Consider the following 56,458-nt stretch of genomic DNA (forward strand, 5'->3'; position numbering starts at 1 on the left):
TGCGCACATCGAGCACCGCGGTGCGGATGCCGGATGACGTATGCGCCAGCCTGTCGAGGAGCGCGGCGTTGATGTCGGTCGCAATCACCTGTGCGCCTTCGCGCGCGCAGGCCAGGGCAGTGGCAAGGCCGATGCCTTGCGCTGCCGCGGTGACGAGGATCGTCTTGTTCTGGAGTCTTGTCGAAGTCATCTGTTCATTGCGTCACGTGGGCGTGACATCGCGTTCTTCACCGTTGATGCGTACGCGCACCGGCTTCTTGTCGCGCGCCTTGTCCGCGACGATTTCATAGGACGTGACCACACCGTTCTTCCAGACGCAGCTCACGCGGTAGCCGCCGCGTGCGCGCAGGCCGTTGAACGCGCCGGCTGTCTTCCAGTCGTCGGGGCAAGCAGGCAGCAGCACGATCACGCCCTCGTGGCTTTGCAGCAGCATCTCGGTCAGCGCGCCGGAGATGCCGAAGTTGCCGTCCATCTGGAATGGCGGGTGGTTGCAGAAGAGGTTCTGCAGCGTGTTGTAGGTCAGCAAACCACGCAGCATCGTCTGCGCGCGCGCGGCATCGCCCAGCCGCGCGAAGAGCGCGCAGCGCCAGGGCCAGGTCCACGAACGGCGGCTGTCGCCCGTGACCATCGACGCGGTGAACGGCTGGCCGGCCACTTCGCCGCAGCGTGCCTTCAGCGACACCAGCGCGGCAGCGGCGAATGCAGGTGTTTTCGCCGGCGTGATCTGGCGCCCCGGGTACACAGCGAACAGGTGCGAGGTGTGGCGGTGGTTGTCCTTGGGGTCGTCGATGTCGCCCTGCCACTCCTGCAACTGGCCCCAGTTGCCGATCTTGTTCGGAGCGAGCTTCGCCTGCATGCCGGCCACGGTCGTTTGATAGGCCGCGTCGAGGTTCAGCGTGCGGGCCGCGTCCAGGTAGTTCTGGAACAGGTCCCAGATGATCTGCTGGTCGTACATCACGCCGTCTTCGGTCGGCCCGTGCTCGGGCGACCAGCCGTTGGGCGCCACGAGCAGGCCGTCGGCGCGCAGCTTCAGCCGGTCTTCCCAGAACTGGCAGATCTCCTTGAGCATCGGGTAGGCGGTGTTGCGCAGGTAGCTCAGGTCCTGCGTGAACGCGAAGTGCTCGTACAGGTGCTGCGCATACCAGGCGCTGGAGACGTTGTTCCAGTTCCATGCGTTGCCGCCGAAGATGCTCTGGCTGGTGCGCGCCGTCCAGCCGCGCGTGTTGGCGCCGAAGGCGTTCCTTGTCGCGATGCGGCTCGGTCCGGCGACCTGCGAGACGAAGTCGACCAGCGGCGTGTGGCAGTCCGGCAGCCCGGTGCTCTCCGCGCCCCAGTAGTTCATCTGCACGTTGATGTTGGTGTGATAGTCGCTCGCCCAGGCCGGCGAATTGCTGTTGTTCCACAGGCCCTGCAGGTTGGCGGGCAGGCCGCCTTGCCGCGACGAACTGACGAGCAGGTAGCGGCCGTAGTCGAACATCGCCTGCTCCAGGCCCGGGTCGGCCGCGCCGCCTGCATAGCGTTCGAGCCGCTGGCGCGTGGTGAGCCCCACCACGGCGGCATCGCTATTGCCCCAGGTAACGGAGGCGCGCGACATGACCGCGCCGAAGTCGGCGACATGCGCCTGGCGCAAGGCGGCATAGGTCTTCGAAGCCGCCGCGGCAAGCGCCGCCTGCACGCGCGGTGCCGGATCGGTGCTGCGCCAGCCGGCGGCGTAGTCCAGCTTGTAGTCGGTGCGCGCATCGACCAGCAAGGTGAGGCTGGTGCACTGATCGAAGCGCAGCGCGTTGCCGGACACGGCGAGCTGCCCGTCTTCCTTCACCACCTGCACCGCGCAGGCGTATTTCAGGCTGTTGGCCATGGCGCCGCTGAACGACACCTGGCCCGTGGCGGCATCGGCCGTCGCAGTGGCGCCCTGCATGGACGTCAACGTGAGCGTGCCGGAGAACGCATGCGCATCGGTGGCGGTGTAGCGGAACACCATCACGTCGGCGACCTTGCTGGCGAAGGCCTCGCGCACGATCTTGCGGCCGCCGGTGCTGAACTCGGTGGTGTGCACGCCGGTGCCGAGGTCGAGCGTGCGGCGATAGCCCGTGGTGGCCGCTTCGGCGCCGGGCTTCAGATCGACGCCCGCGAGCGCGATCTCCGCCACCTGGAAGTGGCTCACGCCCGCCTTGGGCACGAAAGCGAACCGGTAGAAGCGAAAGGCCGTCGTGTTGGTGAAAGTGAACGCCTTGGCTTGCGCGCGCGATTCGAACGGCGCGGGCAGCGAGCGCGTGTCGAGTGCAGTCCATGCCGCGCCATCGTTCGATCCCGAGAAGGTCCATTGCTGCGGATCGCGCGCCGGCACGTCGTTGGCGCTCGTCAGCGTGTAGCCCGCGACAACCGCCGCCTGCGGCAGCTCGGCCTGCCACAGCACCAGAGCGCCCGGGCCGTCGATGCACCACTTGCTTCCGCTGCTTCCATCCACGCTCTTGGCCACGCCTTCGCTGGCAGAAGCGGTGCCTTGGGGCGCGGGCCAGGTCACCTGGGGCAACGCGGTGCCGCCGCTGAAGGCGAGCACGATGTCGCCGAAGGCCCGGTAGCTGCCGAAGCCCGTCACGCTCGTGTCGAAGGCATCGTCGTTCTTGCCGGCGAGCGCGTTGTCGTAGTTGTTGACGCCGCCCCACAGGCTCTGCTCGTTGAACTGGATGCGCTCGTTGAAGGCGCCGCCGAACAGCATCGCGCCGAGGCGTGCATTGCCGATGGGCAGCGCCTGCGACTCCCAGTCGGTGGCCGCGCTGTCGTACCAGAGGGCGCGCGAGGCGATCGCGGCCGGGGCGAAAAGGGCTGCCGCTTCCCCGGCGGCGAGCGCTGAAGAGGCCGCGGTGCCGCTGCCGGCAGCGGGTCCGCCCGCCACCGCGCTGCCATTGGCACCACCGCCGCCGCCGCAGGCCTGCAGCACGGGCAGCATGGACACAGCGCCGCTCAGCTTGAGCAACGCGCGACGTCGAAGGTCTTGAGGATTGCGGGGCGCTTCCATGGATCGGCTCCTTCTGTTTCTCAGAACGTGTGGCTGATGCCGAAGTACGTACCCGACTGCTTGCCGCCCGCGGGCGGGTTGTTGTTGGTGGCTTCCACCGAGAAGTTGGCGTTCTCGCTGTTGTAGACCTTGCCCACCGATGCGTAGAGCAGCGTGCGCTTGGAGAGCGCGTAGTTCGCTCCCAGCATGTACAGGTTGGCGCTGCCTGCGTTGCGGTTCTGCGTGACGCGGAACATGGAGCCGATCAACGTCAGCAACGGCGTGATCCTGTAGTTGGCGCCGACCCAGTAGTGATTGGCCTTGCTCGGCGCGCTGAGCGGCGCATCGGGCGCCGACAGCCGCTGGTAGCCGACGAACATCTTCAGGTCGTCGAACAAGGTGGCGGTGCCGCCGAGCGTGAGCTCCTTGGACTGGTTGAAGAGATCGGAGTACTTGCCGTTCTTGTCGCGCGCCACGTCGTAGATGGCACGCACTTCGAACGAGGGCGCGATGTACGACACCGAGATGCCGTCCTTGCGCAGCTTCGTGAAGCCGTCGGTCTGCTCGCCGAGCCCCGTTTGCACGGTGGCGCTGAAGCCGCCCCAGGTCGGCGTCGTGTACTCGACGCCGTTGTCGTTGCCCTGCCAGTTGCGCCCGCGCACCAGCGTCGCGGTGCCGATGAACTGCTGGCCCGTCGGGTCGAGGTACCAGACGTCGTTGGAGATCGACAGGTTCTTGCCCAGCGCCAGCTTGCCCCAGTAGTCCTGCAGGCCGACGTAGGAACGGCGATTCAGCAGCAGGTCGGCGCCGTTGGGCTTGGCCTTGGGCAGGTCGAAACCGCCTTCGAGCACGAAAAAGGCCGCCATTCCGCCGCCCAGGTCTTCGGTGCCCTTCACGCCCAGCATGCTGGTGCCCCATTGGTTCCCGGCCGCGCGCCACAGGTGACCCCTGCCCTGGCCCGCGTCGTTGGCGATGTTGTTCTGGTAATCGGCGCCTGCCACGGCGCGCCCGTAGAGGGTCACGCTGCTCTGGGCCTGGGCGCTCGTCGCGCCGAAGCCGAGGCAGGCAAGGCAGGTGCCGAAGGCGCTCGCCATGGCAATGGATCGCAAATTCATCTTCTTGTCTCCTGTTGTTTTCTGAATGGACAGATGCAGACCGGGGGTCCAGACTGGCGTGCGACCTATTTTTGGCCTTACCAATTTGGTATGACCACTTTGCCATATTGAAGAATTGGCCTTACCAGAACAAACCCTTTTCGGGTTTTCCCGGAGGCATAACTGAGCAATAAGCGGAAAGTAGGCGTTTGGAAATGTCAAACTGGCATGACCACATACGTTTTTCCTGTTTCATCGATCCCATGCAGCCGCCCGCCAAACCCACCGACACGCGCCGCCTCTACCAACAGATCGCGGACCAGATCCGGGCTTTCATCCGCGACCGCAACCTGCCTGCGGGCGCACGGTTGCCGCCCGAGCGGGAACTGGCGCTGCAACTGGGCGTGTCGCGCCCCTCGCTGCGGGAAGCGCTGATCGCCCTGGAAATCGACGGGCGCATCGAGATACGGATGGGTTCAGGCGTCTATGTCTGCGCGTCGCAGGACACCTCGGAGCGCGCAACGCCGGCGGTCGGCGAGAGCCCTTCGGAAATGATGCAGGCCCGCGCAATGCTCGAAGGCTCGGTGGTCACGCTGGCGTCGGCGCGCGTCACGCCGCAGACCCTGGAGCGGGTGAAGGCAACGCTGGAAAGCATGCGCCAGGACGGCCTCAACGGCCGCACGCAAACCGAGAACGACAGGCGTTTTCACATCGCCATTGCGGAGATGACGGGCAATTCCGTTCTGGTCCGGCTGGTGGGGGAACTGTTCGATAGCCGGCACAGCCCGATCTCGTCGCGCATGACCGCGCGCACGGAGGATTCTCACGCCTGGAAGGCGGCGTTCGTCGAGCACGAGGTGATCTATCGCGCACTGGAGGCGCGGGATCCGCAGGCCGCGGTGGCGGCAATGCTGCATCACCTGCATGCCTCACATGCGCGGTGGACTGCGGAGTCCACGTCGGCGTCTGCGGAGTAACAGGCGGAGCGGTTCGGGGGCAAAAGACAGGGTGCTTCAGGGCGGGTGCACAGGCCACCGGGTACTCCCCTCCGCGAATGTCCCCCGCTTCGCTCCTCCTTTATTTCGCTGCGGGGAGCACCCGATGCCCTGCGCACATGGGCACGCTGCGGGCATATCGCTGATCAACGACCGCTCTGAAAACGAGCACGCCGATGGGATGCCTTGCGCAGCGAAATCAAGGAGGAGGCCGCAGGCCGGGGGACATTCGCGGAGCAAGGTACCCCGTCGGCGTGATCGCCGCCCTGAACGCAGCGGCGCCCCCACAAGCCACGCTCAGTCCGCGTAGACGCCCGCCGCCTTGATCACAGGCGTCCACTTCGCGATCTCACCCATCACGAACTTCTTGTGGCCCGCCGGTTCGATGCGGCCATCGGTTGCGACCACCGCGCCCAGCAGTTCTTCGCGCTTGATGAAGTCAGGGTCCTTCAGGGCAACCTTGAGCGCATCGTTGAGCTTCTTCAACACCGGCGCGGGCGTGCCCTTGGGGGCATACAGGCCGTGCCAGATCGTGACCTCGAAGTTCTTCAGGCCCGCTTCGTCGAGCGTGGGCAGGTCCTTCAGCAGCGGCGTTGTCAGGCGCTTGGGCGTGGTCACCGCATAGGCCTTGACCTTCTTCGCCTCGATCTGCGGCGAGGTGTTGGTGCTCTGGTCGCACAGGAGGTCGATCTGCCCGCCGATGAGGTCAGTGATGGCCGGCGCGGTGCCCTTGTAGGGCACGGGCGTCATCTCGGTCTTGGTCGCGCTCTGGAAGAGCAGGCCGCACAGATGCGAGGCCGAGCCCACGCCCGCGTTGCCGATGTTGATCTTGCCCTTGTTGGCGGCGATCCAGGTGCTCAGTTCCTTGTAGTTGTTGGCCGGCAGGCTGGGCTTGGAGATCAGCGTCATCGGCACGTCGTTAACGATTCCCAGGTATTCGAAATCGCTCTCGACCTTGAACGGCACGTTGCGCACCAGCGTCGGCACTGTCGCCATCGCGATGTGGTTCAGCAGCAGCGTGTAGCCATCGGGGTTGGCGCGCGCTACCTTGGCCGCGCCGATGGAGCTGCCCGCACCAGGCACGTTGTCGATGATCACGCTCGCGCCGCCCAGCGGCTTGCGCAATGCTTCGGCGAGGTCACGCGCTACGCGGTCGGTCGGGCCGCCTGCGGCGAAGGGCACGACGATGGTCAGGGGCTTGCCCGCGGGGAAGTCCTGCGCGTGCGCGCCGACAGCCAAGGTGGCAAGGGCGATCGCTGCGAGGGCGAACAGTTTTTTCATGAAGTCTCCGTCAAGGTCAAAGAAGAAAGATTCAGGGTGCGCGCAAAGGCACGCGGCTCTCGAGCGTGGGCGGTTGCCATTCGGGCTTGATGTGGCAGCCGTTCTTGCCGTCGGTGTCATAGCGCGGCGCGAGCGATGCGCAGCGTTGCGCCAGGCTCTGCGGCGTGGGCTTCTCGCCCTTGTCGATCCAGTCCATCAGTGCGCCGAAGAGCGCGGGGTATTCCGAATCGCTGAGATAACTGTGCTCGCGCTCGGCGCTGAAGCTCTGCACCAGGTTGCCCCCGGTGCCGGCCGCGTCGCGGATGCGGCGGTAGGCGTTCTCGAGTTCGACGAACGCGGTCGGGTCGTCGATGGCATGCAGCCCCACCGTGGGCAGCGATGTGCGGCCGGTGGGTTGGCTGTCGGCCGCGAGCGCACCCTTGGCCTGCGGGTCGGCGGCATAGCGCAGCACGCCGGCGTTGAGCGCCGCGTCGTCGGCAGAGCCGCTGTAGACCACGCCGATGTTGCCGAAGGGGTTGCGGCCGTTCAGGCGCTTCTGCACCAGGTCCTGGAACAGCCACGTCGCCCAGTTCAGGTGGCCGACCAGCGAGCGCTCCTGGATCTTCACGACCGAGAGAATCGTCTTCAGGCGTGCCGCCTGCTCGGGCGTGCGCTGCGCGGCGGGCATGCCGATGCCGGTGCATTCCTTGACGCGCGCGGCGAGCTCGGCGCGCGTGAGTTTCGAATCGAGCGGCAGGCCCATCCACAGCGGGTACTGCGATTCGTCCGGGCGCGGGTGGTTGCGGCAGACGTACTGGTAGACCACGCGCAGGTCGAGCCGGAAGTCATAGTTGTTGTTGCCGCCGCCGATCACACCGCTCGTGAGCAGCAAGCCGTCGTAACGGCTCTTCGCATCGCCGACGGGCGCATACAGCTCGGCCGCCTTGGCGGCCACACCGCCGCCGTAGCTCTGGCCGTGCAGCAGCGTGCGCGTGGGCTGGCCGAAGTGGCGCACGAAGATCTGGCGCAGGCGCTCAGTGTCTTCGGCGGCCATCGTCACGCCGTAGCCGCCACGCCGGTAGGTGGAGCCAGCCCAGGCGTAGCCAGCCTTCACGGTGACGGCCCAGCGCTTGAGGTCTTCCTCGCTGCGCTCCAGCTTGGGCGGGCCGGTCTCGGGGCCGCCGTGGGCGTGCATCACGAGCACGCCGCGGTTCCAGTCTTTCGGAATGGCGATCCAGTAGAGCGCGCCCGCGCCGTCTTCACCGGTGTAGCAGCGGGCCGCCTCGGGGACGGGGGCCGGGCAGGTTGCGGGCTTGGGTGCCGTCGAGAGAGCCGCGTGCGCGGACAGCAGAGGGGCCGTGCCGAGCAGGGCGAAGGCAGCAAGGTGCGAGAGGTGTTTTTTCAATGGCGTACTCCGAGTTCGAGCGCCGCGTTCGTTCCTGTCGTGGAAACGAAGCCAAGGACGCCGCTGTTGAAGATGAAATTGCCCGGCCGGCCCGCGTCGGATTGCACCACGCCGGGGACGGGCGTGTCGTAGCTCAACGATGCGGCCGCGCCGCCGAGATTGAAGTCGCTGCCCGCCACCGTCGCCTCGCGGCTCTCGCCCTTCACGCTGTTCATGGCGTAGCTGCCGTCGGCTGCGCCCGCTGCCAGGCTTTGCTGCAAGCTGAAGATGCGCAGGCCCGCGGTGGCGGCCGAGTCTCGCACCAGGTGCAGCGGCACCGCGGCGCCGTTGACGAGTCCGATCACCATCGAGCCGGTGAGCGTGCCGCCGGTGGTCGCAGCGCCGCCGGTCGGCGCGGTGGTGCGCAGGTCGAAGGCGCCGCGCGTGGTGTTGTAGGTGATGTAGCCCTTCTCGGTTTCTGTGCAGTTGGCGTCGTAGACCATGAAGCTGCCGGCGCTGCCTGCCGCGCTGCGGCAGTACTGGAAGGTGCCTGCATTGCGCAGCCGCACCGCGCCAGCGTAGGCTTCCGCGCTGGCCGTGCCCTGCTGCACGCCCACCGTGTTGAAGATGTTCGCCACCGGATTGAAGACCGCGGGCGAGGCCGTGTTCTCGAAGGTGTTCCGGAACGCCACCAGCGGCGCGAAGCCGCCGCCGCTCGGCGCGTTCACGCCGCCCAGCAGCACGCCGCCCGGCGCGAAGCTGAAGACCGCACCGCTCTCGCCGCTCGTGTAGCTGCAACTGCCCTGTGCCACCAGCGAGCCGTTGCGAACCGTGCCCACGGCACGCTGCAGACTGGCGTCGACAGTCACGGTGTAGGCCATGGTGGCCGGGTCGATCTGCACGCGCAGTTCTTCGCCGAAGCTGTCGCCGCCCTTGTAGGTCGTAACGGATGCGGGCAGGTTGGGACAGGCGAGCGGATCGCCAACCTCCGTCACGCAGCTGTAGTTGACGGCCGCATCCAGGCTGCCGGCACCGCGGTACTTGGGCCACGACGGGAACTGGCACAGCGGACGCGTGCGGCCGTAGGTGCCTGCCACCGCATCGACCGCCACGCCGGTGGCGGGCGCGAGGCCGCCCTCGACCCAGCCCTCGAGCGCGGCGAGCGAATCCCAGTTGGGAATGAAGCTGCCGGTGCCGTGGCCCATGCCGGGCACGGTGTAGAAGCGCACGCTCTGGTCGACCGCCGCCTGGCCCACCGTGGCGATGAGCTGCTTGTAGTAGTCGATGGTCGAGTTCGGGCTGATCACTTCATCGGCCAGGCCGTGCAGCATGATGAGCCGGCCGCCGTTGGCAAAGAACGGTGCGAGGTTCGGATTGGTTGCGTCGGTGAGATTCGACACCTCGGTCACCCGCGCGGCATAGCTGCCGGGATCGAGCGGATCGAAGGTCAGCGAATCGAAGCCCGCAATGCGCGTGACGAAGTACTTCACCCACTGGTCGCCTGTGACGTACATGTTGGCGTCTGCCGAAGTAGCCGGGTTGGCCGGCACCGGACGCGTGCCGAGGTCGCGCGTGGTGTACGGGCCCGCGACCAGCGCGCCTTCGAGGATGTTGTAGCCGCCCGCGCGCTTCACGCCGTTGGCGAGCGCGTAGGTCGTGAAGTCGAGCGGCGATTCGATGGTGCGCACCGTGGCGAGCTGCGCATCCGAGAGGCACGTGTTGCCCGTGTCCGCACCGCCGGAGCAGCGCAGCGAGGCGAGGATCTGCGCGTTCAGCAGCCGGCAGCTTTCCACGTTGCTCACGATATTGTCGGCCGCGCCGTCCAGCTTGTCGCAGTCCTGCATCGCGGCCTTCTGCACGAGCAATGTCTTGGCCACGTTCATCCAGCCCGCACCGCCGTTGTTGTACAGCGCGCGCCCCACCGCCACATTCGACAGCCGCGTGCCCGTGTAGTTGAGCGCGGGCTCGTTGGCGATCACGCCGTCGTAGTCCAGCGGCCAGCGCTGGATGTAGCTGAGCGCGTCGCGCCCGCCGGTCGAGGTGCCGAGGAAGTAGGCGTGCTTGGGCTTCATGGCGTAGCGCGCGAACACCAGCGCCTGCGCCACGTCGCGCGTCTTCTTCAGCGACTGGCCGCCGTAGTTGGCCAGTTGCTCGTCGTTGGCCGCGAACCGGCCGTCGGTGATGCTGCTCGACTGGTGGCCCGAGTCGTCGCCGTAAGTGGCGTAGCCGAGCGCGAGCGGCGCGGGCTTGCCGGCGGGGCCGAAACGGATGACCTCGGTGCCGTCGATCAGTACGCCGTCGAAGCCGCCGCCGCCGAAGTGAATGGTCTTCTGGTTCCACTTCTCGGGCAGGTTGACCGCGAAGTTGATGAGCTGCGAGGCCGGGTCCACCGGCTGGATGGTGCCGCGCACGCGGCAGTAGTCGCCCAGTTGATTGCCGGCATCGCCCGCCGCCACGGCCGTGGCGCTGACGACGGTAGCGCCGCCGGTGGGCAGGCTGATCAGCGAGGCGGGCAGGCTCTTGCCCGCGAGGTCTGCGCAGGCCACCACCGGCACCACGGTCGGAGGCGCTGGGTTGTCGGGCGGGCCGCTACCGTCGGCCGGCGGGTTGTTCGGCACGATCGGGAAGAAGCCGCTGCCGCCGCCTCCTCCGCCACCGCCGCCGCCGCAAGCGACCAGGACCAGTGAAACCAGCGAGATGCCGATCGCGGGACCGAACGAACGGCGGGCACGCCGAGCGGCGTCAATCATCGAGAAAATCGAACGGGGGCGCGGTGTGCGCATGTCTTGTCTCCGGCATGCGGCCTCGGTGGGTCGCTCTTTGTTTTGAATGGGCGGCCGGACGATAGATTCGGGGTGACCTAGGGTCAAATAAAATAAAGAGGTCGTTTCAATACAAAAAAAATATGGAGACACCATGGAGATGAGACCGCTCCGGTATTTCGTGGCCGTCGCCGAGACCGGCCACATGACACGCGCCGCCGAGCAACTGGGCATCCAGCAGCCGCCGCTCAGCCTCGCGATCAAGTCGCTGGAACGCGAGCTCGGCGTGCAGCTCTTCAGGCGCCATCCGCGCGGCGTGGCGCTCACCGATGCGGGGCGCCTCTTCCAGGTCGAGGCGCTGCGCATGCTGCAGGACATGGAGGCCATGAAGCAGCGCATGGCGCGTGTGGCCAATGGCGAAGTCGGCACGCTGGCGGTGGGCTTCACCAGCTCGGCAGCGGCGCACCGCTTCGTGCCCGAGGCGCTGCGCGCCTTTCGCCGCGAGCACCCGGGCGTGGAGCTTCAACTGCGCGAGAACAACGCCGCCGAATTGACCGAAGCACTGGCGGCCGGCCGCCTGCACTGCGGCTTGCTGCGCGTGCCGGTGGCGCGGCCCGAGGGCCTGATCTTCGAGACGCTGCTGCGCGAGCCGGTGCTGGTCGCGATGCCCAGCGACCACCGCTTTGCCCTCGCGCGCAGCAAGGCTTCGCGCCCGCTGCCGCTCGCGCGGCTGTGCGAGGAGGGCATCATCCTCGTGCGCCGTCCGGGCGCGCCGGGCCTCTATGCCGAGTTGCTGGCGCTGTGCCACGCCAAGGGCCTGCGCCCGCGTGTGGTGGCCGAGGTGGACCGCATGATGACCAACCTGAATCTCGTGGCCGCGGGCGTCGGCCTGTCGGTGGTGCCGGCCTCGATGACCGGCGTGCACGCACATGCCATCGCCTACACGCGTCTTGCGGACGGCGGCCAGCTCGATGCGCCGCTCACGCTGGTGTCGCGCGTGGAAGAAGACAACCTGCCCGCGCAGCACTTCGCCGCGCTGCTGCGCAGGCATGCAAGCGAGAACCCGGGGTCATGAGCGGCGTCTTCTTGCTGCCCCGTCGCCATTTCGTGCTGCGCAGCACTGGCGCCCTGCTGGCCGCTGCGTGCGGCATGCCTCAGTTGCTGCATGCCGCAACGGCGTCATCGCTTTGGCCGAACCGCCCGATGCGCTTGATCGTGGTCTACCCGCCGGGTGGCGTGAGCGACGGCATGGCGCGCGTGCTGGCCGACCCGCTCTCGCAGGCGCTGGGCGTGCCGGTGCTCATCGAGAACCGCGCCGGCGCGGGCGGCAGCATCGGCATGGATGCGCTCGCGCGCGCCGCGCCCGACGGCAGCACCCTCGCCTTCTCCGCCATCAGCCCGCTCACGCTGCACCCGCTGATCGCGCGCGTGCCCTACGACCCGCTGCGCGCCTTCGCGCCGGTGGCGAGCGTGATGCGCACGCCGGTGCTGGTGGTCGGCACGCCGGCCTTTGCGGGACACGGCTTCGGCGACCTGATCGCGCGCGCCCGCAGCCAACCCGGCGCGGTGCGCTGGGCCACCTCGGGCGTGGCCACCATCGGGCACCTGGTGCTTGCGCAGGTGCGCATGCAGAGCCGCACCGACATCACGCACATCCCGTATGCGGGCGGCGGGCCGCAGCTCAATGACGCGCTCAGCGGGCAGTTCGAGGTGCTCTCGACCAACGTCGCGGCGCAGCAGTTGCAGTACATCGAAGGCGGACGGTTCCAGGCGCTGGCGGTGGGGGCGCCGGCGCGCATCGAGGCGCTACCGTCGGTGCCGACGCTCGCGGAGCTGGGGTACGAACGGGCGAATCGCGATTCGCTTTTTGGCATCTTCGCGCCGGTGCGTACGCCGGTGGCGGTGGTGCAGCGGCTGAATGCGGAGATCAATCGCGTGTTGCGCAGCAATGCGGTGCGCGAGCGGTTGCGTGCTGCGTACAACCTGCCGGCTGGGGGGAGCATCGAGGACTTTGCGCATGAGATCGCCGTGGATCGGCGGCGCAATCGAGTGTTAGTGGCCGGCGATCGGGGGCAGTTCGACTGATCGCCCGATTCTTAGAGGCTACGAAATACACTCCGGAGCGGCTTGATCGAGCACGACCACCAAGCGCTCCACCAGCCGATTCGCATAGGCTTGCCCAGGGTGCATCTCATCCGCCATGTCCTCGGGACCGTAGCGGACATTTCCCCAATCGGCAAAAAGAGATCCGGAAGCGATTGCAACTTGTTGCGTTATCAAGTTGTAGTGATCTCTTTTTCTAATTTTTCGAATCTGACGAGTAAGTCCAGTAATGATCGGGACTCGGCCTTCTCCTTTTGAAATTTCCGCCATTTCATAAAGATAAGTGGCCAAATCTGAGCCAATCATTGCGTCATTGATGCCGTGTTGCAACACAATGAACCTAGTGGTGCGCTGACTTTTTGCAAACTCTTTTGCACGTTGTACTGCGGTGGAGCTAATTACCGAATTATCAACAACTGTATAGGTTGGCCGTAAACGCTTGAGAATCGCAGCTGGCGGCTCAAGCAATCGAGGACCAGGAACAAAACCGCCCCACATGATCGAATCACCTTCCAGTGTCACAGAACATTTATTCTTAGTTTCACTGACTTCTTTGCCGATCGAAAAATTCGAAACGGAGGAAATTGCAATAAAAAATGCAAACCGAATAAAGATTGATTTCACTGAGTCATCCTGAGAAAGCCACCCTGTCGGAGCACTTTCTCAATTTTTATTTATGTGACACGATGGCTTTACCGCCATCGCACCCTTCCCTAAAAACCGAATATTGAATTCAAAAGAGTTCAAATTCCCTGCTTGCATCAATCTTGCTGAGGCTTTCCTCCTCTCAACGCTCTAGAAAGAGCAACTTGGTTTTTTCACTGCGTGCAGCGAATGGCAATCAAATCGGTTTTGCGGAGGTGCGTTCCTGCCAGTGTTCAACAGCGTAGACAACAAAATCGCACCACGCTGATAGCCTGTTCGTAGCGGGCACTCGATTTTCAGTGCCAATTCGGCGGCGCGCATTTGATTGCGTAACTGCTCGATATTTGAGTCTCACGTCGAGTTCGCGGCTACGAAACTCCACCGGGGCGGGCCGCGACGACCATAGACTTGTTTATCGCAACTTCATTACAACAATGTCTAAAAAGCGACTAAGTTGCAATAGTTCTGAATAGTTGCCAAAAGCCGTCTGAAACGGAGCCGCTAAGGCATAGCTTGGCGCCAGCGATACCAAGATCCGTTGGTTTTCACAAATCCCAACCAGATCCAGGAGCAGCTTTCAAAAATTACCCGCAGCTTTTCGTGACGGCCAGAAGCGATCCCCTGGCGAGGCACAGGCAAAGCGAAATTTCGGCGCCGCGTGCGAGCTGGGCGGAGCGGCCGTTATGCCTGGAGCTCAGTAGCTTCCACGCAAACCTACAACGGCAGGGCCACTCGCCAGTGATGCCAAGCGTCCGACGGCCCTGCAACCCATGAGCAGCAAGGCATTGGCTTGGTCTTGCCAAGCCGAGCGTTCCAGCACATCAGCCGGCGCGAGCGATCCAAGAATGCGGTGACCGGCCGCTTTGCGTCCGTGCGGGTATGCAACGCTGGCGGCAACAGGGGAGGCACGTGTGCGTCCCAAGCAGTGGCTGTTCGTTGAGTGGCCTGCAACGCTAAGTCGCGCAAGTACTTCCCCGCCCACCCTGCCAGAAGGCTTCCAATCAGCGGAGCTTCAGCCTCATCCAACGCGACCACGAACGCGATGCGTGACACGCATGCTGCATACCGATGACACCGCGAACGTCGATCGTGTCTAACCGAGGAAAGGTGCGCCAGAGCATTTCGAAGTAGCGCTTGGCTTGCTAGCTTTGCGCAACCCAGAGCCGCGGATAGTCGCTCACGAAACCATCCGCCGTGACCTTCAACACCGCCTCATAGTCGAAGCGTTTCGCCACATACGCGTACTCGCTCTCGCTGCGCCGCTCGTACCTCTGCATCAACTCGCTCAGCACACCGCCGCCATCGAGATCGACCCACGCAGCCGGCGCATCGGCCGCCTCGCCCACCGAGAGATTGAGCCTTCGCAACTGCAGCAGATTGGTCGCAGGCGTAAACCCCAAGTCAAGGTCCACGCAATGCGACAAGTCGGGCACGGCCTCGTCGTTGAGCTTCCAGTGACCATGTGCGTCGCGTGCGATCGACAGCTCGATGGCCGAGTCTCCGAGCCAGCCGCGCACCATGCCCCACTGCGTGTGCCAGTGCAGGTCGCAACGCACCCGGTAGTGCAGCTGGGCGATGCGGCCGCTCTCGTGGCGAAACACCGCGGCGCCGTCGAGCTGCCAGGCCGAGGCATTGCGCTCGAGCCGGCACGCGTCGTGGCCCGGTGCATCGAGCCTGCGCCAGAGGATGGAGGCGACGGTTTGCATGGCGCGGATGATGGCACCGGCATGCGGCGCCGCGCAAGCGCCATCGCTCAAAATGCCCCGCATGACGAAGGCTCTTTTCACCGCGCTCCTCGCTCCTCTGCTCACCCTGCTGGCGGACAGCGCCGCGCATGCGGCGGCGCTGAAGGACGGCGACATCATCTTCCACACCTCGCGCTCGGCCCAGAGCGTGGCCGTGCAGCGCGCCACGGGCTCGCGCTACAGCCACATGGGCATCGTGCTGCTGCGGGACGGCAAGCCCTTCGTCTTCGAGGCGGTCGCTACCGTGCGCTACACGCCGCTCGCGCAATGGACGGCGCGCGGCAACGGCGGGCACTACGTGGTCAAGCGCCTGCGCGATGCCGACAAGCTGCTGACACCCGGCGCCATCGCCCGCCTGCACGCCCGCACCGCCGACTTCGCGGGCCGCCCCTACGACCTGACCTTCGAATGGTCGGACGGCCGCATCTACTGCTCCGAGCTCGTGTGGAAGCTCTACCAGCGCGCGCTGGGCGTGCGCATCGGCGAGCTGCAGAAGATCCGCGAGTTCAACTTGGCCGATGCGGCCGTGCGCGCCAAGATGCGCGAGCGCTACGGCGACAAGGTGCCGATGGACGAACCGGTGATCTCGCCCGTGGCGATGTTCGATTCGCCGCTGCTCGCGACCGTCGAAACGCGCTGACCGGCGACCGTTTCCTGTGCCCCTCGGCGGGCGAAACCCTTCCGGCCGCGAGACAATCGTTTCCGTGAGTTCCCCGCCCCCCTCGACAGGCCCGATCCGCCGCATCGCCCACCTCGACATGGACGCCTTCTACGCGTCGGTCGAGCTGTTGCGCTATCCGCAGCTCAAGGGGCTGCCGGTGGTGATCGGCGGCGGGCGCCGCAGCGTCGACGAGGCCATCCGCAACCTGCCCGAAGGCGGCACGCTGGCCGACATTCCGGTGGATGCCTTCCCTCGGCTGAAGGACTACGCGGGCCGCGGCGTGATCACCACCGCCACCTACCCCGCGCGGCAGTTCGGCATCGGCTCGGCGATGGGACTCATGAAGGCCGCCAAGCTGTGCCCGCAGGCGCTGATCCTGCCGGTCGATTTCGACGAGTACCGGCGCTTCTCGCGCGCCTTCAAGCAGGTGATCCTGGAGATCGCGCCGCTCATGGAAGACCGCGGCGTGGACGAGGTGTACATCGACTTCACCGACGTGCCCGGCGGCCAGCGCGACGGCGGGCGCTCGCTGGCGCGGTTGATCCAGAAATCGATCCTCGATGCCACCGGCCTCACCTGCTCGATCGGCGTCGCACCCAACAAGCTCATCGCCAAGATGGCGAGCGAGTTCAACAAGCCCAATGGCATCTCGGTGGTCTACGAAGGCGACCTGGAGAGCCACATCTGGCCCCTGCCCTGCCGCAAGGTGAACGGCATCGGCCCCAAGGCCGACGAGAAGCTCAAGCGCTTTGGCATCGAGACCGTCGGCCAACTCGCGGCGCGCGATCGCGACTGGCTGATCCAGAACTTCGGCAAGGCCACCGGCGCATGGATGCACGAGGTGTCCTGGGGCCGCGACGACCGGCCGGTGGTGACCGAGAGCGAGCCCGTCTCCATGAGCCGCGAAACCACCTTCGACCGCGACCTGCACGCAGTGCGCGACCGCGCCGAGCTGGGCGCGATCTTCACGCACCTGTGCGAGAAGGTCGCCGAAGACCTGCAGCGCAAGGGCTACGTGGGCAAGACCATCGGCATCAAGCTGCGCTACGACGATTTCAAGATCGCCACGCGCGACCAGACCATCGACCGCTTCACCGCCGACGGCAAGACCATCCGGCAGATCGGCGGGCAGTGCCTGAAGCGCGTGCCGCTGGAGCGACCGCTGCGCCTCTTGGGTGTGCGCGTGGGTGCGCTGGCGAAGGCGGGCAGCCCGGAGGCGCTGGCGCCCACGGGCGCAGCGCGCACGGCGGCAGAACCGGCTGCGACCACCGCGTCGCTCTTCTGAAGAAGCCCCAGTGATCAAACGCTGGCTCCGGCGCATCGCATTCACCCTGCTTGGGTTCGTGCTCGCGGTCGCGCTGTATGTGGCCGTGGCGTTCGCGCTGGTGCTGTGGCCGGCCAATGCAAAGCCGACGCTTCCCGCGGAAGCTCCCGCCGTCGAAGCCTGGGTGCTGAGCAACGGCGTGCACACCGACCTCGTGTTCCCGGTCCGCTCGGCGACCGTCGACTGGCATCGGCTCTTTCCGCTCGCCGACTTCAAGGCCGTGCCGCCCGATGCCGAGTTCATCGCCATCGGCTGGGGCGACCGCGAGTTCTACCTGCACACGCCCACCTGGGCCGACCTGACCGCCTCGCGCGCCTTCGGTGCGCTCGCGGGCGGCAACCGGGCGCTGATGCATGTGACGTACCTGCGCCGCGCGCAGATGCGGCGCGGCGCCTACAAGCTGCCGCTCTCGCAGGCGCAGTACGCGCAGCTCGTGGGCTACGTGCGCGCGTCGCTGCCCTCAGGCCGCGCGGCGCCGATTGCCGGTGCGCACTACGACAGCCAGGATGCCTTCTACGAAGCCGAAGGCGGCTACAACCTCTTCGAGACCTGCAACACCTGGACCGGCCGCGGCCTGCGAAGCGCAGGCGTCAGGACCGGCCGCTGGACGCCGTTCGACTTCAACGTCGTGTGGCACCTGCAACCCGCAACGCCCTGAGCATCGGGGGTTCAGTCCAGCCCATCGAAGTCCGCATCGTCGGGGCCGATATGCGCGGGCGAGCGCCAGCCCGCATCGCGCATCGAACGCGCCACCTGGTGCTCGACGCCCATCAGCACCGCGAACAGCGCCATGCGCACCGGGATGCCGTTGTCGGTCTGCCGGAAGATCGCCAGCCGCGGATCGTGGTTGAGGTCGATGCTGAGGTCGTTCGCGCCGGGGCGCCCATCGCGCGGCAGCGGATGCATGAGGATGGTGTCGGGCTTGCAGAGCGTGTCCACCAGCGCCTTGCGGATCTGGAACTCGGGCGTGTAGCCCTCGATCTCCTCGCCCGCGAAGCGCTCCTTCTGGATGCGGGTGGCGTACACCACGTCGGCGCCGCGCAGCCCCTCCTCGAGCGACTGGGTCTGCTCGATCACATGGCCATTGCGCGCCACCAGGTCCAGCAGGTAGGCCGGCATTTCGAGCGAGGGCGGCGCGATGAGCGTGAATTTCAGGCCCCGGTAGAGCGACAGCAGACGGATCAGCGAATGCACCGTGCGGCCGTACTTCAGGTCGCCGACCATCGCCACGTGCGTGCCGTCGACCAGCTTGCCCATGCGCGAGAACTCGCGCTGGATCGTGTACAGGTCAAGGATGGCCTGGCTCGGATGCTCGCCCGGCCCGTCGCCGGCATTGATGACCGGGATGTTGGTGGCCCGCGCGAATTCGGCCACCGAGCCCTGCTCGGGATGGCGCACCACCAGCGCATCGACGTAGCCGCTCATCACGCGGCTGGTGTCGTAGATCGATTCGCCCTTGGCCATCGACGAGAAGGTGAATCCCGTGGTGTCGCAGACCGTGCCGCCGAGCCGGCAGAACGCGGCGCCGAAGCTCACGCGGGTGCGGGTGCTGGCCTCGAAGAACAGGCTGCCGAGCACCGCGCCTTCGAGCACGCGCGTGACTTTCTGGCGCCGCGCGATCGGCTGCATGACATCGGCCACCTGGAACAAGGCCTCGAGGCTGTCGCGGTCGAACTGCGCGACCGACAACAGGTGCGGGCGCCCCTCCGCCGCAATGCGCTGTGCCAGGGGCCGGTCGTCCGCGCCGGTGGTTGCTTGCGCCTCGCGCTGCAGGATTTCGGCGACGAACTTGCCCACCATTTCGGGCATGGCCCGCGACTCGCCGGAGTCGGCGGGCAGCAGCCAGGTGTCGAGCGCCCGGCGGCGGACACCCAGGCGCTCGGAGAACGCGTCGCGGGTGAGATTGAGACGCCGCATGGCGTCGCGCAGGATGTCTTGTTGCTGGCTCATGGGTGAAATATACGCCATGCGTACAAATTCACCAAACCAATTTACGCAGTGCGTATATCAACCAACACCAGTTCGCCCTTCGAAGGGCCGTGGAGCAACCCTCAGGGCTTCGGCACGCCGGCACGCCACTGCGGCCAGTTCTTCACGATGTGATCGACCACGCGCGTGCCGACCAGCGCGATGTTCTCCACCGTCTCCGCAAAGCCGCCCGCCGTCTCGCCCGGCGCCGGGTCCAGGTGCTGCAGCGTGCTTTCCTTCGGGTTGCCCTGGTCGAAGTTGACCGCGCCGCGCAGGCTCATCACCCGGTCGGTGCCGTGGGTGCGCTTGATCACGAGGGTGATGGCCGCGGCTTCCATTTCGGTGATGACGTAGTCGTCCGCGCCGTAGAGCTTGGCGATGTACTGCGCCTGCTTCGACATGCCGGGGCCATGGAAGAAGGTGTCGCCGGTCATGTGGGTGCCGGTGCCGACGAAGGGCGCGCGGCGCGCCGCGGCGTCCGGGTAGCGCAGGCGGTACTTGCGGGCGGCGTCGGAGTCTTTCAGTGGCGTGTCGGCCGAGAGCTTCATGGCCCAGCCGACGAGGTCGGGGTTGAGCTTGAAGCGGCGGTAGTCCTCGTAGCCCTTGCGCGGCATGAAGGTGGGCTCGCCCGCCTTGTTTTCCTCGGGCGCCCAACGGTGGCCGAGGTCGTAGTCCACGAGCCAGGTGGCCCAGCTCACTTCTCCGATGGTGCCGCGCGAAGGCGGCGTGCCGGCCACGCCGGAGATCACGTAGTAGGCGTCGGAGAAATCGAACTGCGGGTTCAGCAGGATCGCCTGCATCGACGACGACGAGTTGACCTTGCCCATGCCGAGCACCGCGCCGCACACGCCATCGGTGTTGCAGTACACGGGCTGCAGCGCGCCGGGCACGGCCATCGGCTTCGCGCCCTTCCAGTAGCGCTCGTACCAGTACTGGAACTCACCGGCGCGGTCGCCGGTGTTCTGGCCGATCTCGAACATGGCGGCGACGAAGACCTTGACCTTGACGGGCGCGGCCGGTGCGGTCGCCGATGTCGATGCAGGCGAGGTCGAAGCACAGGCCGTGGCGAGCAGCGCCGCGGCGCACAGCGCCGACCAGCGGGCGCAGAGAGAGGTCCAACGAGGAAGCATGATTTTTCGGGCGGAGATAAGTGGAAGGGAGGGCACCAACAGCTTGCGGCGTCCTACACCGGGCGATTCTCGGTGCTGGCACAAGCGGATGCATCTCCAGACGCAAACCCCATGCCGGCCTCCACCTCGCCCGTTCCCAGACCGCCCGCCAAGGCTCCCTCCAAACCCACGCCCATCGCCAACGGCCTGGTCTACGTGAACCCCGACATGCCCGGCATCGCGCGCCTGAAGCACGGCGAGCGCTTCCGCTACCGCGATGCGAAGGGCCGATGGGTGCGCGACGTGGACGAGCTCTCGCGCATCCGCATGCTGGCCATTCCGCCGGCCTACACGCAGGTATGGATCTGCCCCCTGCCCAACGGCCACCTGCAGGCGACCGGCATCGACGCGCGCGGCCGCAAGCAGTACCGCTACCACGCCGACTGGCGCGTGATGAAGGACGAGACCAAGTTCGAGCGGCTCGAAGCCTTCGCGCTCGCATTGCCGCGCATCCGCGCCCGCGTCGCGCGCGACCTGCAGCCCGAAAAGGGCCGGAAGATACCCGGCCGCCGACAGGTGCTCGCCGCGCTGGTGCGCCTGCTCGACACCACGCTGTTGCGCGTGGGCAACGAGGAATACGCGAACACCAACGGCTCCTTCGGCCTCACCACGCTGCGCAACCGCCACGCGGCCGTGCAGGGCACGGCGCTCCGGCTGCGCTTCAAGGGCAAGAGCGGCGTGATGCACGAGGCGAAGCTGGACGACCCGCGCGTGGCGAAGGTGGTGCGCCAGTGCCAGCAACTGCCGGGGCAGGCGCTCTTCCAGTACGCGGACGAAGACGGCGAGCTGCGCGGCGTGTCGTCCACCGACGTCAACGACTACATCGCCGAAGCGGGGGAAGGCGCGGAAGGCACCGAAGGCGACCGCTTCACCGCCAAGGACTTCCGCACCTGGCACGGCACGGTGCAGGCGCTGGAACTCACGCGCCTGGCGTGCGAGCCAGGCCGCGTCGCAGTCGATGGGAGCCGCTACAGCGCCAAGGACATCCTCGCGGCGGTCGCCAAGCAGTTGGGCAACACACCGGCCGTCTGCAAGAAGGCATACGTGCACCCGGCGGTGCTGGCGCTGGGCAGTGCGCTCGCGAAGGACAACGAAGACGCGGCCACCGCGCTGTTCGAAAAGATTGCCGGCCGCCCGACGGCCAAGCCTTCGCGCGGGCTCTATGCGGCGGAGCGGCGGCTGCTGGCATTCCTGCGGACGCACCGGCAGGCGCAGGCGCGCGAACGACGTGCCGAGGGGCGGGCCAACCGGCGGTCCGCCACCGGCCCGCCGCGTCGATCTCAGCCGGTCGCGAGCGCGAAGCGCACGCTCTCGCCTTCCAGCGCAATGGCGTAGCCCATGTCCTCGGCGAGGTTCTGCAGCGCGACGGCATCGATGGCCAGCGCGCGCGGCGCGCGGTGCGCATCGAGCACCGGGTTCGCGCCACCGGCCTCGCGCGGCACCGCGACGAAGCGCAGCGCATCGCTGCCGACCGGCTCGACGCGGATCGCGCCGGCTTCGGCCGCGCTGTCGTGCAGGTAGCCCAGCGCACCCAGGAACAGGTAGCGCAGCGCGGCCGCGGCGGGCCAGCGAGGCTCGTCTTCCTGTGGGTCGAGCGCGGCGTCGACATCGAGCATCACGCCGTGCAGGTCGAAGGCCGAGCGCATCAGGTTCACGCACTGGGCCACCAGCGCGCTGCGGGTGATGCCGTCGTCGGTGGTGGCCAGCTCCCAGTCGCGCAGCGACCGGATGGCTTCCACCAGTTCCGAGACCTGGTTGTCGATGAGCGCCACGCGCTCTTCGCACGCGGCACGATCGATGGGGTTGGCTGCGACCTGGCGCTTGAGCATCAGCACCGCCATGCGCACCACCGAGACGGGCGCGGCCATGTCATGGCGCAGGGCTGGCAGGGCGCGTGTGAGCAGTTCGTGGCGCACGCCGGCAGCGATCCAGCTGCGCGCTCCGGGCGAGGACTTCATTGCGCTGCAGCCCTGGTCGGGGCGCAGCCCACACGGCGGAGGGCGGCTGGAGGCGTGGTCACTGGGAAACTTCCTGAAAAGCGGGGAACAAGGCGATGAGTATCGTGCGCCCCTCCCCGCCCCGATGTAGGAGCGTGCCTACGCCTTGCGCCGCCCCGCCGCCTCATTCGGGACGTCAGGGTTTTCCGAGGTAGGTGCGCACGTCCTTCACCTCGACACCCGCGGCCGCGACGGCCGAGCGCAGTTGCGCCTCGGTCACGCCCAGCGTCTGCGTCCAGTAGCGGACCTCGTGGGATTCATTGACGTTGATGCGGGCTGCATCCTGCGGTCCGCGCTTGCTCAGGTCATCGGCCATGGTGTGGATTCCTTGTTGAAGGCCACCACGATGCAGCCTCCGCGGGCGCCCGGCTGGCGGACGGCAGCGCACCTCCTTGCAGGATAAATCCGAGGATGCGCCGCAGAGGTTGGAGATGTCCGGAAGCAGCGCGCCCGCGCGGGGCGCGACGCCTATCGTCGGCCGCTCCCCTCACTCCGACCACCAACACAGCAATGACACCCGAACAGAACAAGCGCGCCGTCACCGAGGCATGGAAGGCGTTCGCGAGCCGCGACGCGGCGCGCATCCGCGCCGCATTCACTGACGATGCCGAATGGCTCGCGCCGAAGGACAACGCCACCGGCGTGGCGCTCGGCTTCACCGACCACATGATCGGACCCGACACGATTGTGCGGTTCCTCGTCGAAGAATTTCCGAAGCTCTTCGTGGCCGACGTCTCGGTGGACTTCACCCACCTGCTCTGCGACGGCGACACCGTGGTGCTCGAAATGCGCCTGCAGGCCACGCTCGCCAACGGTCGGCACTACGACAACGATTACTGCTTCATCCTCGAGTTGCGCCAAGGCCGCATCGCCCGGATGCGCGAGTACATGGACACGCAGAAGGGCCGCCGCATCGTCATCGGCGACCTGCCCGCAAATCTCAGGGCTGCCGGGCCCGCGCTTGCAGTTCCCGCTTGAGCAGCTTGCCGTTGGCGGTGGTCGGCATCGCGTCGATCACCTCGATGCGGGCCGGCCGCTTGTAGGGCGAGAGGTGCTCGGCAAGATAGGCACGCAGCGCGGTCTCGTCGAGCGAGGCGCCAAGCTTCATCTCGGCGAAGGCGACGATCTGCTCGTTGCCGTCGGCCTCCGGCACGCCGACCACGGCGCAGAGGTGCACGCCCTCGAAACGGCCGATCACCCCCTCGATCTCCGCCGGGTACACGTTGAAGCCCGAGCGGATGATCATTTCCTTCAGCCGCCCGACCACGAACAGCGCGCCGTCGTCGCCGAAGCGCCCGAGGTCGCCGGTGGCGTACCAGCCGCCGGGCCGCATCACCTGCGCGGTGGCCGCGGCATCGCGGAAGTAGCCGAGCATCAGGCCGGGGCCGCGCAGCCAGATTTCTCCGGTCTCGCCGTTCTGCACCTCCTGGCCGTCGATGCCCACGATGCGCGCCTCCCCGCCCTCGACCGCGTGGCCGGCCGCGGTGTCCGCTCGCGGCGCCTCAGTGCGCGTGAGGAACACCGAGCCCGCGTACTCCGAGAGGCCGTAGCCGTAGTGCAGCGGTTGGCCGAACAGGTGCTCCACGCGCCGCTTGAGCCCGAGGTCGAGCGGCGCGGAGCCGGTGTAGACGTAGCGCAGCCGCGGGAAGCGCGGCACCACGCGCTCGGACTCGATGTGCGCCAGCAGCCGCGCATACATCGTCGGCGGCCCGAGCAGGTTCGACACCTCCTCGTGCGCCAGCGCCTGCAGCACATCGGCCGGCGAGAAGCTGCCGCGCAGCACCAGCGACGCACCGCCCGTGAGCGCGGCCGTCAGCACCGTGCCGATGCCGAAGATGTGCGTCATCGGCAGGAACGCGTAGACACGGTCGCGCGAGTCAAGCGACCGCACGCTGGCCGACACGCGCCCGAAATGCAGCAGACCGCGGTGCGACACCATCACGCCCTTTGGCGTGCCTGATGTGCCCGACGTGAAGATGATCGCGGCCGTATCGGCCAGCGCCGCATCGGGCTCCGGCTGTGCCTCGGCGCGAACGGACGAGTACATGACACCCGGCAGTCTGGCCGGCGTTGCGGCTGCGCGCTCCGCATGCAGCCGCGCGGCCGCCGAGGCGCCGGCCGTGAAGCAGCAAAGGCGCGCATCCGCACGCTCGACGATGGCCGCGATCTCGCCCGGAGACATGCGCGCATTCACGCCGCACGACCACGCGCCGACGCGGCTGCACGCCATCAGCAGCGCGATGTGCGCGGCGCAGTTCTCGGCGACCAGCACCACGCGGTCGGTCGGGCGAACGCCGGCGTCCAGCAGGTCTTGCGTCGCCGTCTCGGCCATCGCCTGCAGGGCCACGTAGGTCGTGGTTCCGCCGGGTTCGAAAAGGAAGACCGCCTCCGGCGTGCGAGCCGCGCGTTCTTCGAGCAGGCTGTGAATGCGGTGGTGCATCGGCTATTCCGCCTCGATGCCCTTGGACGCCGTCGCCCAGAGCTTGCGATCCGACTGCCCCTTGGTCGCGAGCAATTCGGCCCCGCCCGACCACACGTCGTAGCCCTGCTCGCGCAGGCGGCTCGCGATGTCTTCGCGCGCCAGCATCTTGTGCGCCGCCGCGTTGATGCGCGCGACCAGCGCCGGGTCCATGCGCGCCGGCCCGTAGAGCCCGAACCAGCCGCCCACGTCGTAGTCGGCCACGCCCGATTCGATCATCGTCGGCACGTCGGGCAGCATGCGGTTGCGCTGCCGCGAGGTGACCGCCAGCGCGCGGAGGCGCCCCGACTGGATGAAGGGCCGCGAGGTCGCGATGATGTCGAACATCATCGGCACCGTGCCCGCCATCACGTCGGCGAGCGCGGGCGCGCTGCCCTTGTAGGGCACGTGCGTGAGCTGCACGCCGGTCATCTTCTCCAGCAGTGCGCCGCTCAAGTGGTTGGAGGCACCCACGCCGGCCGAGCCGTAGAAGAGCTTGCCGGGCTTGGCCTTCGCATAGGCCAGCAGCTCGGCCACGTTGCGCACCGGCAGGTCCTTGTTGACCACGAGCACATTGGTGTAGTCCACCAGCGGCGCGATGGGCGTCAGGTCCTTCATCGGATCGAAGGGCATGTTGCGCTGCACGTTCGGGTTGATCGTGATGGTCGGGCTCGCGCCGAGGAAGAGCATCGCGCCATCGGGCGGCGCCTTGGCGACCGCATTGCCGCCGAGCGAACCGCCCGCGCCGGGGCGGTTGTCGACGATCACCTGCGTGCCGAGTTCCTGCGACAGCGCCGGCGCGAGCAGGCGCGCCGCGCCGTCGACCGGTCCGCCGGCGGAATAGCCGACGACGAGCTTGATGAGCGAAGGCAGCGGCGGCTGCTGCTGCGCGAAAGCGCGCGAGGGCAACACGGACAGCAATGCGCTGCCCGCCAGCGCGGCGACGGCATGGCGCCGTGTGAGGTCGAGGGATGGCATGGGCGTTGTCTCCTGTTGTGTATTTCTTCGGCGCCTCGCACCGCTCAGGCCGGCAGCTCAAGCACTTGCCGCGCGAGGATGTTGCGCTGTATCTCGTTCGTGCCGCCGTAGATCATTGCGGCCGTCGAACCGATGAGTGGCGAGAGCACGTTGAAGGTCTGCCCGTCGAGCACCTGATCGCCCGCGACAGCGCCCTGCTCTTCGCCGGCCTCGACCAGCAGAGCGCCGATGCGGTGGTAGGTCTCGCTCGCCCAGATCTTCAGCAGCGACACCGATGCGGGCAGCGGCTTGCCCGCACGCACGATGTCGGCGAAGCTGGTGTAGGCAGCAGTGAGGTCAGCCACATCGAGCCTGAGCGCCGCGAAGCGTTGCGCGAACACCGGGTCCGCGAACAGGCGCCGCGCCTCCGCGAGCCGCGCAAGCTGCCCCAGCGCGTACTGCGACTGCTTGGGGCTGCCGAGGAAGATGCGCTCGAAACCCAGCAGCGCCTTCGCGATCGTCCAGCCGCCATGCAGCTTGCCGACGAGGTTCTCCGCCGGCACGCGCACGTTGTCGAAGAACACCTCGCAGAACTCCGGCTCGCCCGCCAGCGTGTGGATCGGCCGCACCGTGATGCCCGGCGTGCGCAGGTCGCACAAAAGGAAGCTGATGCCCTCTTGCTTGCGCGCCGCCTTGTCGGTGCGCACGAGCATGAAGATGTGGTTGGCGTCCTGCGCGAGCGTGGTCCAGATCTTCTGGCCGTTGACGATGAAGTGATCGCCTTCGGCATCGCGCCCTGCAACGGCCTCGGTGCGCAGGCCCGCGAGATCGGAGCCGGCATTGGGCTCCGAATAGCCTTGGCACCAGACGTGCTCGCCGCGGAGGATGCGCGGCAGAAAACGCTGCTGCTGTTCGGGCGTGCCGTGCTGGATGAGCAGCGGCCCGATCATCACGATGCCCTGGTCGGGCGCGCGCGCCACGCCGTATTGCTCCAGTTCCTCGATCCACGCGATGAGCTTGTCGGCCGGCAGGCCCATGCCGCCATGCGCCTCTGGCCAGGCCGGGGCGATCCAGCCCTGTGCGGACAGCGTGAGATACCACTCGCGCATCTCGCTCCATCGCGCGCGGTGCGAGAGATAGCGCAGCGCCTGCGGATAGCGCTGCTGCAGGAAGCCGCGCACCATGCGGCGGAACTCGGCCTCGGGCATGGCGGACCAGTCGGCGGTGCGGGGGAATTCGCCGGTCCACGCGGCGGTGTTTGCCGTTGCCTCGCCTTCGCTCGTGAGTGCAGCGTGCCGATGCTGGTGCGCGGTGACGTTGCCCAGCCATGCCGAGAGGCACAGCACGCGCTTGTAGAACAGGCTCAGGTCGCATTCCTGCGTGTAGCCGATGGCGCCGTGCAACTGCACGGAGGTGCGCGAGGCCTGCAACGCGGCGGCCGTGCAGCGTGCATTGACGCGGCTCGCCTCGGCTTCAAGCCTTTCCACCGGCAGCCCCACACCGGCCAGCGCCAGCACTTCGTTCAACGTGGCCTGCGCGACTTCGAGGTGGATGAACATGTCGACGCACCGATGCTGCAAGACCTGGAAGCTGCCGATGGGCTTGCCGAACTGCGAGCGCGTGCGCAGGTAGGCCAGCGTCTGCGCGAGCATCGCTTGCCCCGCGCCGAGCAGCTCGGCCGCCTGCAGGATCTGGCCGGCTGCGAGCGCATGGCGCAACGCTTCTTGCGCGGCCGGCCCTTTGGCCAGCACCGTATCGGGCGGCAATGCGACCTGCTCGAAGCGCAGGCTCGATGCCTGTCCGCCATCGACCAAAGGCATCCGCGTTTCCGTCACGCCTTCGGTGCCGCGCGGCACCCAGAGGATCACCGCGTCGTCGTCGCCGCGCGCCGACACCAGCCAGCCGCTGGCGGCACTGCCGGGCAACACCATGAGCTTTTCGCCTTGCAGCAGCACACCGCCACGCCGTTCTTCGCAACCGCAGGCGAGCGGCACCGCGCTCAGGTCGCCGGCACTCTCCTGCCAAGCCAGAGCGGGCAAGCTGCGGCCTGCAACCAAGTCGGCGAGCAATACACGGGCGGCGGGAGAGTCCAGCCGTGCGAGCAACAACGCGCTGAGGCCAGCAACAGCCAGCAATGGTTCGGGCGCCGCATGCTCGCCAGCCGCGCGCAGGATTTCCGCCGCGCCATCCAGTTCCATCCCCAGGCCGCCCACAGACTCGGGTGCCAGCATGCCGGCCCAGCCCAGTTCCGCCATCGCGCGCCAACCCTCCGCTTCACCCGCATCGGGCCGCTCCATCAACGCCCGTCGTCTTTGGGTCGCGCGGCTGCGCACGAAGTAGTCGAGCGCCGCTTCGCGCATTGCCGAGAGTGATTCGATATCCATAGCTGCAGCGTGGCAGAAGACTCCGGCGGGCGGCATTTGCATTTGCCGAAGGGAGGGTTTCGCAATCACGGAGCCGCCTCGCGCGAGACGGGACTAGATTCGGCGCATGACCACCAAGATCAAGAAATCCCTGCACACCGAGCTGGGCCACAGCACCCCCGACAAGATCACCGTGCGCGGGCGCGACCTGCCCTCGGAAATCCTCGGCCACCTGAACCTCGGCGACATGGCCTTCCTGGAACTCACGGGGCGCATTCCGACGCCGCAGGAATCAATAACCTTCAACGCCATCGTCGTCACACTGGTCGAACATGGCGTGACGCCCAGCGCGCTGGCCGCGCGCCTCACTTATGCGGGCGCCCCCGAAGCATTGCAGGCCGCGGTCGCCGCGGGCTTGTGCGGGCTGGGCTCTGTGTTCGTCGGCAGTACCGAAGGCGCGGCCAAGATGCTGTACGAGGCGATCCCCTTTGGCGAGAAGCCGACCCGCCCGCTGGCCGACATGGCCAAGGACATCGTGGCCGATTTCCGCGCGCGCAAGCAGATCGTGCCGGGCCTCGGCCATCCGCTGCACAAGCCCATCGACCCGCGCACGCCGCGCCTGTTCCAGATCGCGGCCGAGAACGGGCAATCCACCCACTACGTCGCGCTGATGCAGGCGGTGCAGGAAGAGGCTGAGCGCGTCTCGGGCAAGTCGTTGCCGATCAACGCCACGGGCGCCGTCGGCGCGATCGCCGCCGAGTTCGGCTTTCCCTGGAAGATCATTCGCGGCCTCGGCGTGATGGCGCGAGCCATCGGCCTCGTCGGCCACATCCTGGAGGAGATCGACGACCCGATGGCCATCGAGATCTGGCAGCGCGTGGAGAAGGAAGCCGGCCGCCCTCGCCAGGATTGAAGAAGAAAAGAAACAAGCAACGACCGATGAACAATGCCAACGACAAGAGCTTCCCCGACATCCGCGACGCCGTGCGCGACCTGTGCGCGCAGTTCCCCAACGAATACTTCCGCAAGATCGACGAGGCCCGCGGCTACCCCGCCGAGTTCGTCGATGCGCTCACCAAGGCAGGCTGGATGGCCGCGCTGATTCCGCAGGAGTACGGCGGCTCGGGCCTCGGCCTCACCGAAGCCTCGGTGATCATGGAAGAGATCAACCGCTGCGGCGGCAACTCCGGCGCCTGCCACGGCCAGATGTACAACATGGGCACGCTGCTGCGCCACGGCAGCGAGGCGCAGAAGCGCGAATACCTGCCCCGCATCGCGACCGGCGAGCTGCGCCTGCAGTCGATGGGAGTGACCGAGCCCAGCACCGGCACCGATACCACCAAGATCAAGACCACCGCCGTGAAGAAAGGCGACCGCTATGTGATCAACGGGCAGAAGGTGTGGATCTCGCGCATCCAGCACTCGGACCTGATGATCCTGCTCGCGCGCACCACGCCGCTCGCGGATGTGAAGAAGAAATCCGAGGGCATGTCGATCTTCATCGTCGACCTGCGCGAAGCCATCGGCAAGGGGATGACGGTGCGGCCAATCCTCAACATGGTCAACCATGAGACCAACGAACTGTTCTTCGAGAACCTGGAGATTCCTGCGGAGAACCTGATCGGCGTGGAAGGCCAGGGCTTCAAGTACATCCTGGACGGCCTCAACGCCGAACGCACGCTGATCGCTGCCGAATGCATCGGCGACGGCTACTGGTTCATCGACAAGGTGACGGCGTACACGAAGGAGCGCGTGGTGTTCGGCCGCCCCATCGGCCAGAACCAGGGCGTGCAGTTTCCGATTGCCGAGGCCTTCATCGAGATCGAGGCAGCGAACCTCATGCGCTACGAAGCCTGCCGCCTGTTCGATGCGCACGAGCCCTGCGGTGCACAGGCCAACATGGCGAAGTACCTTGCGGCCAAGGCGAGCTGGGAAGCGGCCAATGCTTGCCTTCAATTCCATGGCGGCTTCGGCTTCGCTTGCGAATACGACATCGAACGCAAGTTCCGCGAGACGCGGCTGTACCAGGTGGCCCCGATCTCCACCAATCTCATCCTGAGCTATGTGGCGGAGCACATGCTCGGGCTGCCCCGCTCGTTCTGAAGGGACCGCACCCATGACCGACTCGAACCACCCCAGCAAGGTGCTCGCCACCTTCGCCGCCGAACTGAATTTCGCGGACATTCCCGCACCGGTTCTGCGCCGCACCGAGGACCTGATGCTCGACTGGCTGGGCTCCGTGCTCGCGGCCCGCACCGCACGGCCGATACGCAGCATCGAACGCTTCGCGCAGATGATGGGGCCCGCCGATGGGCCAAGCGAAATACTGACCTCGCGCCGCACCAGTTCGCCGGTGTTCGCCGCGCTCGTCAACGCCGCGGCTTCGCACTTCGTGGAGCAGGACGATGTGCACAACGGCTCGGTGTTTCACCCCGCGGCCGTGGTCATCGCGCCCGCGCTCGCGGTGGCGCAGAGCATCGGTGCGAGCGGTGCGCAATTGCTGACCGCAGTGGTTGCGGGCTATGAAGTCGGCATCCGCGTCGGCGAGTTTTTGGGGCGCTCGCATTACAAGACCTTTCACACCACGGCGACGGCCGGAACGATCGCCGCCGCTGCGGTCGTCGGCCGCCTGCTCGACCTCACGCCGCAGCAGATGCTGCACGCCTTCGGCTCGGCCGGCACGCAATCGGCCGGCGTGTGGGAGTTCCTGCGCGACGCGGCCGACTCCAAGCAACTGCACTGCGCGCACGCCGCGGCGAGCGGCTTGATGTCCGCGTACCTTGCGCAAGAAGGCTTCACCGGTGCCGCCAAGATCCTCGAAGGCGCGCAGGGCCTGGGCGTCGGCATGTCGAGCGACGCCGACCCGGTGAAGCTCACCGATGGCCTGGGGACGCGCTGGACGCTCGCCGAGACCTCCTTCAAGTACCACGCCTCCTGCCGCCACACGCACCCCGCCGCCGATGCGCTGCTGCAGGTCATGACGCAGAACAAGCTGAAGCACAGCGACGTCGCGCACGTCACCACGCATGTGCACCAGGGCGCCATCGATGTGCTCGGCCGCGTGACCGTGCCCGCGACGGTGCACCAGGGCAAGTTCTCGATGGGCACGGTGCTCGGCCTCATCGCGGTGCACGGTCGTGCGGGCCTGGGCGAATTCGACCGCGACTTCCTCGCACCCGAGGTCGCGGGCTTTCGCGACAAGGTGGCGATGCAGCTCGACACCGAAGTCGACACCGCCTACCCCGCCCGCTGGATCGGCAAGGTCAGTGTCGAAACCACCGACGGCCGCACGCTGCAAGGCCGCGTAGACGAGCCCAAAGGCGACCCGGGCAACAGCCTCACCCGCACGGAAATCGAGGACAAGATGCACCGCCTCGCGCACTACGGCGAGGGCGCCACCGCAGAAGAAGCCAGCGCCATGTGCCAGCGCATCTGGCAACTCGCCGACACGCCAAGAGTTGCTCGCTGGCTCCCCTGACAGCAGCGATCACCTCACAACCGAGCCCGGTCTGCGGTGCGGCGCAGCCGGCCCCTCTGCGCCGCCGAGGAGCGCAGCGTTTCGCGGATCAGGGCTCGCAGCTGTTTGAGCCGCAGGCGAGTTCTGCGAGACCCCGCGAGACGCGAGCACCGCAGGGAAGCCCGAAGGGCCGGCGCAGTGGGGCCGGCTGCGCCGCACCGCAGACCGGGCGGCCCCCCAAACAAGCCCCTGAACAGCAGCGTGCGCTAAGGCGCAACGAGATGATCGAACAGCTCGCGCGCCGAAGCCGGCAACTGCTCGCGGTTGCGCGCAATGAGCTTGAGCTCCCGTTCCGCCCACGCATCGCTGAGCGCAACCGTAGAGATCCGCATCGCCATCGACAACCGTTGCGCAGATGAAGCCGGCAACACCCCAACCCCCACGCCCGCTTCGATCATCAAACAGATCGCTTCGAAGCTGCTGACCTGGATGCGCGGATTGAAGCCACGCCCCGCCAGCTCCGCGCGCCGCTGAAGAAAGCGATGGATCGCGCTGCCATGGTGCAGCCCCACGTGCTGCTCGTCGAGCGTGTCGGCAAAAGCCACCGAGGGCGCGCCGGCCAGGTGATGCGTCTTCGGCACCACCAGCACGAGCTGATTGCTGCCGAAGGCGCGCGCGTCGAAATCGCCGGTGTGCACATCGCCCGCGAGGATGCCGATGTCGGCCTCGCCATCGGCCACCGCGCGCACGATTTCCTCGCTCAGGTATTCGCGCAGGTCCACCTGCACGGCCGGGTGCTGCGTGAGAAAGCCCGCGAGCTTCTGCGGCAGGTATTCGGTGATCGAGGTGGTGTTGGCGAACACGCGCACATGGCCCTTGATGCCCTTGCCGAAGTCCTGCATGTCGCAGCGCAGGTGCTCCATCTGCTGCATCACGCGCTTGGCGTGGTAGAGCACCGCCTGCCCCGCAGCGGTGAGCGTCACGCCCTGCGCGCTGCGGTGCAGCAGCTTGCCGCCCACGGCTTCTTCCATCTGTTTGATGCGGGTGGAGGCAGCGGCCAGCGAGATGCAGGCCTTCTCGGCGCCACGCGTGAGGCTGCGCGCATCCGCCACGTAGACGAACAGTTTCAGGTCGAACAGATCGAAGTGCAGGTTCACCGGGCGGGCACGGAGGAAGCGGGAGGAAGGCGCATTGTCCGGCGAACGGCGCCGCCCGCATCCGCTTGCGGGTTTGTCCTCATGTGCTCAAACAGGGTCCCAGCTGAATACGTCCGCCGAGCGATCCAACGGATAGAAGCTCGCGCGCATCGCGGGCATGGCGTGCTCGGCAATGCTCTGCGGCGTCCAGCCTTCGGAACGGTGCACCGAGCGCACCGGCCGCGGCTGGCTAATGAGCGAGATCTCGTTGTTGCGCACCGAGAAGATCTGCCCGTTGACCGCGCTGGCCGCATCGCTCGCCAGGTACACCGCGAGCGGCGCGACCTTGGCCGGCGTCATCTGCTTGATCTTGTCGACGCGGGCGCGCTGCTCGTCGGTGTCGGTGGGAATCGCGCCGATCATGCGGCTCCAGGCGAAGGGCGCGATGCAGTTGGAGCGCACGTTGAACTTCAGCATGTCCAGCGCGATGGATTTCGACAGCGCGACGATGCCGAGCTTGGCCGCCGCATAGTTGGCCTGCCCGAAGTTGCCGATGAGCCCTGAGGTCGAGGTCATGTGCACCATCGCGCCCGCGTTCTGCTCCTTGAAGTGTGTCGCGGCCGCGCGGCTCACGTAGTAGGCGCCGTAGAGATGCACCTTGAGCACCGCGTCCCACTCGTCGACCGACATCTTGTGGAAGAAGCGGTCGCGCAGGATGCCGGCGTTGTTGACCACCGCATCGATGCGGCCGAAGCTTTCGACGGCGCATTCGACGATGCGCGCGGCGCTGGCGGCATCGGCCACGCTGTCGGTGTTGGGCACGGCCTCGCCGCCCGCGGCGCGGATTTCATCGACCACCTGCTGCGCCGGGCCTGCGCTGCCGCCTGCGCCATCGAGCGCAGCACCGATGTCATTGACCACCACTCTCGCACCGTTCTTTGCCATCGCCAACGCGATGTCGCGCCCGATGCCGCCGCCCGCGCCGGTGATGACGACCACTTTTCCTTCAACCATGTTTGTCTCTGCTCCGGATGTTCGTTCGACCGCGGGTTCGCGGGGTCGATCCAGAATGCCACAGGGGACGCGGAGCGGGTTTCTGATTTCCGAAGAGGGGCTTCAGCCCCTGCCGCGCCTACTGCCGCGCCGTGCGGATGTTCGGCGGCAGCGCCTGCGGCCAGCTCGTGCGGAATGGGTTGATGTCGAGCCCGCCGCGTCGCGTGTAGCGCGCATACACCGCGAGCTTGGTGGGTTTGCAGCGGCTCCAGATGTCCGTGAACATCCGCTCGGCGCACGGCTCGTGGAATTCGTTGTGGTTGCGAAAGCTCACGATGTACGCGAGCAGCCCGGCCTGGTCGATGGGCGGGCCGCTGTAGCGGATCTGCACGCTGCCCCAGTCGGGCTGGCCGGTGACGAGGCAGTTGCTCTTGAGCAACCGGCTGGTGAGGGTTTCGTTCACATGCACCTGCGTGGTGTCGCTCGCGAGCAGCTCGGGCGCGGGCTGGTAGTGCGTGCATTCGATGTCGAGCCGGTCGAGATCGAGGCCGTCGATCTCGTGCACCGGCTCGCGGTCGAAGAGGTCGGGCGTGAGCAGCTTCACGCCGATGCCGGCCGACTGGTCGCTGCCGCGCCAAGCCGCTTCGGCGAGGTCGGTGCGCAGGTGCTCGCGCACGGCCTCGATGCTGGCGAAGGTGCTGTTGTTGAAGCTGTTGAGGTACAGCTTGAACGACTTGCTCTCGATGATGTTGGGCGTTTCGCAGGGAATGGTGAAGTGCGCGATGGCCAGTTGCGGCTTGCCGCGCGGGTTGAGCCAGCTCACCTCGAAGGCGGTCCAGAGGTCGGCGCCGAAGAAGGGCAAGGCGCCGGTCTTGATGCCCATGGCCTCGCGCTGCGTGGCGCGCGCGATCGGGAAGAGCAGCGACGGGTCGTAGTGGTCGGCGTAGGCCGAGGCGCGGCCCAGTTGCGATTGCTCGGGCGTGTTCGGGTTGTCAGGATGGTTGTCGAGGCTCATGGCGTCTGGTCCTTGGCGTCCGCGGCATGGGCGAACGGGGCGATGTGGTTGGCGAGGATGGTGCAGACCTCGGGCGGCAGGTCGTGGCCCATGCCGGGAATGGAGATGAAGGTCGAGCCCGGAATGCGCGCGGCCGAATCCTTGCCGCAGGCGATGGGCACGAGCGCATCGGCTTCGCCGTGCAGCACGAGCGTCGGGCGCCGGATGCGCGCGAGCACCTGTGGGCGGTCGTCGTCGGCGCCGATGGCGAGCATCTGCCGCATCAGGCCGGCCGGGTGGTAGGCGCGGCGCATGCTGAAGGTGAGGCGCTCGGCCAGCTCTTCGTCGGTCTGCGGATAGGCCGGGCTCTGGATGAGCCGCAGCAGCCGGATGCTGTGCGCCACGAGTTCGGCCTCGCCCTTGCCCATCGGGCGGCGCATGAGCATCGCGGCCACTTCGCGGCGGGGGCCCGGGAGGCCGCGCGCGCCGCTCGAACTCATGATGCTCACGAGGCTGGCGGTGCGCTCGGGCGCCGTGGCGGCCAGGCGCTGCGCGATCATGCCGCCCATCGAGGCGCCGACGATGTGTGCCTTGGCGATGCCGAGCGCATCGAGCACGCCGATGGAATCGAGCGTCATGTCCTGCAGCGTGTACGCCGAGCGCACCTTCAGGCCGAGCCGATGGCGGATGGTTTCCCACACGATGTTGCCGACGCCCGCATGGTCGAAGCCTTGGCTCAGGCCAATGTCGCGGTTGTCGTGCCGCACGACACGAAAGCCAGCATCGACCAGTTGCTGCACGAAGGCAGTCGGCCATGCGACCAGCTGCATGCCCAGGCCCATGATGAGCAGGATGACGGGGCGCCCTTCGCCTCCGGTGTCGTCGACTTCGATCTGCAGCCCGTTGGCGGTGACTTTCATCGGTTCCTTGTTGTTATTTGAATTCGCGCTCTCGCAGCCACTTGGTGGCGACCCACTTCTCGCCGGCCAGCACCGGCGCGCCGCCATGCAGCGTGCGAGTGACCGGGTCGGGCCGGTCGTAGCTGAAGAAGACGCCGGTGCCGCGCACGGGTGCCACTTCGAGACCTACGTCGGGGAAGGTGGTGGCGCCACCCTGCTCGGGCTCCTGCAGGTACATCACGAGCGTGGCCACGCGCTGGCCGCCGCGCTTCAGGATGGTTGGTGTGCCGGGCTCGTTCGGATCGAAATAGTCGTAGTGCGGGCGGTACTGCGCGCCGGGCGCATAGCGCAGGATCTGCAACCCTTCGCCGTATTCGAGCGGCCAACGCAGCAGCATGGCCAGGCGCTGCTCCAAGCGCGCGACGATCTCGTTCTCGCCGCGCTCGAAGAACATGCCGTCGCTGGTGCGATCGACGTTGAGCACCTCGCCGCCTGTGCGTGTTTCCACGGTGAGCGAGCGCGCGAGCCGCACGCGCGCCGCGGCGATCAGCCCTTCGCATTCCTCCACCGACAGCAGGTTGCCGAAGACGATGACGCGCGGATGCCGCATCGTCTGCAGCACCTGCACCTGGCGGTCGCCGGCATCCAGGTACAGCGGCGCGCCGTCGAGGTCGGGGCCGGGCATTTCGGTGCGCGCCGGCGTCAGCGCCACCTCGACATTGGGGAAGCCGGCCTCCAGCTGGGCCAGCGCCACGTCGGTGGCCGAATCGTGCCAGCCGGCCGCGCGCATCGACGCACGCAGCGCAGGCACCGAATGACCGGCCGCCAACTGGGCCACCAGCCATTCGCGCAGCTCCGGACTGATCGGTTGGGACATCAGACTTTTCTCCTGAACACCAGCCTTTCGGCTGTGGACACCTGAGCGTCGAAACCATAACCCTCGAGGTCGAATTTTTCCAGCGCCTTGGGCGTGGCGGCCTTGTGCTGCACGGCCCAGCGCGCGAGCAGGCCGCGCGCGCGCTTGGCGAAGAAGCTCACGATCTTGTACTTGTCGCCCTTCCATTCCTGGAACACGCACTCGACCACGCGGGCCTTGAGCACCTTCTGGTCGACCGACTTGAAGTATTCCTGCGAGGCGACGTTGACGACCACCGGCGTGCGGTCGGCCGCGAGGCGCTCGTTCAGGTGCTCGGCGATGCGCGAGCCCCAGAAGGCGTACAGGTCCTTGCCGTGGCGGTTGGCCAGTTGCGTGCCCATTTCGAGGCGGTACGGCTGCAGGCGGTCGAGCGGGCGCAAGAGGCCGTAGAGGCCGCTCAGGATGCAGACGTGGTCTTGCGCCCAGGCCAGTTGCGCGGGCGTGAGGCTGCGGGCATCGAGGCCGCCGTAGACGTCGCCGTCGAATGCGAAGGCAGCCTGGCGGGCGTTCTTGGCTGTGCTTTTGGAGGACCAGGCCTCGTAGCGCGCCGCGTTGAGGGCGGAGAGCTTGTCCGACAGGTGCATGAGCTCGGAAATCTCGAGCGGGGACTTCTCGCGCAGGATCTTGATCAGCTCGGTCGAGGGACCGCGCGGGCTTTCGAAATGGGGTTGGGTGGCAGGGACTTCAGGGGGGACCGGAGTGTCGTAGTCGAGTGACTTTGCAGGGGAAAGCAGGAAGAGCATCCCGGAATTATGAGTGGCTGCCGTGTCAGCAAGCCGCCCGGTAAAATCGCCGGTGTCCCACCTGTCCCCACGCGGCGCCCTCGAAGGCGCCGCTCTGCACTTCCCTGCATTCCCCATGAGCGAACCCACCACCCCTGCCGCCCAACCTGGACTGGAGAGCCTCTCCAAATCGTTCGAACCCACCGCCATCGAGGCGCACTGGGGCCCCGAATGGGAAAAGCGCGGCTACGCAAAGGCCGGCTACCGCGGCACGCAGCAACCCAAGGAAGGCGCCGATTCCTTCGCGATCCAGCTGCCGCCGCCCAACGTGACCGGCACGCTGCACATGGGCCATGCGTTCAACCAGACGGTGATGGACAGCCTCACGCGCTACCACCGCATGAAGGGCGACAACACGCTGTGGGTGCCGGGCACCGACCACGCCGGCATCGCCACGCAGATCGTGGTGGAGCGCCAGCTCCAGGAACAGAAGGTCAGCCGCCACGACCTGGGCCGCAAGAACTTCGTGGCGCGCGTGTGGGAATGGAAAGAGAAGTCGGGCAACACCATCACCCAGCAGATGCGCCGCATGGGCGACACGGTGGACTGGAGCCGCGAGTACTTCACCATGGACGACGACCTCTCGGCGGTCGTGACGCAGACCTTCGTGAAGCTGTACGAAGAGGGCCTCATCTACCGCGGCAAGCGCCTGGGCAACTGGGACCCGGTGCTCAAGACCTCGGTGAGCGACCTCGAAGTCGAGAGCGAAGAGGAAGACGGCTCGCTCTGGCACATCGCCTACCCGCTGGAAGACGGCAGCGGCACGCTGACCGTGGCCACCACCCGGCCCGAGACCATGCTTGGCGACACGGCCGTGATGGTCCACCCCGAGGACGAGCGCTACAAGCACCTGATCGGCCAGCGCGTGAAGCTGCCGCTGGTAGACCGGCTGATCCCGATCATTGCGGACGACTACGTCGACAAGGCGTTCGGCACCGGCGTCGTGAAGGTCACGCCCGCGCACGACTACAACGACTACGCGGTCGGCCAGCGCCACAAGCTCGAGATGATCGGCATCCTCACGCTGGACGCGACCATCAACGACAACGCGCCCGAGAAGTACCGCGGCATGGACCGGTTCGTCGCGCGCAAGGCCATCGTGGCCGACCTGGACGCTCTGGGCCTCCTCATCGAGGTGAAGAAGCACAAGCTGATGGTGCCGCGCTGCGCGCGCTCGGGCGCCATCGTCGAGCCGATGCTCACCGACCAGTGGTACGTGGCGATGACGCGCCCCGGCGCCGATGGGCAATCGATCGCGCAGAAGGCGATCGACGTGGTGAAGTCCGGCGAGGTGCGCTTCGTGCCCGAGAACTGGGTCAACACCTACAACCACTGGATGGAGAACATCCAGGACTGGACCATCTCGCGCCAGCTCTGGTGGGGCCACCAGATTCCGGCCTGGTACGACGAGGAAGGCAATGTGTACGTGGCCGAGAGCGAGGCCGATGCGCAGGCCAAGGCGCCGGGCAAGAAGCTCACCCGCGACGAGGACGTGCTCGACACCTGGTACTCCGCGGCGCTGGTGCCCTTCTCTTCGCTGGGCTGGCCCGCCAAGACACAGGACCTCGAGCTCTACCTGCCTTCGCAGGTGCTCGTGACGGGCTACGACATCATCTTCTTCTGGGTCGCCCGGATGATCATGATGACCAAGCACTTCATCGGCAAGGTGCCCTTCAAGGACGTGTACATGCACGGCCTGGTGCGCGATGCGCAGGGCAAGAAGATGAGCAAGTCCGAAGGCAACGTGCTCGACCCGGTGGACCTGATCGACGGCATTCAATTGCCCGAGTTGCTCGACAAGCGCACCCAGGGCCTGCGCAAGCCCGAGACGGCGCCCGCGGTGCGCAAGAACACGCAGAAGGAATTCCCGGAGGGCATTCCGGCCTTCGGCGCCGATGCGCTGCGCTTCACCTTCGCATCGCTCGCATCGCTGGGCCGCAACATCAACTTCGATTCGAAGCGCTGCGAGGGTTACCGCAACTTCTGCAACAAGCTGTGGAACGCCACGCGCTTCGTGCTGATGAACTGCGAAGGCCAGGACTGCGGCCTGATGGAGCACACGAAGGAAGAGTGCAAGGTCGGCGGCCCGGCCCACGGCTATCTGAAGTTCAGCCGCGCGGACTACTGGATCGTCTCGCAACTCCAGCGTGTGGAAGCCGAAGTGGCAAAGGGCTTCGAGGAATACCGCCTCGACAACGTGGCCAACGCGATCTACCAGTTCGCCTGGGACGAGTTCTGCGACTGGTACCTGGAAATCGCCAAGGTACAGATCCAGACCGGCGACGAATCGCAGAAGCGCGCCACGCGCCGCACGCTGATGCGCACGCTCGAGACGCTGCTGCGCCTCGCGCATCCGATCATTCCGTTCATCACCGAAGAACTCTGGCAAAAGGTCTCGAAGGTGGCGGGCCGCGAAGGCGAGTCGATCATGATCGCGGCCTACCCGAAGAGCCAGCCCGAGAAGATCGACGAGGCGGCCGAGGCGCACGTCGCGCGCCTGAAGGCGCTGGTGGATGCATGCCGCACGCTGCGCGGCGAGATGAACGTGTCGCCTGCCACGCGCCTGCCGCTCTATGCAGTGGCCGACGATGCCGAAGGCGCGGCGTTCCTGCGCGAATCGGCGCCGGTGCTGCAGGCGCTCGCCAAGCTCAAGGAAGTGAAGGTCTTCGACGACGAAGCCTCGTGGCAAGCGGCAGCCGAAGCGGCCCCCGTGGCTGTGGTGGGCGCTGCGCGCCTGTGCCTGCACATGGAAATCGACAAGGCTGCAGAGAAGCTTCGCATCGGCAAGGAGATCGCGCGCATCGAAGGCGAGATCGCCAAGGTGCACGCCAAACTCGGTAACGAAGCGTTTGTCGCGAAGGCGCCGCCGGCGGTGATCGAGCAAGAACGTAAACGTCTGACTGACTTTAGCGCCATGTTGGAGCGACTTCGCGACCAACTTGTACGCCTAGGCTGACAGACGGAGGGCATCGAAGGCGTTTAGGATTCTGGATGCGGCCTCTTGCCGTCCCGCATCCGGAATTTCCCTCCCCTTTTCAGAAAGACGCTGAACTGCCCATGTCCACTTCCTCGACACGCATCCGCAAGGCCGTATTTCCTGTTGCTGGCTTTGGCACCCGCTTTCTGCCAGCCACCAAGGCACAACCGAAGGAAATGCTGCCGGTGGTCGACAAGCCGCTGATCCAGTACGCCGTCGAAGAAGCCTATGCCGCAGGCATCCGCGACATGATTTTTGTGACCGGCCGCAACAAGCGTGCGATCGAAGATCACTACGACACCGCCTACGAACTCGAAAGCCAGCTCGAAGCCAGCGGCAAGGATGCGCTGCTGAACATCGCCCGCTCGGTGATGCCCGACGACATGACCTGCTCCTACGTGCGCCAGCCGCGCATGCTGGGTCTCGGCCATGCCGTGCTGTGCGCCGAGCACCTGGTCGGCAACGAGCCCTTCGCCGTGCTGCTGGCCGACGACTTGATGGTCGGTCCCGAGGGCGGCGAGCCGGTGCTCGCGCAGATGACGGCCGCATTCGCGCGCCTGGGCGGCTCGCTGCTGGCGGTGCAGGAAGTGCCGCTCGCGCACGTCAAGCGCTACGGCATCGTGGCCGGCGAGCAGATCGAAGAGGGCCTCGTTAAGGTCAACCGCATGGTCGAGAAGCCGAAGCCAGAAGACGCGCCTTCGCGCCTGGGCGTGGCCGGCCGCTACATCCTCACGCCGGGCGTGTTCGACGAAATCCGCAACCAGCCCAAGGGCGCGGGCGGCGAGATCCAGTTGACCGACGGCATCGCGGCGCTGATGAAGAAGGAATCGGTCTACGCCTATTCCTACAAGGGCATCCGCTACGACTGCGGCAGCAAGGAAGGCTTCCTGCAAGCCAGCGTGGAACTGGCGCTCGCGCACCCCGAGGTGGGCGCCGAATTCCGCGAATACCTCAAGAGCCTGAAGCTCTGAGGGGTGCCGGGAAGCACTGAATAAAAAAGGGGCCGCGCAGGCCCCTTTCCTTTTGGTGCGCGCTCTCGCTAGCGCCGCTTCAATACGTGGATGAAGTCGGTGCCGACCGTTTGCTGCTCCATCAGCTCGTTGCCGGTCTGGCGCGCGAAGGCCTGGAAATCGCGCACCGAGCCCGGGTCGGTCGACACCACCTTGAGCAGTTGCCCGCTCGCCATGTCGTTGAGCGACTTCTTCGCCTTGAGGATGGGCAGTGGGCAGTTCAGGCCGCGCGTGTCGATTTCGCGGTCAACTTCCATGCTTGGGCTCCTCGGGCGGCAGGTTGAGCCCGCGGCGGCGCTCTTCGTTTTCGGCTGCGGTGAAAAAGACGGGTTCGTGGCCGCGCGTGCGCAACCAATCGGCCAATGCATAGCCGGTGCCTGCGGGCCAGCACCGGAGGTCGGGCAGGTCGTAGAGGCGGTAATCGACCAGCTCGGGCGAGAGCTTCACCTCGCCATCGGCCACCACGTGGTAGGCGATGATGATCTGGTTCATGCGCTGGAAGTCGTAGGCACCCACGAGCTTGGTGGCGCTCACGTCGAGGTTGGTTTCTTCCTTCACCTCGCGCGCGATGCCTTCCTCGGGCGTCTCGCCCGCTTCCATGAAGCCGGTGATCAGCGCGAACATCTTGCCGGGCCATGCCGCATTGCGCGCCAGCAGCACCTGGCCGCGGTACTCGACGATGGCGGCGAGCACGGGCGTCGGGTTGTTCCAGTGCGTGTGGCCGCAGTTCGGGCAGCGCAGGCGCTCCTTGGGACCGCCGTCTTCCATCAACGCGATCCATTCGAGGGGCGTGGCACAGACCTGGCAAAACTTGGGGTGGGGCATGGGGCGGCTCTTGTTATGGCTTGCAGCGCCCATTGATCGGGGCTGCAGCAGGTTCTGTTATTGATTTATGCGGGAAAGACGCCGGTCGACAAGTACCTGTCGCCTCGGTCGCACACCACGAACACGATGGTGGCGTTCTCGACCTTCTTGGCGACCTCGAGCGCCGCCCACAACGCGCCGGCCGCCGAGATGCCGCCGAAGATGCCCTCTTCACGCGCAAGGCGCCGGCACATTTCCTCGGCGTCGTCCTGGCTCACGCTGATTTCTTCATCGACGCGGCTCGGGTCGTAGATCTTCGGCAGGTATTCGGTGGGCCACTTGCGGATGCCCGGGATGCGCGAGCCTTCGGCCGGTTGCGCGCCGATGATGCGCACCGCAGGGTTCTTTTCCTTCAGGAAGCGCGAGACGCCGGTGATGGTGCCCGTGGTGCCCATGGCGCTCACGAAGTGCGTGATCTTGCCCTTGGTGTCGGCCCAGATCTCGGGGCCTGTCGTCTCGTAGTGGATGCGCGGGTTGTCGGGGTTGGCGAACTGGTCGAGCACCCGGCCCTTGCCTTGGGCGACCATCTGCTCGGCGAGGTCGCGGGCGTATTCCATGCCGCCGCTCTTGGGCGTGAGCACCAGCTCGGCGCCGAAAGCCTTCATGGTCTGGGCGCGTTCGACGGAGAGGTCCTCCGGCATGATCAGCACCATGCGGTAGCCCTTGATGGCCGCGGCCATCGCGAGCGCGATGCCGGTGTTGCCAGAAGTGGCTTCGATCAGCGTGTCGCCGGGCTTGATTTCGCCGCGCTCCTCGGCGCGCTTGATCATCGAGAGCGCTGGCCGGTCCTTGACCGATCCCGCGGGATTGTTGCCTTCGAGCTTGCCGAGGATCACGTTGCCGCGCTTGGCGTTTTCGGCTGCATCGATGCGTTGCAGGGCGACCAGCGGGGTCTTGCCAATGGCATCTTCGATCGTCGGATAATTCATGGCAGCCACTGTGCCATAATTTTGGGCTTCGTTCAGAACCCTGCCCGGGTGGTGAAATTGGTAGACGCAGGGGACTCAAAATCCCCCACCGAAAGGTGTGCCGGTTCGATTCCGGCCCCGGGCACCATCGATACCTTGCTGTCGATATGGGAAAAAAGGGCTTTCCCCTCATCGTCGAGAGGCACACTGAACGCCATGCTAAATCGCTCGCGTCGCACCGTGCGCCCTCTCCCCGTTCTTCTCTGGCTGGCCCTGGCACTTGGTGCCGCACCCGCTATTGCAGCGCCCGATTGCACCGTTGCCCTGTGGGGCGACTCGATCCTCTATGGCGGGTTCGGCGCCTCGACAACGAACCGCATCAAGGAACCGCCGGCTGCCGCGCTCAAGCGCATTCGCCCCGCCTGGACGATTGCCGACTACAGCTCGCCGGGCGACAGCGCCCACAAGCGCCTGCCGACCTTCGTGCTGCAACCGATGCCGGCGCGCGTCGTGGTGCTGCAATACGGCATCAACGATGCCGGCAACGGCTACCAGTACGAGCCGGCCTTGCGCGGGATGGTCGACTACGTCCAGGCGGCCGGCAAGACATCGATCGTCACCGGTCTCTCGCAAGTAAAGGCCGACCGCCTGCCGCTGCGCGAGGGTTACGACGCCACGGCGCGCCGCGTGGCCCAGGAAGAAGGCGTGTTGTTTGCCGACTGGGGTGCAGCGCGCTTCGACGCCGCCGACATGGTGGACGACATCCATCCGCAACAACCGTACAGCACACGCCTCGTGGAGCGGCTCGTGCTGGCGCTCGACCAGGTCGCGCCCGAGTGCGCGTCTCCTGCCAAACGGAGTTAGCCAGTTAAATCGGCCACGGTGACCTGCGCATCACGCCTGCCGTTGCGGCACCGGCGTCCGCTAGCCGCGACGCCACCTTGCGCATGGCACCGCGTTGTCAGCCGTCCTCGCGCAGGCCGGTGTGCACCGTCGGATGCGCGAGCCGCACGCGCAACTCGCGCTTGAGCCGCGTGTTGTCGAGCCGGCGCGATTCGCCCATGAAGCTCAGCAACTGCAGCGGCAACTGGCGCTCGGCTTCCTCGCGCGCCACCCGCGGCGGGCGGGGCATGCCGTAGAGATCGGCCGCGAGATCGAAATAATCGCCCATCCGCAGCTCGGTGTCGTCCGACGCATGGACGATGCGCTGCGGCCGCCCCCGGAACAGCGACGCGATGCAGGCGCGCGCGAGGTCGTCGGCATGGATGTGGCTCGTGTAGACGTCATCCTCCTGGCGCAACACCGGCGTACCGCGCTGCAGGCGCGCGCGGGGCGTGCCGTTCTCGCGGTCCGGCGCGTAGATGCCCGGAATGCGCAGGATGCTGGCGCGCACGCCGGCACTGCGGCCAAGCCAGCGCACGGCGCGCTCGGCGTCCACGCGCCGGCGGGAGCGTGGCGTGTCGGGCCGCACGGCGCGGGTTTCGCTCACGCGGGCGCCGCCGCAATCGCCGTACACGCCGCTGGTCGACCCGTAGACGAGGGCCAGAGGCACCGAGCGCAGCCTCAATGCGCGCGCCAGAGCCGTGGTGCGCTGGTCGCGCCACCAGGCGGCGCCGCCATCGCGCGCGGGCGGCGCGAGGTGCAGCACCCGCGTCGCGATGCCGGCCAGCCGGCGCAGCGTGGCCGGCTCGTCCAGGTTGCCCACCAGCGGGCGGATTCCCGCTTCGCGCAACGCGGCGACCCGCTCCGCCGAAGACGTGAGCGCCACCAGCTGCATGCGCCCGCGCAGGTCGCGCGCCACGCGCTGGCCGACGTCGCCGCAACCGACGACGAGGAGGCGCTCGCGCCGGAACCGCGCCGGCAGCGCGCCGGAGGGGCTATTGATTGAAGGCAAAATCCTGTTCCCTTTCCGATTCAGACCCAGGCTGAAAAAACAAGCCGAAGAATACAGATGACTGCTGCACCGCCGCACGAAGCCGGTTTTTCCATCACCGTCGAACCCAGCGGCCGCCATTTCACGGTCCATGGCGACGAAACCATCCTGGCAGCCGGCATCCGCCAAGGCATCGGCCTCCCCTATGGCTGCAAGGACGGCGCCTGCGGCTCCTGCAAGTGCAAGAAGCTCTCGGGCGAGGTCACCCTCGGCCCGCACCAGAGCAAGGCCCTGAGCGCCGAGGAGCAGCTCGCGGGCTACGTGCTGACCTGCTGCGCGCATGCCACGAGCGACGTGGTGCTCGAATCGCGCCAGGTCACCGAAGCCGGTGCGCTCCCGATCCGCAAGATGCCGGTGCGGGTGCTGGCCCTCACCCGGCAATCGCACGACGTGATGATGCTGCGCCTGCAGTTGCCGGCCGGCGAGCCGCTGCAGTTTCATGCGGGGCAGTACGTGGAATTCGTCCTGCGCGACGGCGCGCGCCGCAGCTACTCGATGGCCAACGCGCCCCACACGCTGAGCCAGCCGGGAACGGGCATCGAACTGCATCTGCGGCACCTGCCGGGCGGCAAGTTCACCGACCATGTGTTCGGCGTCATGAAGGAAAAGGAAATCCTGCGCATCGAAGGTCCCTTCGGCAGCTTCTTCCTGCGCGAGGACTCCGACAAGCCGATGATCCTGCTGGCCTCGGGCACCGGCTTTGCGCCGATCAAGGCGCTGCTGGAGCACATGAAGTTCAAGGGCATCGACCGGCCCGCCACGCTCTACTGGGGCGGCCGCCGGCCCGAAGACCTCTATATGGACGAATGGGTGCGCGGTCAACTGACCGAGATGCCCAACCTGCGCTACGTGCCCGTGATCTCCAATGCCACGCCCGACGACAACTGGACCGGCCGCACCGGCTTCGTCCACCAGGCGGTGCTGGAAGACTTCGCCGACCTCTCGGGCCACCAGGTCTACGCCTGCGGCGCGCCCATCGTGGTCGACTCGGCCAAGCGCGACTACGTGGCGCTCGCGGGCCTGCCCGAAGAAGAATTCTTTGCCGACGCGTTCACCACCGAGGCCGACAAGGCCATGCCCTGATTTCCCGACACCTGATCTCCCGCCCCTCGATTTCCCATCCGCAGACGACAAAAAAATGAAGACGAGACGCTTCCTCCTCACCCTGCTCGCAGGCGCCGCCACCCTCGCCGCGGGACACGCCACGGCCCAGCAGCAGCGCCCCATCCGCCTGGTCGTGCCTTATGCCGCGGGCGGCCCCATCGACGTCACCGCGCGCATGCTGGCCGAGCGCGTCAAGGACACCCTCGGCACAGTCATCGTCGACAACAAGCCCGGCGCGGGCGGCAACATCGGTGCCGACATCGTGGCCAAGGCGCCGCCGGACGGCCTCACCATCGGCATCGCGGCCACCGCCACCAATGCGGTCAACCCGTGGCTCTACAGCAAGATCCCGTTCAACGCCGCCACCGACTTCGCACCGATCACGCAAATGGTCCGCGTACCCAACGTGCTGGTGATGAACGCCGACACCGCGAAACGCCTGAACATCAATTCGGTGTCCGACCTCATCCGCTATGCCAAGGCCAACCCCGCCAAGCTCAACTACGGCAGCGGCGGCAACGGCAGCGCCGGGCACCTGGCGGGCGAGCTGTTCAAGAAGGAAGCGGGCATCTTCGCGGTGCACATTCCGTACAACGGTGGCAACCCGGCGCAGCTGGCGCTAATCTCGGGCCAGGTCGATTTCAACTTCGACAACCTCGCGACCGCCGCGCCGAACATCCGCTCGGGCAAGCTGAAGGCGATTGCGGTGACGACGCTGCAACGCAGCAGCGCGCTGCCCGAGGTGCCGCCGGTGGCCGACACGATCAAGGGCTTCTCGATCGACACCTGGTGGGGCCTGGTCGCGCCGGCCGGCACGCCGCCCGACACGGTCGTGAAGCTGAACCAGGCCTTCGTCGCCGCGCTGAATGCGCCGGAAACGAAGACCCGCTTCGCATCGCTGCTGGCCGAACCGGTGGGCAACTCGCCGGATCAGTTCGGCGCTTTCATGAAGACCGAACTGGTCAAGTACGAGAAGGTCGTGAAAGCGACCGGCGCAAAGGTCGACTGAATCGAACGTTCCGGCTGAGCCCGTCGAAGCCTTGGCGCTTCGACAAGCTCAGCGTGAACGGATTTTTCTGCTCAAGCGCAAGCGGCCATCAAGGGCCGCCGCCGGTTATTCGCCCAGGTAAGCGGCGCGAACGCGCGGATCGCGCAGCAGTTCCTTGGCGTCGCCGTCCATCGTGATGAGCCCCGACTCCATCACATAGCCGCGGTCGGCCAGTTGCAGCGCGCGATTCGCGTTCTGCTCCACCAGCAGGATCGTCACGCCCTGCGCGGCCACCGTCTGCACCACCTCGAAGATCTTGTCGCACATGATCGGCGACAGGCCCATGGTGGGTTCATCGAGCAGCAGCACCTTGGGGCGCGCCATCAGCGCGCGGCCCATGGCGAGCATCTGCTGTTCGCCGCCCGACATCGTGCCGGCGAGCTGGTCCTTGCGTTCGCGAAGTCGCGGGAAGGTGACGAACACGCGTTCCATGTCGCTCGCGATGCCGGCCTTGTCGCTGCGGATGTAGGCGCCGATCTGCAGGTTCTCGGTGATCGTCATGCGCGTGAAGACACCGCGGCCTTCGGGCACCATCACGAGGCCTTCGCCCACGAGGTCCCAGGCGCCGCGGCCCTTGATGCTGCGGCCGAGGAATTCGATGTTGCCCGCGCCCGCGGGCAGCGTGCCGGTGATGGCCTTCATGGTGGTCGTCTTGCCGGCGCCGTTGGAGCCGATCAGCGAGACCAGCTCGCCCTCGCGCACCTCGAAGTCCACGCCCTTGACGGCCTGGATGCCGCCGTAGCCGACCTTCAGGCCGCTGACCTTGAGCAGCGTCTTGCCAGCGGCCTTGGCCTCGACCGCCGTGGCGCGGGTTGCTTCTTCGCTCGTCATCGTTGCTTCGGTCATTTCAGTGGCCTCCCGTTCCGAGGTAGGCCTCGATCACTTTTTCGTTCTTCTGCACGTCGTAAGGGGTGCCCTCGGCGATCTGCTTGCCGTAGTCGAGCACGGTCACGCGATCGCACAGGCCCATGATGAGCTTGACGTCGTGTTCGATGATCAGGATGGTGCGGTCGTCCTTGCGGATGCGGTCGATCAGCTCGCGCAGCAGCACTTTTTCGGTCGAGTTCATGCCGGCGGCGGGTTCGTCCAGCGCGATGAGCTGCGGGTCGGTGGCCAGCGCGCGGGCAATCTCGAGGCGCCGCTGGTCGCCGTAGCTCAGCGTGCGCGCCTTGTAGTCGGCGAACTTGCCGATGCCCACGTAGTCGAGCAACTCGTGCGCGCGGTCGGCGATAGCCTTTTCCTCGGCCTTGAAGCTGCCGGTGCGCAGCATCGCGCCGAACACGCCCGAGTGGGTGCGGATGTGGCGGCCGACCATCACGTTCTCGAGCGCCGTCATTTCGGCGAAGAGGCGGATGTTCTGGAAGGTGCGCGCAATGCCGGCCTTGGCCACTTCGTGCACGGCCGTCGGCTGGTAGGGCTTGCCGGCCAGCTCGAAGGTGCCGCTGTCGGGCGTGTAGAGCCCGGTGATCACGTTGAAGAAGGTGGTCTTGCCGGCGCCGTTCGGGCCGATCAGGCCATAGACCTGGCCGCGCTTGATGGTGATGCCGACGTCGGAAAGCGCCTGCAAGCCGCCGAAGCGCTTGGAGATGCCGCGAACGTCGAGGATGGTGTCAGTTGTGGTGGTCGTCATGTCTGTTTCTCCTCGGCTCACGGATTGATCGACATGGGACGCTCGGCACCGCCGGGCAATTCGTCGGCTGGGCTATCGATGCCCGGTGCGTGGGTCTGCAGCGAGCCGGGAGCGACCGCCGCATGGGCCGGGTCGACCGGCACGCCGCCCTTCCTGGTCAGCGTCTTGCCGTGCTCGGGCGACGGCCAGAGGCCGCGCGGGCGCATCAGCATGATGACGATCATGGCGAGCGCGATGAAGAGCTGGCGCAGGATGGATGCATCCAGGCGGCCGTCGGTCAGCGACTGCAGCGGGCCGGCCACGTAGCGCAGCACTTCGGGCAAAGCAGCCAGCAGCACCGCGCCGAGGATGACGCCGGGCAGGTGCCCGATGCCGCCGAGCACGACCATGGCCACGATCATCACCGACTCCATCAGGCTGAAGGACTCGGGCGACACGAAGCCTTGGAAGGCCGCGAACATCGCACCCGAAACGCCGCCGAAGCTCGCGCCCATGCCGAACGCCAGCAGCTTCATGTTGCGGGTGTTGATGCCCATCGCCTTGGCGGCGATCTCGTCTTCGCGAATGGCCATCCAGGCGCGGCCGATACGCGAGACCTGCAGGCGGTGCGAAATGATGATGGTGGCGATCACGAGCGCCAGGAACAGGTAGTAGTACAGCGACACCGAGGAGATGGTGAAGCCGTCGAACTTCCAGGCCTTGCCGAGGTCGAGGCCCCAGAACTTGATGGAGTCGATGGCCGTGATGCCCTTGGGACCGTTGGTGATGTTCACCGGCTGGTCCAGGTTGTTCAGGAACACGCGGATGATTTCGCCGAAGCCGAGCGTCACGATGGCGAGGTAGTCGCCGCGCAACTTGAGCGTAGGCGCACCCAGCAGCACGCCGAGACAACCGGCCACCACCAGCGCCAGCGGGACCACGATCAGCAGCGAGGTATGCAGCCCGTTCGGGAACATCTGGGCGAACCAGGGGAAGGTCTCGGTCAGGTGCGACGAGCCCATCAACGCATAGAGGTAGGCCCCCACTGCGAAGAAGGCCACGTAGCCCAGGTCGAGCAGGCCGGCATAGCCGACCACGATGTTGAGGCCGAGCGCCAGCAGCACGTAGAGCAAGGCGATGTCGGCAATGCGCACCCAGGCGTTGCCCTGCATCTGCAGCAGCAGGGGCAGCGCGAGCACCGCGATGGCGCCGATGACATAGAGAGCGAGGTTTTTGCTGTTCTTCATGTCTCGCTCCTTAGGCACGGTCCGCCACGCGTTCGCCGAGCAGGCCGGACGGTCGCAGGGTGAGCATGACGATCAGCACGATGAACGCGAAGATGTCGCTGTAGTTGCTGCCCAGCACGCCACCCGTGAGGGTGCCGATGTAGCCGGAGCCGATGGCCTCGATGAGGCCCAGCAGGATGCCGCCGACCACCGCGCCGGCGAGGTTGCCGATGCCGCCGAAGACGGCTGCGGTGAAGGCCTTGAGGCCAGGCAGGAAACCCATCGCGTGCTGAGCGATGCCGTAGTTCGATGCGTACATCACACCGGCAATGGCCGCGAGCACGGCGCCGATGATGAAGGTGGCCGAAATGACCATGTCGGGGCGGATGCCCATGAGCGCGGCGACGCGCGGGTTCTCCGCGGTGGCGCGCATCGCACGGCCGAGCTTCGTGTAATTGACCAGCCACATCAGCACCACGAGCGAGAACGCCGTGACGCTCAGGATCATGACCTGCGTGGGCGAGATCACGGCACCGCCCACGTGGATGGGGTCGGTGGGCAAGAGGTTCGGGTAGGCCTTGTTGGTCGGCTTCCAGATGATCATCGCCAGCGTCTGCAGCAGGATCGACATGCCGATGGCGGTGATGAGCGGCGCGAGCTTGGGGCTGTTGCGAAGCGGCCGGTAGGCCACCTTCTCGATCACGAAATTGAGCGTGGCCGCAACGATGCAGGCAATGATCAATGCAATGAGAAGAACGAGCCAGCCCGGTGTGTTGGGCATGCCGTCCTTCATGAGTCCGATGATGGTCCAGCTTGTGAGAGCCCCCACCATCAGCACTTCTCCGTGCGCGAAATTGATGAGGTTGATGATGCCGTACACCATGGTGTAGCCCAAGGCTATCAAGGCATACATGCTGCCGAGAACCAGACCGTTGATGATCTGCTGCAGCAATATTTCCATAACGCGATTTCCTATGTGTTGCACCGTTGCGGGGTGCCATTCACCCACCGTGGCACCGGTTTGGCGCCCTTGGCTGGACAAGCAAAAAACCAGCCAGCATGTGTCGCAGGCGGATTTGTGGGCGGGATTGTAAGCAAGCACCAGCGCTGATTTGGTGCGCGGCGACCGGGGTTTACCCGCTCACGCCATGCTGTATGGGCGTAAGTTCATGCACGGCGTGGCAGAGCAGCTGCCAGAGGGCGTCAGCCGTCTTTTTCGGTGTTCAGGCGGCGCAGTTCGCGCAGTTTTTCGCCGATGCGGATCTCGAGGCCGCGCTCCACGGGCTCGTAGAAAACCTGGCCCTCGAGCCCCTCGGGAAGGTAGTTCTCACCGGCGGCGAAACCGCCCTCCTCGTCGTGCGCGTAACGGTAGCCCTTGCCGTAGTCGAGCTCTTTCATGAGCTTGGTGGGCGCATTGCGCAGGTGCATCGGCACCGGGCGCGTGCTGTCCTTCTTGATGAGGGCGCGCACCGCGTTGTAGGCCTTGTAGACCGCGTTCGACTTGGGTGCGATCGCCAGGTACACCACGCATTCCGCGAGCGCGAGTTCGCCCTCTGGCGTGCCCAGCCGCTCGTAGACCTCGGCCGCATCGAGCGCCAGGCGCAGCGCGCGCGGGTCGGCCAGGCCGATGTCTTCGCTCGCCATGCGCACGAGACGGCGCGCCATGTAGCGCGGATCGGCACCGCCGTCGAGCATGCGCACGAACCAGTAGAGCGCGGCATCGGGATCGCTGCCGCGCACCGACTTGTGCAGCGCGCTGATGGTGTCGTAGAACTGCTCGCCGCCCTTGTCGTAGCGCCGCATGCGCTCGCCGAGCACGCGCAACAGCCATTCGTCGCTGATGCTCTCCAGCTTCTCGGCGCGAGCGGCAACGGCCAGCGTTTCGAGCGTGTTGAGCAGGCGGCGTGCATCGCCATCGGCATAGGCGACAAGACGATCGATGGCCGTCTCGTCGATGGCCGGGACCGCCTGGATCGACTGCGCCTTGGCGACGATCTGCTTGAGGTCGCCCTCTGTAAGGGGCTGCAGCACGTACACCGCGGCCCGCGACAGCAAGGCCGAGTTGACCTCGAACGAGGGGTTCTCGGTGGTCGCGCCGATGAAGGTAAAGAGTCCCGATTCGACGTGCGGCAGGAACGCGTCCTGCTGACTCTTGTTGAAGCGATGCACCTCGTCCACGAAGACGATGGTGCGCCGCTGCTCCAGTCCGTCGCGCGCGGCCGTGGCGCGCTCGACGGCCTCGCGGATGTCCTTCACGCCGCCCAGCACCGCGCTGATGCTGAGGAACTGCGCATCGAAGGCATCTGCCATCAAGCGCGCGATGGTGGTCTTGCCGGTGCCCGGCGGCCCCCAGAGGATGCAGGAATGCGGCTGGCCCGATTCGAAGGCGATGCGCAGCGACATGCCCGGGCCGAGCAAGTGCTGCTGGCCAATCACTTCGCCGAGCGTCTTCGGGCGAAGACGCTCGGCAAGGGGTTGGTGGGAACTGGTGGCCAAACCTGTGGGGGGTTACTGCTTGACGACATCGGCGCCTGCAGGCGCCTTGAAGTCGAACACGCTGGCCGGAAGCGCAGGATTCACTTCGACCTTGCTGAACTTGAGCACCGAGCGCTGGCCGAAGCTGTCGAGAATTTCGAGCGCCGCCAATGCATCGCCCTGGAAGCCGACCAGCACGCTTTGCAGTTGGCCGTCCTTGTTCTTCGGTATGGCCTTGACCCATTCGAGGCCGTCGCGCTCCGGCGCGGCTTCGAGCGCGAAGTCGGCTTGAAGCGCACGCAGGTCTGGAGCCGCGGCAATCAGCGCGGCGGGCGTGGAGCCGAGTGCCTGCGCCTGGGCTCGCTGCGTGACCTGGTTCAGGTCGGCGTCGTAGAGCCACAGCGTCTTGCCGTCGGCCACGATGCTCTGGGCAAAGGGCTTGCGGTAATCGAATTTGAATTTGCCGGGGCGCTGGAATTCGAAGGTACCGGTCGACGTCTTCACGCGGCCGGGCTGGCCTTCGCGCGAGGGCGCGGTCACGGTCTGGGTGAATTCGGCGCGGCCGGACTTGACCGTCTTCACGAAGGTCTCGAGGCTTTCAAGACCCCCGGCCCAGGCGTTGGCGGAGCAGAGAAGGCCGATCAACAGCCAATGACGCAATTTCAATTTGGATTCCTCGAATAGCTATGGCACGGAGCTTCAGCCTACGCGCCGCGAATTGCGGCAGTTGTAGGCGTGCATGAAGATTTGCAATTCCAATCGGCGCTTCTGCAAATTGGCTTTCAGCACGTAACCAATTGAGAACTCAACGCCCGCGAATTACTCCGCGGCGCGCGCCGGCACCAGGATCTCGCGCTGGCCGCTGCCACTCATGGCGCTGACCAAGCCTGCCTTTTCCATGTCTTCGACGAGGCGCGCGGCGCGGTTGTAGCCGATCTTCAGGTGGCGCTGCACCAGCGAAATGCTGGCCTTGCGGTTCTTGAGCACGACCTCGACTGCCTGGTCGTACATCGGATCTTTTTCGGCATCGCCGCCGCCGAGCAGGTCGCCGTCACCGTCGCCGTCGACAGTGCCGCCTTCGAGCACCCCTTCGATGTAGTCGGGCTCCCCCTGGCTCTTGAGGTAAGCCACCACGCGGTGCACTTCCTCGTCGCTCACGAAGGCGCCGTGCACGCGGATCGGCAAGCCGCTGCCGCTGGCCATGTAGAGCATGTCGCCCATGCCGAGCAGCGCCTCGGCGCCCATCTGGTCGAGGATGGTGCGGCTGTCGATCTTGGAGCCCACCGAGAACGCGATGCGCGTGGGGATGTTGGCCTTGATGAGGCCGGTGATCACGTCCACGCTGGGCCGCTGCGTGGCCAGAATGAGGTGGATGCCGGCTGCGCGCGCCTTCTGCGCGAGGCGGGCAATAAGCTCCTCGATCTTCTTGCCGACCACCATCATCAGGTCGGCCAGCTCGTCGATGATCACCACGATGTGCGGCTCGCGCTTGAGCGGCTCCGGATCGTCAGGCGTGAGGCTGAAGGGGTTGTAGATGAACTCCTCGCGCGCCTTGGCTTCGTCGATCTTGGTGTTGTAGCCGGCCAGGTTGCGCACGCCGAGCTTGCTCATGAGCTTGTAGCGGCGCTCCATCTCGGCCACGCACCAGTTCAGGCCGTGCGCGGCCTGACGCATGTCGGTGACCACGGGCGCCAGCAGATGCGGAATGCCTTCGTAGACCGACATTTCGAGCATCTTCGGGTCGATCATCAAGAGCCGGACGTCGCGCGCCTCGGCCTTGTAGAGCAGCGAAAGAATCATCGCGTTGATGCCCACCGATTTGCCCGAGCCGGTGGTGCCGGCCACCAGCACGTGCGGCATCTTCGCGAGGTCGGCCACCACGGGGTTGCCGATGATGTCCTTGCCGAGGCCCATGGTGAGCATCGACTTGCCTTCGTTGTAGATCTGCGAGCCCAGGATTTCGCTGAGCTTGATCGACTGGCGCTTGGCGTTCGGCAACTCGAGCGCCATGTAGTTCTTGCCCGGGATGGTCTCGACCACGCGGATCGACACCAGCGAGAGCGAACGCGCGAGGTCCTTGGCGAGGCCCAGGATCTGCGAGCCCTTGACGCCGGTGGCGGGCTCGATTTCGTAGCGCGTGATCACCGGGCCCGGTGAGGCGAGCACCACGCGCACCTCGACGCCGAAGTCCTTGAGCTTCTTCTCGATCATGCGCGAGGTCATCTCGAGGGTGTCGGCGGAAACGGTTTCCTGGCGCACGAGCGCCGCGTCGAGCAGGTCGACCTGCGGCAGCTTGCTGTCGGGGAGTTCCTTGAAGAGCGGCTTCTGGCGCTCCTTGACGACGCGATCGCTTCGGGGCACTTCGGTCATCGCGGGCTCGATCTGGACCGGCGGCGACGGCGGACGGCGTTTGGGACGCGGTTCGACGAGGATCTCTTCGTCGTCGGGGAAATCGGTTGTCATGGCGGGCCCACTGCCCTTGCCGCCTGGCTCGTCGCGCGTGAACGAAGGCTCCTCAGCTTCGGCGCGCTCGCGGGCGGCCTGCTTGCCCATGGCGATGTCGGCGGCCATTTCACGCTTTTCACGGCGCGACTCGAAGAGCGAATAGGCGCGTGCACCGATGCGCTCGGCAATCAGGCTCCACGAGAAACGGAAGACCAGCGCCGAGCCGATCACGCCGCCCGCGATGGCGACCAGCGCTGAGCCGGTGAAGCCCATCCATCGCACGCTGGCCGGTCCCACGAGATAGCCGAGCGCACCGCCGCCCGAACCCGGCAGGTGCGATTCGAGCCGGTACAGGCGCGACCATTCGAGCATGGTGCTCGCGCACAGCAGCAGGATGAGGCCGAACCAGAACGCGAGGCGGCTGCGATTGAAGCGGCCGCGAGGCGGCTGCTCGGCCGGTGCGGCTTCACCGCCGCGCAGCCAGTTGGCCAGCGAAGACAGCCAGGCACGCAGGCCGGCTGCGAGGCACCACCAGACGGAATAGCCGGCCGCGTAGTAGCTGCCATCGGCCAGCCAGGCGCCGATGCGGCCGCCCCAGTTCTTGATTTCGCCACCGGTGCCGGAGGTCGACCAGGCGGCGTCGGAGGGCGTGAAGCTCAGCATTGCGAGCAGCCAGAACAACAGCGCAGCGAATCCGGCAATCAGCGTGATCTCGTGGGCGAAGCGCATGGCGCGCACGCGCACGGGTTGCCCATCGGCGGCGGAAGAAGATTGAAGCGTATTGAGCGAATAGGTCATGAAAAACACGGCACCCGGCCCTGAAATCGGAGGCCGGACGCCCGAACACTACAACAAAAGGCCGGCGCCGCCAGAGGCGCCCGGCCCGGAGGCTCAGGTGAGCGTCAGCAGCCGTTCCTTGACGATCATCGCGCCGTCGTCCAAGGTTTGAACGAAGCCGCGCTCTTCCAGGTCCTTCATCACGCGGCTCACCATTTCGCGCGAGGCGCCGACCATCTTTGCCAGGTCTTGGCGGGAAATCTTGTCGCGCACTTTGAGATTACCGGCGCCGTCGTCGACGGCGAATTCGAGCAGCGAGCGGGCCACGCGGCCGTACACATCCATCAGGGCCAACGACTCGATCTTCCGGTCGGCGTGGCGCAGGCGCTGCAACCAGGCCGCGCATGATGTTGTAGGCCATCGAGGAGTTCTCGGGCAAGCAGCGCGCAAACGCATCGCGGCCCAGCATGAGGACGTCGCACTGGATCTCCGTGCGTACCGTGGCCGAGTGCGGCTCGTCGTCGATCAGGCTCATTTCGCCGAGGTAATCGCCGGGGTGCAGCGTGGCCAGAATGACCTCGCGGCCCCGGCTGTCGGCGCTGGTCACGCGGGCACGGCCGGTGAGGATGATGTAGAGCGCATCGGACTTCTTGCCCTGCTCCACGACGACTTCGGCACGCTTGAAGCGCTTCTTGATGATCGCGTCCGCGATGCTTGCGGACTGCGTGGCCGTCAACGACGCGAACAAAGGAACGCGCCGAAGCAATTCAAGGTTGGACAGCATCGACATTTATCAATCCCTGAGACAGCGCGCGGAGTTGGTCCAGAAGGCAAGCCAATGGATTACTACAATCGCGCGCATTGAAAACACCGTGCACCCGGTGTTGAACCGGGCGGTGATACTCCATATATATCGCTACCACCCTGAAAATGTACACGCTGATGCAGCGTATATCCTAGGCTTTCCATCCATGTCCGCTCCCCAACACGCCAAGGTTTTGATTCTCGGCTCCGGCCCTGCC

At 66.5% G+C, this 56,458-nt stretch carries 49 protein-coding genes, 1 tRNA gene and 1 pseudogene (2 of these 51 cut by a window edge); 18 read left to right on the forward strand and 33 right to left on the reverse strand.

The window, feature by feature from the left end; all coding sequences use genetic code 11:
• The 3 genes in view from QFZ83_RS21395 to QFZ83_RS21405 are tightly spaced (at most 20 nt apart) and all read right to left on the reverse strand, a layout consistent with a single transcriptional unit that may run on beyond the window.
• Window positions 1-190, reverse strand: the beginning of a protein-coding gene (locus QFZ83_RS21395) for an SDR family oxidoreductase (protein ID WP_307509847.1). The gene continues 572 nt to the left of window position 1, outside the view; the window shows 190 of its 762 coding nt (coding positions 1-190); it begins with the start codon at window positions 188-190; its stop codon lies off the left edge, out of view.
• Between the two features lie 12 nt (window positions 191-202).
• Complete coding sequence (locus tag QFZ83_RS21400) at window positions 203-3,019, reverse strand: glycoside hydrolase N-terminal domain-containing protein (RefSeq protein ID WP_307509850.1); 2,817 nt, start codon at window positions 3,017-3,019, stop codon at window positions 203-205.
• Window positions 3,020-3,039: 20 nt separating this feature from the next.
• Window positions 3,040-4,113, reverse strand: coding sequence for a porin (locus QFZ83_RS21405; protein WP_307509853.1), 1,074 nt, complete (start codon window positions 4,111-4,113; stop codon window positions 3,040-3,042).
• Between the two features lie 242 nt (window positions 4,114-4,355).
• Here QFZ83_RS21405 and QFZ83_RS21410 point away from each other — a divergent pair, with 242 nt between their 5' ends.
• Window positions 4,356-5,069, forward strand: coding sequence for a FadR/GntR family transcriptional regulator (locus QFZ83_RS21410; protein ID WP_307512785.1), 714 nt, complete (start codon window positions 4,356-4,358; stop codon window positions 5,067-5,069).
• 315 nt (window positions 5,070-5,384) lie between these two features.
• Here QFZ83_RS21410 and QFZ83_RS21415 read toward each other — a convergent pair whose 3' ends face one another.
• Genes QFZ83_RS21415 through QFZ83_RS21425 form a run of 3 tightly spaced genes read right to left on the reverse strand, consistent with a single transcriptional unit; the run spans window position 5,385 to window position 10,481 of the window.
• Window positions 5,385-6,368, reverse strand: a complete 984-nt coding sequence (locus QFZ83_RS21415; RefSeq protein ID WP_307509856.1) for a tripartite tricarboxylate transporter substrate-binding protein — start codon at window positions 6,366-6,368, stop codon at window positions 5,385-5,387.
• Between the two features lie 31 nt (window positions 6,369-6,399).
• Entirely contained in the window at window positions 6,400-7,752 is a 1,353-nt protein-coding gene (locus QFZ83_RS21420) for a S9 family peptidase (protein WP_307509858.1), read from the reverse strand.
• Window positions 7,749-10,481 (reverse strand): tannase/feruloyl esterase family alpha/beta hydrolase, encoded by a 2,733-nt coding sequence (locus QFZ83_RS21425; protein ID WP_307509862.1) that lies wholly within the window; start codon window positions 10,479-10,481, stop codon window positions 7,749-7,751. Before QFZ83_RS21425 ends, QFZ83_RS21420 begins: the two co-directional genes overlap by 4 nt.
• Window positions 10,482-10,647: 166 nt before the next feature.
• Between QFZ83_RS21425 and QFZ83_RS21430 the strand changes: the two genes are divergently transcribed.
• Together QFZ83_RS21430 and QFZ83_RS21435 are read left to right on the forward strand one after the other, a co-directional pair.
• The gene (locus QFZ83_RS21430; protein WP_306879952.1) at window positions 10,648-11,568 is read left to right on the forward strand and encodes a LysR substrate-binding domain-containing protein; all 921 of its coding nucleotides are present in this window, start codon (window positions 10,648-10,650) and stop codon (window positions 11,566-11,568) included.
• On the forward strand, window positions 11,565-12,578 hold the full coding sequence (locus tag QFZ83_RS21435) for a tripartite tricarboxylate transporter substrate binding protein (protein ID WP_306879953.1): 1,014 nt from the start codon (window positions 11,565-11,567) through the stop codon (window positions 12,576-12,578). Before QFZ83_RS21430 ends, QFZ83_RS21435 begins: the two co-directional genes overlap by 4 nt.
• Before the next feature lie 18 nt (window positions 12,579-12,596).
• Here QFZ83_RS21435 and QFZ83_RS21440 read toward each other — a convergent pair whose 3' ends face one another.
• A complete protein-coding gene (locus QFZ83_RS21440) occupies window positions 12,597-13,220 on the reverse strand; it encodes a hypothetical protein (RefSeq protein ID WP_307509865.1) in 624 nt (207 codons plus the stop codon).
• A 1,163-nt stretch (window positions 13,221-14,383) separates the two neighbouring features.
• Window positions 14,384-14,947 (reverse strand): putative glycolipid-binding domain-containing protein, encoded by a 564-nt coding sequence (locus tag QFZ83_RS21445; RefSeq protein ID WP_307509868.1) that lies wholly within the window; start codon window positions 14,945-14,947, stop codon window positions 14,384-14,386.
• A 61-nt stretch (window positions 14,948-15,008) separates the two neighbouring features.
• On the opposite strand from QFZ83_RS21445, the gene QFZ83_RS21450 reads away from it, so the two are divergent.
• From QFZ83_RS21450 to QFZ83_RS21460, 3 genes are all read left to right on the forward strand, one after another.
• Entirely contained in the window at window positions 15,009-15,626 is a 618-nt protein-coding gene (locus QFZ83_RS21450) for a YiiX family permuted papain-like enzyme (RefSeq protein WP_307509871.1), read from the forward strand.
• Window positions 15,627-15,690: 64 nt separating this feature from the next.
• The gene (locus QFZ83_RS21455) at window positions 15,691-16,932 is read left to right on the forward strand and encodes a DNA polymerase IV (protein WP_306879958.1); all 1,242 of its coding nucleotides are present in this window, start codon (window positions 15,691-15,693) and stop codon (window positions 16,930-16,932) included.
• A 10-nt stretch (window positions 16,933-16,942) separates the two neighbouring features.
• A complete protein-coding gene (locus QFZ83_RS21460) occupies window positions 16,943-17,629 on the forward strand; it encodes a TIGR02117 family protein (protein ID WP_307509875.1) in 687 nt (228 codons plus the stop codon).
• An 11-nt stretch (window positions 17,630-17,640) separates the two neighbouring features.
• Here QFZ83_RS21460 and QFZ83_RS21465 read toward each other — a convergent pair whose 3' ends face one another.
• Both QFZ83_RS21465 and QFZ83_RS21470 read right to left on the reverse strand, forming a co-directional pair.
• Window positions 17,641-18,921, reverse strand: coding sequence for an aspartate carbamoyltransferase (locus tag QFZ83_RS21465; RefSeq protein WP_041942804.1), 1,281 nt, complete (start codon window positions 18,919-18,921; stop codon window positions 17,641-17,643).
• Window positions 18,922-19,022: 101 nt separating this feature from the next.
• Window positions 19,023-20,069 (reverse strand): purine nucleoside permease, encoded by a 1,047-nt coding sequence (locus QFZ83_RS21470; RefSeq protein WP_307509879.1) that lies wholly within the window; start codon window positions 20,067-20,069, stop codon window positions 19,023-19,025.
• A gap of 111 nt (window positions 20,070-20,180) precedes the next feature.
• Here QFZ83_RS21470 and QFZ83_RS21475 point away from each other — a divergent pair, with 111 nt between their 5' ends.
• Window positions 20,181-21,443 carry a DNA topoisomerase IB gene (locus QFZ83_RS21475; RefSeq protein ID WP_307509881.1) on the forward strand — a complete coding sequence of 421 codons (1,263 nt, stop codon included), beginning with the start codon at window positions 20,181-20,183 and terminating at the stop codon, window positions 21,441-21,443.
• On the opposite strand, the gene QFZ83_RS21480 is transcribed toward QFZ83_RS21475, so the two are convergent.
• On the reverse strand, window positions 21,389-22,066 hold the full coding sequence (locus QFZ83_RS21480; protein WP_307509884.1) for a hypothetical protein: 678 nt from the start codon (window positions 22,064-22,066) through the stop codon (window positions 21,389-21,391). The two genes, QFZ83_RS21475 and QFZ83_RS21480, sit on opposite strands and share 55 nt — an antisense overlap.
• Before the next feature lie 175 nt (window positions 22,067-22,241).
• The gene (locus QFZ83_RS21485; protein WP_013539873.1) at window positions 22,242-22,421 is read right to left on the reverse strand and encodes a DUF3606 domain-containing protein; all 180 of its coding nucleotides are present in this window, start codon (window positions 22,419-22,421) and stop codon (window positions 22,242-22,244) included.
• Between the two features lie 194 nt (window positions 22,422-22,615).
• Between QFZ83_RS21485 and QFZ83_RS21490 the strand changes: the two genes are divergently transcribed.
• Window positions 22,616-23,083, forward strand: coding sequence for a nuclear transport factor 2 family protein (locus QFZ83_RS21490; protein ID WP_307509888.1), 468 nt, complete (start codon window positions 22,616-22,618; stop codon window positions 23,081-23,083).
• Here the strand turns inward: QFZ83_RS21490 and QFZ83_RS21495 are convergent.
• From QFZ83_RS21495 to QFZ83_RS21505, 3 genes are read right to left on the reverse strand one after another with little or no spacing between them, the layout of a single operon-like run.
• Window positions 23,046-24,545: a class I adenylate-forming enzyme family protein gene (locus QFZ83_RS21495; RefSeq protein ID WP_307509891.1), complete on the reverse strand. Its 1,500-nt coding sequence runs from the start codon at window positions 24,543-24,545 to the stop codon at window positions 23,046-23,048. The two genes, QFZ83_RS21490 and QFZ83_RS21495, sit on opposite strands and share 38 nt — an antisense overlap.
• 3 nt (window positions 24,546-24,548) lie before the next feature.
• Window positions 24,549-25,541, reverse strand: coding sequence for a tripartite tricarboxylate transporter substrate binding protein (locus QFZ83_RS21500; RefSeq protein WP_307509894.1), 993 nt, complete (start codon window positions 25,539-25,541; stop codon window positions 24,549-24,551).
• A 44-nt stretch (window positions 25,542-25,585) separates the two neighbouring features.
• Window positions 25,586-27,904 carry an acyl-CoA dehydrogenase gene (locus QFZ83_RS21505; RefSeq protein WP_307509896.1) on the reverse strand — a complete coding sequence of 773 codons (2,319 nt, stop codon included), beginning with the start codon at window positions 27,902-27,904 and terminating at the stop codon, window positions 25,586-25,588.
• A gap of 106 nt (window positions 27,905-28,010) precedes the next feature.
• On the opposite strand from QFZ83_RS21505, the gene QFZ83_RS21510 reads away from it, so the two are divergent.
• The 3 genes from QFZ83_RS21510 to QFZ83_RS21520 are packed head-to-tail and all read left to right on the forward strand — an operon-like array spanning window position 28,011 to window position 31,361.
• On the forward strand, window positions 28,011-28,796 hold the full coding sequence (locus QFZ83_RS21510; protein ID WP_307509899.1) for a citryl-CoA lyase: 786 nt from the start codon (window positions 28,011-28,013) through the stop codon (window positions 28,794-28,796).
• Window positions 28,797-28,822: 26 nt separating this feature from the next.
• A complete protein-coding gene (locus QFZ83_RS21515) occupies window positions 28,823-29,986 on the forward strand; it encodes an acyl-CoA dehydrogenase family protein (RefSeq protein WP_176661520.1) in 1,164 nt (387 codons plus the stop codon).
• A gap of 13 nt (window positions 29,987-29,999) precedes the next feature.
• A complete protein-coding gene (locus QFZ83_RS21520) occupies window positions 30,000-31,361 on the forward strand; it encodes an MmgE/PrpD family protein (protein ID WP_307509905.1) in 1,362 nt (453 codons plus the stop codon).
• 245 nt (window positions 31,362-31,606) lie between these two features.
• Here QFZ83_RS21520 and QFZ83_RS21525 read toward each other — a convergent pair whose 3' ends face one another.
• The 6 genes from QFZ83_RS21525 to yaaA form a co-directional block, all read right to left on the reverse strand.
• The gene (locus tag QFZ83_RS21525; protein ID WP_307509907.1) at window positions 31,607-32,497 is read right to left on the reverse strand and encodes a LysR substrate-binding domain-containing protein; all 891 of its coding nucleotides are present in this window, start codon (window positions 32,495-32,497) and stop codon (window positions 31,607-31,609) included.
• 87 nt (window positions 32,498-32,584) lie between these two features.
• Window positions 32,585-33,490, reverse strand: a complete 906-nt coding sequence (locus QFZ83_RS21530) for an SDR family NAD(P)-dependent oxidoreductase (RefSeq protein WP_307509909.1) — start codon at window positions 33,488-33,490, stop codon at window positions 32,585-32,587.
• Between the two features lie 118 nt (window positions 33,491-33,608).
• Window positions 33,609-34,484 (reverse strand): NADPH-dependent 7-cyano-7-deazaguanine reductase QueF, encoded by an 876-nt coding sequence (queF, locus tag QFZ83_RS21535; RefSeq protein WP_307509913.1) that lies wholly within the window; start codon window positions 34,482-34,484, stop codon window positions 33,609-33,611.
• Window positions 34,481-35,383 (reverse strand): alpha/beta fold hydrolase, encoded by a 903-nt coding sequence (locus QFZ83_RS21540; protein ID WP_307509916.1) that lies wholly within the window; start codon window positions 35,381-35,383, stop codon window positions 34,481-34,483. The genes queF and QFZ83_RS21540 overlap by 4 nt, the downstream gene beginning before the upstream one ends.
• A 13-nt stretch (window positions 35,384-35,396) precedes the next feature.
• On the reverse strand, window positions 35,397-36,239 hold the full coding sequence (locus tag QFZ83_RS21545; protein ID WP_306879981.1) for a 2OG-Fe(II) oxygenase: 843 nt from the start codon (window positions 36,237-36,239) through the stop codon (window positions 35,397-35,399).
• Window positions 36,239-37,021, reverse strand: coding sequence for a peroxide stress protein YaaA (yaaA, locus tag QFZ83_RS21550; RefSeq protein ID WP_307509918.1), 783 nt, complete (start codon window positions 37,019-37,021; stop codon window positions 36,239-36,241). The genes QFZ83_RS21545 and yaaA overlap by 1 nt, the downstream gene beginning before the upstream one ends.
• A gap of 115 nt (window positions 37,022-37,136) precedes the next feature.
• Between yaaA and QFZ83_RS21555 the strand changes: the two genes are divergently transcribed.
• Both QFZ83_RS21555 and galU read left to right on the forward strand, forming a co-directional pair.
• Window positions 37,137-40,016, forward strand: a complete 2,880-nt coding sequence (locus QFZ83_RS21555) for a valine--tRNA ligase (protein ID WP_307509920.1) — start codon at window positions 37,137-37,139, stop codon at window positions 40,014-40,016.
• Between the two features lie 101 nt (window positions 40,017-40,117).
• Window positions 40,118-41,008: a UTP--glucose-1-phosphate uridylyltransferase GalU gene (gene galU / locus QFZ83_RS21560; protein ID WP_013539859.1), complete on the forward strand. Its 891-nt coding sequence runs from the start codon at window positions 40,118-40,120 to the stop codon at window positions 41,006-41,008.
• 68 nt (window positions 41,009-41,076) lie between these two features.
• On the opposite strand, the gene QFZ83_RS21565 is transcribed toward galU, so the two are convergent.
• From QFZ83_RS21565 to cysM, 3 genes are all read right to left on the reverse strand, one after another.
• Window positions 41,077-41,304: a sulfurtransferase TusA family protein gene (locus QFZ83_RS21565; RefSeq protein ID WP_013539858.1), complete on the reverse strand. Its 228-nt coding sequence runs from the start codon at window positions 41,302-41,304 to the stop codon at window positions 41,077-41,079.
• The gene (locus QFZ83_RS21570; protein WP_013539857.1) at window positions 41,294-41,872 is read right to left on the reverse strand and encodes an NUDIX domain-containing protein; all 579 of its coding nucleotides are present in this window, start codon (window positions 41,870-41,872) and stop codon (window positions 41,294-41,296) included. Before QFZ83_RS21570 ends, QFZ83_RS21565 begins: the two co-directional genes overlap by 11 nt.
• A 65-nt stretch (window positions 41,873-41,937) precedes the next feature.
• Window positions 41,938-42,840 (reverse strand): cysteine synthase CysM, encoded by a 903-nt coding sequence (cysM, locus tag QFZ83_RS21575; protein WP_306879986.1) that lies wholly within the window; start codon window positions 42,838-42,840, stop codon window positions 41,938-41,940.
• A 42-nt stretch (window positions 42,841-42,882) separates the two neighbouring features.
• On the opposite strand from cysM, the gene QFZ83_RS21580 reads away from it, so the two are divergent.
• Both QFZ83_RS21580 and QFZ83_RS21585 read left to right on the forward strand, forming a co-directional pair.
• Window positions 42,883-42,967 (forward strand) — tRNA-Leu (locus QFZ83_RS21580).
• Between the two features lie 92 nt (window positions 42,968-43,059).
• Complete coding sequence (locus tag QFZ83_RS21585; protein WP_307509923.1) at window positions 43,060-43,683, forward strand: SGNH/GDSL hydrolase family protein; 624 nt, start codon at window positions 43,060-43,062, stop codon at window positions 43,681-43,683.
• Between the two features lie 97 nt (window positions 43,684-43,780).
• On the opposite strand, the gene QFZ83_RS21590 is transcribed toward QFZ83_RS21585, so the two are convergent.
• A complete protein-coding gene (locus tag QFZ83_RS21590; protein WP_307509925.1) occupies window positions 43,781-44,713 on the reverse strand; it encodes an SDR family oxidoreductase in 933 nt (310 codons plus the stop codon).
• Between the two features lie 57 nt (window positions 44,714-44,770).
• Between QFZ83_RS21590 and QFZ83_RS21595 the strand changes: the two genes are divergently transcribed.
• Entirely contained in the window at window positions 44,771-45,835 is a 1,065-nt protein-coding gene (locus tag QFZ83_RS21595) for a CDP-6-deoxy-delta-3,4-glucoseen reductase (protein ID WP_307509927.1), read from the forward strand.
• Between the two features lie 55 nt (window positions 45,836-45,890).
• Window positions 45,891-46,865, forward strand: a complete 975-nt coding sequence (locus QFZ83_RS21600; protein ID WP_307509929.1) for a tripartite tricarboxylate transporter substrate binding protein — start codon at window positions 45,891-45,893, stop codon at window positions 46,863-46,865.
• A gap of 105 nt (window positions 46,866-46,970) precedes the next feature.
• Here the strand turns inward: QFZ83_RS21600 and QFZ83_RS21605 are convergent, their stop codons facing one another.
• The 8 genes and pseudogenes from QFZ83_RS21605 to QFZ83_RS21640 form a co-directional block, all read right to left on the reverse strand.
• Window positions 46,971-47,735, reverse strand: a complete 765-nt coding sequence (locus QFZ83_RS21605; protein ID WP_307512786.1) for an ABC transporter ATP-binding protein — start codon at window positions 47,733-47,735, stop codon at window positions 46,971-46,973.
• A gap of 16 nt (window positions 47,736-47,751) precedes the next feature.
• Complete coding sequence (locus tag QFZ83_RS21610; protein WP_307509931.1) at window positions 47,752-48,534, reverse strand: ABC transporter ATP-binding protein; 783 nt, start codon at window positions 48,532-48,534, stop codon at window positions 47,752-47,754.
• 17 nt (window positions 48,535-48,551) lie between these two features.
• Window positions 48,552-49,760, reverse strand: coding sequence for a branched-chain amino acid ABC transporter permease (locus tag QFZ83_RS21615; RefSeq protein ID WP_306879992.1), 1,209 nt, complete (start codon window positions 49,758-49,760; stop codon window positions 48,552-48,554).
• A 10-nt stretch (window positions 49,761-49,770) separates the two neighbouring features.
• Entirely contained in the window at window positions 49,771-50,700 is a 930-nt protein-coding gene (locus tag QFZ83_RS21620; protein WP_013539848.1) for a branched-chain amino acid ABC transporter permease, read from the reverse strand.
• A gap of 242 nt (window positions 50,701-50,942) precedes the next feature.
• Window positions 50,943-52,235, reverse strand: coding sequence for a replication-associated recombination protein A (locus QFZ83_RS21625; RefSeq protein WP_307509933.1), 1,293 nt, complete (start codon window positions 52,233-52,235; stop codon window positions 50,943-50,945).
• Between the two features lie 12 nt (window positions 52,236-52,247).
• Window positions 52,248-52,880: an outer membrane lipoprotein chaperone LolA gene (gene lolA, locus QFZ83_RS21630; RefSeq protein WP_307509937.1), complete on the reverse strand. Its 633-nt coding sequence runs from the start codon at window positions 52,878-52,880 to the stop codon at window positions 52,248-52,250.
• Window positions 52,881-53,033: 153 nt separating this feature from the next.
• Window positions 53,034-55,457 (reverse strand): DNA translocase FtsK, encoded by a 2,424-nt coding sequence (locus QFZ83_RS21635; RefSeq protein ID WP_307509940.1) that lies wholly within the window; start codon window positions 55,455-55,457, stop codon window positions 53,034-53,036.
• 93 nt (window positions 55,458-55,550) lie between these two features.
• Window positions 55,551-56,226, reverse strand: a pseudogene (locus QFZ83_RS21640) (Crp/Fnr family transcriptional regulator).
• A gap of 181 nt (window positions 56,227-56,407) precedes the next feature.
• On the opposite strand from QFZ83_RS21640, the gene trxB reads away from it, so the two are divergent.
• A protein-coding gene (gene trxB, locus QFZ83_RS21645) for a thioredoxin-disulfide reductase (RefSeq protein WP_307512789.1) crosses the window boundary here: on the forward strand, window positions 56,408-56,458 show its 5' portion. It continues 909 nt past the right edge of the window; 51 of the gene's 960 nt are visible here — the first part of the coding sequence; it begins with the start codon at window positions 56,408-56,410; the stop codon falls past the right edge of the window.

The sequence above is a fragment of the Variovorax sp. W1I1 genome, assembly GCF_030815625.1.
Classification (GTDB): domain Bacteria; phylum Pseudomonadota; class Gammaproteobacteria; order Burkholderiales; family Burkholderiaceae_C; genus Variovorax; species Variovorax paradoxus_C.

Bases quoted from the DNA above. Each gene is read 5' to 3' on its own strand.
- QFZ83_RS21565 (WP_013539858.1), bottom strand. From the start codon at position 41,304: ATGGAAGTTGACCGCGAAATCGACACGCGCGGCCTGAACTGCCCACTG.
- queF (WP_307509913.1), bottom strand. From the start codon at position 34,484: ATGAGCCTCGACAACCATCCTGACAACCCGAACACGCCCGAGCAATCG.
- QFZ83_RS21445 (WP_307509868.1), bottom strand. From the start codon at position 14,947: ATGCAAACCGTCGCCTCCATCCTCTGGCGCAGGCTCGATGCACCGGGC.
- QFZ83_RS21485 (WP_013539873.1), bottom strand. From the start codon at position 22,421: ATGGCCGATGACCTGAGCAAGCGCGGACCGCAGGATGCAGCCCGCATC.
- QFZ83_RS21510 (WP_307509899.1), top strand. From the start codon at position 28,011: ATGACCACCAAGATCAAGAAATCCCTGCACACCGAGCTGGGCCACAGC.
- QFZ83_RS21490 (WP_307509888.1), top strand. From the start codon at position 22,616: ATGACACCCGAACAGAACAAGCGCGCCGTCACCGAGGCATGGAAGGCG.
- QFZ83_RS21405 (WP_307509853.1), bottom strand. From the start codon at position 4,113: ATGAATTTGCGATCCATTGCCATGGCGAGCGCCTTCGGCACCTGCCTT.
- QFZ83_RS21610 (WP_307509931.1), bottom strand. From the start codon at position 48,534: ATGACGACCACCACAACTGACACCATCCTCGACGTTCGCGGCATCTCC.
- QFZ83_RS21555 (WP_307509920.1), top strand. From the start codon at position 37,137: ATGAGCGAACCCACCACCCCTGCCGCCCAACCTGGACTGGAGAGCCTC.
- QFZ83_RS21400 (WP_307509850.1), bottom strand. From the start codon at position 3,019: ATGGAAGCGCCCCGCAATCCTCAAGACCTTCGACGTCGCGCGTTGCTC.
- QFZ83_RS21430 (WP_306879952.1), top strand. From the start codon at position 10,648: ATGGAGATGAGACCGCTCCGGTATTTCGTGGCCGTCGCCGAGACCGGC.
- QFZ83_RS21635 (WP_307509940.1), bottom strand. From the start codon at position 55,457: ATGACCTATTCGCTCAATACGCTTCAATCTTCTTCCGCCGCCGATGGG.
- QFZ83_RS21515 (WP_176661520.1), top strand. From the start codon at position 28,823: ATGAACAATGCCAACGACAAGAGCTTCCCCGACATCCGCGACGCCGTG.
- QFZ83_RS21605 (WP_307512786.1), bottom strand. From the start codon at position 47,735: ATGACGAGCGAAGAAGCAACCCGCGCCACGGCGGTCGAGGCCAAGGCC.
- cysM (WP_306879986.1), bottom strand. From the start codon at position 42,840: ATGAATTATCCGACGATCGAAGATGCCATTGGCAAGACCCCGCTGGTC.
- QFZ83_RS21540 (WP_307509916.1), bottom strand. From the start codon at position 35,383: ATGAAAGTCACCGCCAACGGGCTGCAGATCGAAGTCGACGACACCGGA.
- QFZ83_RS21545 (WP_306879981.1), bottom strand. From the start codon at position 36,239: ATGTCCCAACCGATCAGTCCGGAGCTGCGCGAATGGCTGGTGGCCCAG.
- QFZ83_RS21435 (WP_306879953.1), top strand. From the start codon at position 11,565: ATGAGCGGCGTCTTCTTGCTGCCCCGTCGCCATTTCGTGCTGCGCAGC.
- QFZ83_RS21470 (WP_307509879.1), bottom strand. From the start codon at position 20,069: ATGCTTCCTCGTTGGACCTCTCTCTGCGCCCGCTGGTCGGCGCTGTGC.
- QFZ83_RS21415 (WP_307509856.1), bottom strand. From the start codon at position 6,368: ATGAAAAAACTGTTCGCCCTCGCAGCGATCGCCCTTGCCACCTTGGCT.
- yaaA (WP_307509918.1), bottom strand. From the start codon at position 37,021: ATGCTCTTCCTGCTTTCCCCTGCAAAGTCACTCGACTACGACACTCCG.
- QFZ83_RS21425 (WP_307509862.1), bottom strand. From the start codon at position 10,481: ATGATTGACGCCGCTCGGCGTGCCCGCCGTTCGTTCGGTCCCGCGATC.
- QFZ83_RS21530 (WP_307509909.1), bottom strand. From the start codon at position 33,490: ATGGTTGAAGGAAAAGTGGTCGTCATCACCGGCGCGGGCGGCGGCATC.
- galU (WP_013539859.1), top strand. From the start codon at position 40,118: ATGTCCACTTCCTCGACACGCATCCGCAAGGCCGTATTTCCTGTTGCT.
- QFZ83_RS21465 (WP_041942804.1), bottom strand. From the start codon at position 18,921: ATGAGCCAGCAACAAGACATCCTGCGCGACGCCATGCGGCGTCTCAAT.
- QFZ83_RS21600 (WP_307509929.1), top strand. From the start codon at position 45,891: ATGAAGACGAGACGCTTCCTCCTCACCCTGCTCGCAGGCGCCGCCACC.
- QFZ83_RS21410 (WP_307512785.1), top strand. From the start codon at position 4,356: ATGCAGCCGCCCGCCAAACCCACCGACACGCGCCGCCTCTACCAACAG.
- QFZ83_RS21520 (WP_307509905.1), top strand. From the start codon at position 30,000: ATGACCGACTCGAACCACCCCAGCAAGGTGCTCGCCACCTTCGCCGCC.
- QFZ83_RS21505 (WP_307509896.1), bottom strand. From the start codon at position 27,904: ATGGATATCGAATCACTCTCGGCAATGCGCGAAGCGGCGCTCGACTAC.
- QFZ83_RS21570 (WP_013539857.1), bottom strand. From the start codon at position 41,872: ATGCCCCACCCCAAGTTTTGCCAGGTCTGTGCCACGCCCCTCGAATGG.
- QFZ83_RS21615 (WP_306879992.1), bottom strand. From the start codon at position 49,760: ATGAAGAACAGCAAAAACCTCGCTCTCTATGTCATCGGCGCCATCGCG.
- QFZ83_RS21450 (WP_307509871.1), top strand. From the start codon at position 15,009: ATGACGAAGGCTCTTTTCACCGCGCTCCTCGCTCCTCTGCTCACCCTG.
- QFZ83_RS21595 (WP_307509927.1), top strand. From the start codon at position 44,771: ATGACTGCTGCACCGCCGCACGAAGCCGGTTTTTCCATCACCGTCGAA.
- QFZ83_RS21620 (WP_013539848.1), bottom strand. From the start codon at position 50,700: ATGGAAATATTGCTGCAGCAGATCATCAACGGTCTGGTTCTCGGCAGC.
- QFZ83_RS21500 (WP_307509894.1), bottom strand. From the start codon at position 25,541: ATGCCATCCCTCGACCTCACACGGCGCCATGCCGTCGCCGCGCTGGCG.
- QFZ83_RS21495 (WP_307509891.1), bottom strand. From the start codon at position 24,545: ATGCACCACCGCATTCACAGCCTGCTCGAAGAACGCGCGGCTCGCACG.
- QFZ83_RS21475 (WP_307509881.1), top strand. From the start codon at position 20,181: ATGCCGGCCTCCACCTCGCCCGTTCCCAGACCGCCCGCCAAGGCTCCC.
- QFZ83_RS21480 (WP_307509884.1), bottom strand. From the start codon at position 22,066: ATGAAGTCCTCGCCCGGAGCGCGCAGCTGGATCGCTGCCGGCGTGCGC.